Annotated in this window: 43 protein-coding genes and 1 riboswitch; of the genes, 7 read left to right on the top strand and 36 right to left on the bottom strand. The window is 44.4% G+C overall.

Annotated elements, in window-relative coordinates; genetic code table 11:
• Positions 1 to 39 precede the first annotated feature (39 nt).
• Positions 40 to 804: an AzlC family ABC transporter permease gene (locus tag RDW05_RS07590; RefSeq protein WP_307978514.1), complete on the top strand. Its 765-nt coding sequence runs from the start codon at positions 40 to 42 to the stop codon at positions 802 to 804.
• A gap of 3 nt (positions 805 to 807) precedes the next feature.
• Positions 808 to 1,119 (top strand): AzlD domain-containing protein, encoded by a 312-nt coding sequence (locus RDW05_RS07585; protein WP_276765409.1) that lies wholly within the window; start codon positions 808 to 810, stop codon positions 1,117 to 1,119.
• A 65-nt stretch (positions 1,120 to 1,184) separates the two neighbouring features.
• Here the strand turns inward: RDW05_RS07585 and RDW05_RS07580 are convergent, their stop codons facing one another.
• Together RDW05_RS07580 and RDW05_RS07575 are read right to left on the bottom strand one after the other, a co-directional pair.
• The gene (locus RDW05_RS07580) at positions 1,185 to 1,337 is read right to left on the bottom strand and encodes a type II toxin-antitoxin system HicA family toxin (RefSeq protein ID WP_307978513.1); all 153 of its coding nucleotides are present in this window, start codon (positions 1,335 to 1,337) and stop codon (positions 1,185 to 1,187) included.
• A gap of 130 nt (positions 1,338 to 1,467) precedes the next feature.
• Positions 1,468 to 2,715 (bottom strand): SLC13 family permease, encoded by a 1,248-nt coding sequence (locus RDW05_RS07575; RefSeq protein ID WP_293723085.1) that lies wholly within the window; start codon positions 2,713 to 2,715, stop codon positions 1,468 to 1,470.
• Between the two features lie 321 nt (positions 2,716 to 3,036).
• Here RDW05_RS07575 and RDW05_RS07570 point away from each other — a divergent pair, with 321 nt between their 5' ends.
• From RDW05_RS07570 to RDW05_RS07560, 3 genes are read left to right on the top strand one after another with little or no spacing between them, the layout of a single operon-like run.
• On the top strand, positions 3,037 to 3,891 hold the full coding sequence (locus RDW05_RS07570; protein ID WP_307978515.1) for an arylamine N-acetyltransferase: 855 nt from the start codon (positions 3,037 to 3,039) through the stop codon (positions 3,889 to 3,891).
• 21 nt (positions 3,892 to 3,912) lie between these two features.
• Positions 3,913 to 5,433: an HD domain-containing protein gene (locus RDW05_RS07565; protein WP_307978508.1), complete on the top strand. Its 1,521-nt coding sequence runs from the start codon at positions 3,913 to 3,915 to the stop codon at positions 5,431 to 5,433.
• Positions 5,430 to 6,176, top strand: coding sequence for a C39 family peptidase (locus RDW05_RS07560; RefSeq protein ID WP_307978506.1), 747 nt, complete (start codon positions 5,430 to 5,432; stop codon positions 6,174 to 6,176). Before RDW05_RS07565 ends, RDW05_RS07560 begins: the two co-directional genes overlap by 4 nt.
• Positions 6,177 to 6,272: 96 nt before the next feature.
• Here the strand turns inward: RDW05_RS07560 and RDW05_RS07555 are convergent, their stop codons facing one another.
• Positions 6,273 to 7,511, bottom strand: coding sequence for an MFS transporter (locus RDW05_RS07555; protein ID WP_307978504.1), 1,239 nt, complete (start codon positions 7,509 to 7,511; stop codon positions 6,273 to 6,275).
• Positions 7,512 to 7,750: 239 nt separating this feature from the next.
• Between RDW05_RS07555 and RDW05_RS07550 the strand changes: the two genes are divergently transcribed.
• Positions 7,751 to 8,821 carry a hypothetical protein gene (locus RDW05_RS07550; RefSeq protein WP_307978502.1) on the top strand — a complete coding sequence of 357 codons (1,071 nt, stop codon included), beginning with the start codon at positions 7,751 to 7,753 and terminating at the stop codon, positions 8,819 to 8,821.
• A gap of 99 nt (positions 8,822 to 8,920) precedes the next feature.
• Here RDW05_RS07550 and RDW05_RS07545 read toward each other — a convergent pair whose 3' ends face one another.
• The 5 genes from RDW05_RS07545 to RDW05_RS07525 form a co-directional block, all read right to left on the bottom strand.
• On the bottom strand, positions 8,921 to 10,099 hold the full coding sequence (locus tag RDW05_RS07545; protein ID WP_304161104.1) for a PLP-dependent aminotransferase family protein: 1,179 nt from the start codon (positions 10,097 to 10,099) through the stop codon (positions 8,921 to 8,923).
• A gap of 165 nt (positions 10,100 to 10,264) precedes the next feature.
• On the bottom strand, positions 10,265 to 10,720 hold the full coding sequence (locus RDW05_RS07540; protein WP_304107280.1) for a low molecular weight protein-tyrosine-phosphatase: 456 nt from the start codon (positions 10,718 to 10,720) through the stop codon (positions 10,265 to 10,267).
• Positions 10,721 to 10,759: 39 nt separating this feature from the next.
• Complete coding sequence (locus RDW05_RS07535; protein ID WP_307978498.1) at positions 10,760 to 11,758, bottom strand: PDDEXK nuclease domain-containing protein; 999 nt, start codon at positions 11,756 to 11,758, stop codon at positions 10,760 to 10,762.
• A gap of 62 nt (positions 11,759 to 11,820) precedes the next feature.
• Positions 11,821 to 12,711: a Fic family protein gene (locus RDW05_RS07530; RefSeq protein ID WP_307978497.1), complete on the bottom strand. Its 891-nt coding sequence runs from the start codon at positions 12,709 to 12,711 to the stop codon at positions 11,821 to 11,823.
• A 196-nt stretch (positions 12,712 to 12,907) separates the two neighbouring features.
• Positions 12,908 to 13,732 carry an aldo/keto reductase gene (locus tag RDW05_RS07525; protein ID WP_374111022.1) on the bottom strand — a complete coding sequence of 275 codons (825 nt, stop codon included), beginning with the start codon at positions 13,730 to 13,732 and terminating at the stop codon, positions 12,908 to 12,910.
• A 195-nt stretch (positions 13,733 to 13,927) separates the two neighbouring features.
• On the opposite strand from RDW05_RS07525, the gene RDW05_RS07520 reads away from it, so the two are divergent.
• Positions 13,928 to 14,788, top strand: coding sequence for a LysR family transcriptional regulator (locus RDW05_RS07520; protein ID WP_307978493.1), 861 nt, complete (start codon positions 13,928 to 13,930; stop codon positions 14,786 to 14,788).
• Between the two features lie 103 nt (positions 14,789 to 14,891).
• Here the strand turns inward: RDW05_RS07520 and RDW05_RS07515 are convergent, their stop codons facing one another.
• From RDW05_RS07515 to RDW05_RS07380, 28 genes are all read right to left on the bottom strand, one after another.
• Entirely contained in the window at positions 14,892 to 15,332 is a 441-nt protein-coding gene (locus RDW05_RS07515) for a C-GCAxxG-C-C family protein (RefSeq protein ID WP_307978492.1), read from the bottom strand.
• Between the two features lie 35 nt (positions 15,333 to 15,367).
• Positions 15,368 to 17,065, bottom strand: a complete 1,698-nt coding sequence (locus tag RDW05_RS07510; protein WP_307978491.1) for an FAD-dependent oxidoreductase — start codon at positions 17,063 to 17,065, stop codon at positions 15,368 to 15,370.
• A gap of 156 nt (positions 17,066 to 17,221) precedes the next feature.
• The gene (gene aroQ / locus RDW05_RS07505; RefSeq protein WP_009144674.1) at positions 17,222 to 17,659 is read right to left on the bottom strand and encodes a type II 3-dehydroquinate dehydratase; all 438 of its coding nucleotides are present in this window, start codon (positions 17,657 to 17,659) and stop codon (positions 17,222 to 17,224) included.
• Positions 17,660 to 17,661: 2 nt separating this feature from the next.
• On the bottom strand, positions 17,662 to 18,162 hold the full coding sequence (locus RDW05_RS07500; protein ID WP_307978489.1) for a shikimate kinase: 501 nt from the start codon (positions 18,160 to 18,162) through the stop codon (positions 17,662 to 17,664).
• A complete protein-coding gene (aroE, locus tag RDW05_RS07495) occupies positions 18,159 to 18,974 on the bottom strand; it encodes a shikimate dehydrogenase (RefSeq protein ID WP_307978488.1) in 816 nt (271 codons plus the stop codon). Before aroE ends, RDW05_RS07500 begins: the two co-directional genes overlap by 4 nt.
• Positions 18,975 to 18,978: 4 nt before the next feature.
• Positions 18,979 to 20,097 (bottom strand): prephenate dehydratase, encoded by a 1,119-nt coding sequence (gene pheA / locus RDW05_RS07490; RefSeq protein WP_307978486.1) that lies wholly within the window; start codon positions 20,095 to 20,097, stop codon positions 18,979 to 18,981.
• Position 20,098: 1 nt separating this feature from the next.
• A complete protein-coding gene (gene aroC, locus RDW05_RS07485; RefSeq protein ID WP_307978485.1) occupies positions 20,099 to 21,193 on the bottom strand; it encodes a chorismate synthase in 1,095 nt (364 codons plus the stop codon).
• Complete coding sequence (aroA, locus tag RDW05_RS07480; RefSeq protein WP_307978483.1) at positions 21,190 to 22,491, bottom strand: 3-phosphoshikimate 1-carboxyvinyltransferase; 1,302 nt, start codon at positions 22,489 to 22,491, stop codon at positions 21,190 to 21,192. The genes aroC and aroA overlap by 4 nt, the downstream gene beginning before the upstream one ends.
• Positions 22,492 to 22,497: 6 nt before the next feature.
• On the bottom strand, positions 22,498 to 23,562 hold the full coding sequence (aroB, locus tag RDW05_RS07475) for a 3-dehydroquinate synthase (protein WP_307978482.1): 1,065 nt from the start codon (positions 23,560 to 23,562) through the stop codon (positions 22,498 to 22,500).
• On the bottom strand, positions 23,562 to 24,446 hold the full coding sequence (locus RDW05_RS07470) for a prephenate dehydrogenase (RefSeq protein WP_307978481.1): 885 nt from the start codon (positions 24,444 to 24,446) through the stop codon (positions 23,562 to 23,564). Before RDW05_RS07470 ends, aroB begins: the two co-directional genes overlap by 1 nt.
• Before the next feature lie 30 nt (positions 24,447 to 24,476).
• Positions 24,477 to 25,490, bottom strand: a complete 1,014-nt coding sequence (gene aroF / locus RDW05_RS07465; protein WP_009144666.1) for a 3-deoxy-7-phosphoheptulonate synthase — start codon at positions 25,488 to 25,490, stop codon at positions 24,477 to 24,479.
• Between the two features lie 110 nt (positions 25,491 to 25,600).
• Entirely contained in the window at positions 25,601 to 26,614 is a 1,014-nt protein-coding gene (aroF, locus tag RDW05_RS07460) for a 3-deoxy-7-phosphoheptulonate synthase (protein WP_293810850.1), read from the bottom strand.
• A gap of 144 nt (positions 26,615 to 26,758) precedes the next feature.
• A complete protein-coding gene (locus tag RDW05_RS07455) occupies positions 26,759 to 26,905 on the bottom strand; it encodes a hypothetical protein (RefSeq protein WP_307978479.1) in 147 nt (48 codons plus the stop codon).
• 201 nt (positions 26,906 to 27,106) lie between these two features.
• On the bottom strand, positions 27,107 to 27,937 hold the full coding sequence (locus RDW05_RS07450; protein WP_307978478.1) for a radical SAM protein: 831 nt from the start codon (positions 27,935 to 27,937) through the stop codon (positions 27,107 to 27,109).
• Positions 27,930 to 29,147 (bottom strand): nitrogenase component 1, encoded by a 1,218-nt coding sequence (locus RDW05_RS07445; RefSeq protein ID WP_307978477.1) that lies wholly within the window; start codon positions 29,145 to 29,147, stop codon positions 27,930 to 27,932. The genes RDW05_RS07450 and RDW05_RS07445 overlap by 8 nt, the downstream gene beginning before the upstream one ends.
• Positions 29,147 to 30,646, bottom strand: coding sequence for a nitrogenase component 1 (locus RDW05_RS07440; RefSeq protein ID WP_307978476.1), 1,500 nt, complete (start codon positions 30,644 to 30,646; stop codon positions 29,147 to 29,149). Before RDW05_RS07440 ends, RDW05_RS07445 begins: the two co-directional genes overlap by 1 nt.
• A gap of 21 nt (positions 30,647 to 30,667) precedes the next feature.
• Positions 30,668 to 31,432 carry an ABC transporter ATP-binding protein gene (locus tag RDW05_RS07435; RefSeq protein ID WP_307978475.1) on the bottom strand — a complete coding sequence of 255 codons (765 nt, stop codon included), beginning with the start codon at positions 31,430 to 31,432 and terminating at the stop codon, positions 30,668 to 30,670.
• Positions 31,432 to 32,484 carry an iron ABC transporter permease gene (locus RDW05_RS07430; RefSeq protein ID WP_307978473.1) on the bottom strand — a complete coding sequence of 351 codons (1,053 nt, stop codon included), beginning with the start codon at positions 32,482 to 32,484 and terminating at the stop codon, positions 31,432 to 31,434. Before RDW05_RS07430 ends, RDW05_RS07435 begins: the two co-directional genes overlap by 1 nt.
• Positions 32,485 to 32,612: 128 nt before the next feature.
• Positions 32,613 to 33,623: an ABC transporter substrate-binding protein gene (locus RDW05_RS07425; RefSeq protein WP_307978472.1), complete on the bottom strand. Its 1,011-nt coding sequence runs from the start codon at positions 33,621 to 33,623 to the stop codon at positions 32,613 to 32,615.
• A gap of 14 nt (positions 33,624 to 33,637) precedes the next feature.
• Entirely contained in the window at positions 33,638 to 35,611 is a 1,974-nt protein-coding gene (locus RDW05_RS07420; RefSeq protein ID WP_307978471.1) for a TonB-dependent receptor, read from the bottom strand.
• Between the two features lie 148 nt (positions 35,612 to 35,759).
• A riboswitch (cobalamin riboswitch) is annotated at positions 35,760 to 35,931 on the bottom strand.
• Between the two features lie 14 nt (positions 35,932 to 35,945).
• Positions 35,946 to 36,605, bottom strand: coding sequence for a TetR family transcriptional regulator (locus RDW05_RS07415; RefSeq protein ID WP_307978470.1), 660 nt, complete (start codon positions 36,603 to 36,605; stop codon positions 35,946 to 35,948).
• 220 nt (positions 36,606 to 36,825) lie between these two features.
• Complete coding sequence (locus RDW05_RS07410) at positions 36,826 to 37,506, bottom strand: dipeptide/oligopeptide/nickel ABC transporter ATP-binding protein (protein WP_307978468.1); 681 nt, start codon at positions 37,504 to 37,506, stop codon at positions 36,826 to 36,828.
• On the bottom strand, positions 37,493 to 38,401 hold the full coding sequence (locus RDW05_RS07405) for an ABC transporter ATP-binding protein (RefSeq protein ID WP_307978466.1): 909 nt from the start codon (positions 38,399 to 38,401) through the stop codon (positions 37,493 to 37,495). Before RDW05_RS07405 ends, RDW05_RS07410 begins: the two co-directional genes overlap by 14 nt.
• Positions 38,395 to 39,216 (bottom strand): ABC transporter permease, encoded by an 822-nt coding sequence (locus RDW05_RS07400; protein ID WP_307978465.1) that lies wholly within the window; start codon positions 39,214 to 39,216, stop codon positions 38,395 to 38,397. The genes RDW05_RS07405 and RDW05_RS07400 overlap by 7 nt, the downstream gene beginning before the upstream one ends.
• Entirely contained in the window at positions 39,209 to 40,156 is a 948-nt protein-coding gene (locus tag RDW05_RS07395) for an ABC transporter permease (RefSeq protein ID WP_307978463.1), read from the bottom strand. The genes RDW05_RS07400 and RDW05_RS07395 overlap by 8 nt, the downstream gene beginning before the upstream one ends.
• A 169-nt stretch (positions 40,157 to 40,325) precedes the next feature.
• Positions 40,326 to 41,552 (bottom strand): DUF4143 domain-containing protein, encoded by a 1,227-nt coding sequence (locus tag RDW05_RS07390; protein ID WP_307978462.1) that lies wholly within the window; start codon positions 41,550 to 41,552, stop codon positions 40,326 to 40,328.
• Positions 41,553 to 41,702: 150 nt separating this feature from the next.
• On the bottom strand, positions 41,703 to 43,250 hold the full coding sequence (locus tag RDW05_RS07385; protein ID WP_307978460.1) for an ABC transporter substrate-binding protein: 1,548 nt from the start codon (positions 43,248 to 43,250) through the stop codon (positions 41,703 to 41,705).
• Positions 43,251 to 43,318: 68 nt separating this feature from the next.
• Positions 43,319 to 44,358: TonB-dependent receptor domain-containing protein (locus RDW05_RS07380; protein ID WP_307978458.1), on the bottom strand; the 1,040-nt coding region annotated here is incomplete at its 5' end.

Genomic DNA, 44,358 nt, shown 5'->3' with positions numbered 1-44,358 from the left:
TTTGTTTTTTTGATTTTTTTATGATTGTTGTGGTGTATTATGATGCAAATTTCAACCAAGAATATTGATTCCGTGTATACTAATAATACTTCAAGCAATGCTGCGGCCTTCCGCCAAGGCTTGCACGATGGCATCCCCATAGGATTGGGATATTTTGCCGTAGCCTTTTCTCTGGGAATTATTTGCCGTTCATCCGGTCTTTCTGTATTCCAGGGCTTTTTAACAAGCCTGCTCAACAACACTTCAGCCGGTGAATTTGCCGCCATTACTCTCATAGGTCAAAACGCCAGCTATACCGAAATAGCACTGGTCACCCTCATTGCCAATGCACGCTACATGCTGATGAGCTGCGCACTGAGCCAAAGGCTCAGCAGTGCACAAAGCTTTATGCATCGTCTGGTCATCGCCTTCGCTGTAACGGATGAGCTTTTCGGGATTGCTATCTCCCGTCCCGGTGTTTTAAATCCATACTATTACTATGGAGGCATGGCAGTAGCCATTCCAGGCTGGTCGATTGGCACAGCCAGCGGCATTATCGCCGGTGCAGCGCTGCCAGAACGCATTGTCAGCGCACTGAGCGTTGCGCTGTTTGGCATGTTCCTTGCTATTATCATTCCGCCGGCACGCGAAAGCCGCATCATTCTAACTGTTGTAATCACAAGCTTCGTCGCCAGCTTCGCAGCAGCATATCTGCAGCCGTTGGCACAGCTTACCGGCGGTACGCGTACTATTATCCTCACTGTAGTCATCGCAGCGGCTGCAGCCTGGCTTAGGCCGGTACAATCCCAGCAAACGGAGGACTAGCAGATGGAACACAATATTTACATTTATATTGCCGTAATGGCGCTTGTTACCTACGCTATCCGCGTGCTTCCGCTCACACTCATCCGTAAGGAAATCAAAAATCCCTTCATACGTTCGTTTTTATATTATGTCCCCTACACGACTCTCGCAGTAATGACCTTTCCTGCAATCCTGCAGGAAACGCAAACACCTGCTGCAGGTGCACTTGCCCTCGGCGTCGGCGTTGCCACCGCCTGGCGCGGCATGAGCCTTTTTCATGTTGCTTGCTGCTGCTGCGCCGTTGTGTTTATCGTAGAATTTATTATGGTGCCGTAAGACACAAAAATCCGCCGGCTCAGGAGATTTTTCTCCAATCCGGCGGATTTTTTTGCTTCTATAAATTAACGTGCATTTAATCCCAATTCATTAATCAAGGCACGCTGCAAAAGATTAGAAAAATTAAAATATTTTTGATGAGAACCATTATTGCTCTTCACATAAACAAAACCATTTTGTAAAAGCAATCTGATCATTTCTTTATGGGTTAGTGGCATAAACGCAACCTCCTTTAATTTATTATATTACGTAATATTACGTATATAAAGGAATGCACGCTGCAACAAAAAAGTCTTCGCACACATCCGAATATGCACGAAGACCAAAATAATTTATTAAGCTTCTATCTCACAGCAGCCAATGGAACATGCCGAAATAAGAGAAAACACACAACACGGAAACGCCCAGCGCAGAAACGCCGAACATTTTCATAAACAGATTCTGCTGCTGCTTCTGATTAGCATTAGCGGCCGAAGCATATGCTGCCAACGCCAACGCACCGCCTGTAGAAAGCGGACTGATGGCAGCGACATGTGAAATCGTTGTAATCGAGGAAGCCAATTCGAACTCATTCACCCCGCCAAGCTGTTGGGCAACATGCGGCACAGTCGGCAGCAGCGTAGGCATAACAACACCGCTGCTTGAGCTGAACCAGCTCATAATTCCGGAGGTAAGTCCCATAACAGCGGCAGCACTTTTAGCGCTCATCAGCGAAACAAGCACATTGGAAAGCACCTCAATACCGCCGAGATCTATAATCAGCTGCATCAAAACACCGACACCGGTAATCAGCAGCAGCGTATTCCAAGGAATGTGCCTGATAGCTTTGCTCTCATCGGAAACACGTAAAAAGGACAATACCGCAGCAACTGCAAAGCTGACCAGTCCGACATTAATACGCAAAAGCATAACCATAAGCACCATCACTACAATACCGGCAATAGTCGTCAGCTGCCTTTTGTTAAAGCAGGGAACTTCTTTTTTCTGCTCCACAGCAGCAGAACGCAGCTTATAACCACCCAATAAAATGTAGACAATAACAGCATAAATAGTAAATGAAAGAATGCCATTCATAAGAAAATCATTTTCAATACCTGTTAAGCCAAACTCTGCACACAGATTCGCACCGATAATGCCGGTAGCAGCAAGCGGTGATAAACCACCGGCGCAAGAACCCAAAACAGTTAAGGTTGAAAGCAGCACAGGACTGATTTTCATTTCTGCTGCCAAGGACATAGAAAAAACCATCATTATCGCCATAGTAGGCACGGAGCCTGGACCAAGCGCAGCAAGTATAATCGAGAATACATAAATGATGATCGGAATCAGGTAAACACGCTTACCTGCCAAGGAAATAACTTTTTGTGCCAGTAAATCCAGACTGCCGTTAATCTGTGCCAAACTGAACAAATAAGTTACACCCAAAAGCATCAGAAACAAAGAAGCATTGAAGCCTTTAATAATTTCCGCATCACTGATGCCTGCCATACGTCCCAAAAGCAAGGCAAAAGCTATGCACAAAAGACCCGTATTCATTTTACGGATAAAACCAAGCATTATCGCCAGCAGTAAAAAACCCAAGGATAACAGAGCCATCGAAAACCTCCAAAAAATTTATTTGAGAGTGTATTTGAGAGTGTAACAACGGGAATATTAAATATAACAGAATCGCCATTTATATAATAACACTTAGGAATTACTTTGTAAAACAGTAGTTTTGTTTATCTTATTCTTGTTTGGCATTAAAATTATTCCACGCAGGAATAGTCTTTTTATTGTCGCCAGCAGTGCAGATATATGCTATGCTATTCCAACTCTTCAACGTAAAATAGTTTATTTCCTGCAAAATAAATGTTACAATAAATAATTGAGAGAAGATTAGACAGGTTTCATGGCTAAGCTGATGCCGTGAACCTGATGATGGAGATGATTGCTTTGCCAAATTACGCAGATATCAACGGACGGCCGATGAAGAAGCTGCAAATAGAACAATACCTGCGCAAGCTGCAGCTCAACGACTTTGAGCCAACTGTTAATTTAGCAACCCTGACTAAATTGCAGGACGCGCACCTCAAATATATTCCCTATGAAAATTTTGACTGTCTAAACGGCAAAATTACCTCGCTCAAAAGACAGGATATGTTCAATAAGGTTATCATGCACAACCGCGGCGGTATCTGCTTTGAGCTGAACGGACTTTACAACTGGCTTTTGGAATCCCTGGGCTTTGATGTGACCAGCTATTCCGCCCGCTTTATCGATAAAATGGAAACCTACCAGCTGCGCCGCCACCGCGTAATGTGTGTAGCTTTAGGCGATAAGCGTTATCTTACCGATGTCGGTGTGAACAGCGAAAGCCCGCGTGTGCCGCTGGAAATTACTGAAGGCCTGATTCAAAGCGACGGCATCAGCCAATACAAATTTACCCGCAGTGAATTTTGGGGCTGGCTGCTCTGGCAGAAGGAACGCGGCAAAATCTGGAAACGCCTCTTTGGCTTTACCGAAGAGCCGCAGATAGACAAAGACTTTATTACCGCCAGCTTCTGGTGCGACGCACATCCAGACTCACCGTTTATTAAAAGTAAAAAGCTGTCTATTTTCCGCGAGGACTGCAATATTACCGTTCGCGGCAACTATTTGAAATTTTACCTCGGCGGTCGCGTTAAGTACCGCTATAAAATTAACACCGGTGCTGAGCTTAAGGAAATTCTTTGGGAGTATTTCGGTATTAATGTAGAATACCGCCTCAAGGATGATGGTGTAGAATACTAAGCCCGGCAGGAGATTTATAACATGCCTGATTTATTTTTTCCGAGTTATACAAAAAAAATACTGTCTGCCTTGAACGCTGTCGGCTATGAAGCCTATCTTGTCGGCGGTGCCGTGCGTGACCTGCTTTTGGGCAAGTCACCGGACGATTACGATATTACTACCAATGCTCTGCCGGAGCAGGTTTTAACAGTTTGTAAGCAAAATGGTTGGAAAACTGTTGACCAATTAGGTCATAATTTCGGCTGTGTAGTCATCGTTATCAACGGCGTTGCTACCGAAGTAACAACCTTCCGCGGCGAACGCTATAACGATGAAGATATGCATCGCCCTGCCGCAACCTGGTTTTGCAGCAGCCTGCGCGAGGATTTGTGCCGCCGTGATTTTACGGTCAATGCTATGGCCTTGTCTCTTGACGGAACTCTGCATGACTACTTTGGCGGCCGGCAGGATTTGCAACAGAAAATTTTACGCACTGTAGGTGACGCTAAGCAACGCTTTCATGAGGATGCGCTGCGTATGCTGCGTGCCTGCCGCTTTGCGGCACAGCTTGGCTTTACGTACGAGCAGGCAGGTTGCGAAGCACTGCCTGCCTGCGGTGCGCCGAACACACCCTACTACCTGCCGCATGGCTATAGCTTTCCGGTAGAACGCTGCGCCGGTCTTTCGTTGGAGCGTGTACGCAAGGAACTGGAAAAGCTCCTTACATCTGAATATGCAGGCAAGGGCTTAATGCTGATGATGGCAACAGGTCTTTTAGGCGCAAGCTGCCATGCCCGCGAAAACGGCAACGATACTGTCATTCCCATTCTGCCGGAAGCGCTGCACCTTTTAGGACTGCACCAAAATCCGCGCTTTCATTTATACGACACCTGGGAGCACACACTGCTGGCACTCGACAGCAGCCCGCGTGATTTAACCATCCGCTGGGCACTTGTGCTGCACGATCTGGGCAAGGGCTTGCCGAATGTCCGCAAGCTGAACAAGGAAGGACAGCCAAGCGATCCCGGCCACGAAGCAGAAAGCGCCAAAATGTCTAAGGCTATCCTGACACGCCTAGGCTATAACAAAAGCTTCGTACATCTGGTAACCTGGCTGGTAGCGCAGCATATGCGCTTCGCGCCTATGCTGCTCACCGGCGAGCGCACCCTGCTGCGCTGGGTGCGCAGCGAAGCTGCCAACTCCGGCTTCCGCACGCAGGCAGAGCTGACGCAGGCTTACAGCCTGCTGGTCGAGGTTTTTCTTGCGGATATGGGCGCTACCCACGCCCGCGAGAACGAACAGCTGATGGCCGAAGGTCGCCTCTTAGGACGTCAGGTTGTGGAGCTGGTACGCACACGCATGCCAGTATGCACCAAGGATCTTGCCATCGGCGGACGCGAGCTGTTGGAGCTTGTTCACCAGGCCGAAATCAAAAATATTCTTACCTACCTGCTGGAACGCGTACAATCCGGCAATCTTCCCAACGAAAAAGAAGCTTTGCTCACAGCAGTCCATAAGCATCAAAAGCGCAAAGCTACAATCAGTTCAGGAGACAACGTATGAAAACAAAACGCATTTTACTGGCCATTGTTTGCCTGATAGTAATTTTAGGCGGCCTTAATTATCTTTTGCAGCAATCCCCTATGCCCATCGGCACTCCCGGCAGCACACCGGCAGCCGGTGCCGCACAATTCGTTGGCAAGCACGATATCAAGGATTCACCCTATTTTAAACATCCTGATTTTTATAATATGCAATCTGACGAGCATCTTACTATTCTGCCGAAATTTGCAACTACGCAGCAAATCACTCATTATACCTGTGGTCCGGCAGCAGCAAATATGGTAGTAAAATATTACAAGGGCAAAACGCTTGATGAAGAGCTGGACGTTGCCAAAATCATGGGCAGCAGCAAAACAGTCGGCACTAATACCAAAGGCATGGTAAACTACTTTGAAAAAATCGGCTGGGAGGTTCATTCCTCCATTAAAGATAAAACTCCCGACAGTTATAAGGAGTTCCTTAAATTTGTCGATAGTAATCTGAAAAAAAATACCCCTATTATTGTAGAAAACGTCGATTGGGGCGGGCATTGGCGCGTCATCATCGGTTACGACAGCATGGGCACAGCACACCCAAGTGACGATGTGCTTATTATGGCAGATCCCTATGACACCACCGACCATCTGCAGGACGGCTACAGCATTGTGCCTGCAGAACGCTTCTTCTATATGTGGTTTGATCACCAGCTTTTCCCGCAAAGTGAGCAAAAACGCCAATGGCTGACGGCTAAACCGAAGGCTTGATGGTTCCGAAGAAAACATTCTATATTTTTTCCAAAAATAAAACCGTTGCCGCATTTTTCATGCAGCAACGGTCTTTTATTTTATATGTATAAACTTTTAGCTTGCAGCTTCCTGCTCCGCTCCACGCACATGCGTGAAATAAGAGTAAACTGCTACGCTCATAAGCACGCAGCCGGCAAATACAAGCACATAACGCGAGCTCATAAAGCTGCCCAAGGCACCGCCAAGCAGCGGTCCTACAACACCGCCAAACTGCTGCGCGCTCGTAACCAGGCCAAAGGCCTTACCGCGCATATTAGCAGCAGTAACACGCGTCAGGTTAGCATTGATATTAGGCACAGCGCCTGCCAGGAACAGGCCGTAAACAAACTGAATAGCTGCAAACTGCCAAACAGTATTGATGAACACCTGGAAAAGGTTAATAAAACCGGCAATAAAGGTTACAATACAGAAAACGCGCACATAACCGAAGCGTTGGCCGCGTTTTCCCCAAAACGGCGCCGCCAAAATGCCGGTAATGCCGGACAGTGAGAAAACTACACCGGACATCTTGATAGCAGCATCACCCATATCATGCATCAGCTCGCCTACGTACAATGTAATCAGCGGCTGAATCAGCATTACGCAGGTCTGCACCACAAAGAACATAGCCATAATATACAACAGGCCCTTGTTATGCAAAGCATTCTTTAAATCAGCCAGCAGATTACTTGCTTCGCGCGCGCCCTTATTCAGCACGGACATATCCTTAACTATAAACACAACCGCACTTGTAGCAATAAACAAGGCAAAACTGCCTACATAAAACGAAGCACGCATGCCAAACCAGCTGCTCAGATAACCGCCCATCAACGGTCCCATGATAGTGCCGCTGGCTACAGCAGTCTGCATCAGGCCCATGCCCCAGCCCATGCGCTCCTCCGGCAAGGATGAAGACGCCATCGACATACAGGCAGGCACAAAGCCGGCAACAACACCGCACACAATGCGCACCAAAAGAAGCTGATAGACATCCTGACAGACGCCTGTCAGGAAATAGGTCAGCGCTAAGCCATAGCCGGCGCGAATCGCCATCTTTCTCTGCCCGACATGGTCAGCCAAAGCGCCCCAATATGGTGCCATCACAGCCGAACCCATAAAGGTTACGGCAAAGGTAATGCCTGCCCAGAAGTTAACGTCAGGCTGAGCAACATGCAGCTCACGCAAAAGATAAACAGGCAAAAACGGTATGCACATAGTATAGCTGGCACAGCACAAAAATACTCCCAGCCACAATACAGGCAAATTTGCCTTCCAGCTGCTTTTGTTGTCAGAAGTAAAAGCTTGTATTGACATTTTATCTCCCTCTCATCTCTCTAATTGCTATTATAACACAATGCAGGCAGATAGTCACAGCAGATAAATGCCGAAGCTTTTTCTTTCTAGACAATAGATACACTTTTAGCGTATAATATTGTTTAGATTAAATTCGTATTGTTAGCGATAAAGTAAATCGCTGACAACTTTATCAGCGTAAAATAAAAATGCAGACCTTGAGCCTGTAAAGGAGAGTGCAGAATTTGAAACCTTATAGCATGCAAGAATTAGAAGAATGCGGCTTTTTATCAAAAATATTCGGCAGCAAGCCTACCGAAAACGGCTGGAAGGAGCTCAACAATCTGTTGGCTACAGCACCAGACGCTTTAGCTGTCAGTGCCGATGATGTACATCACGCTCTGAAAAAATGGGGCGTAAAATTCAACGATGATAATTTCAACCAACGCAGCGGTATTTACCGCAAGCTGGCAGATGTTATCTTCACTGAAGTACAAAATAAAGAAGACAGCCTTTGGGCGCAGCTTGCACACTTAGCTGAAATTTTGGAGCTGCCGCCGCATCTGGCAAAGCAGGCTGATAAGGCAGCAAAAACAGCTGCTTATTTTGTCCGTTGCCGTGATTTGCTTGCAGGCACCGAAAAGCTGGATATAAAACAATTAAATGACTTATTCGGCTATGACTACGAAGACAGCCTTTCCATGCGTAAGCAGGTTTTCCAAGCACACTTCAACCTGAAGTTTGATGAAATCAGCAACGCACAGCGCTATACTCCGGAAGAAGAAGCTGCCCTGCGTGCCGATTGCGCAACATTGGATATCCCTTACGAATTAAAGAACAATATTGTCAGCGCTCTGGAAAAATACCGCAGCCTGTGGAATGCAGAGCATATGCCTTTAGGCGATATCAAGCAGGATGCTTTCCCGCTCAACCCCGGCGAAATCTGCCACGCCTATACCAACTGCGGTCTCTGCCAAAACAAAATGATAGAACGCGAGGACAATTACTATGAGCTGACACGCAAATTCCGCATTGATGAAACTGTTTCCTTCAAGGGCGAAAAAATCGAGCATCCCAAATTCACCGAAGAAATGACTATTATCGAAGAGCTCGGTATGTTCTTCCTTACCAACCAACGTTTAGTTTACATTGGTAAGAAGAATGCCTTCCATATCCCGCTCAACGTTCTCAGCGGCGCTGATTTTGACGGCATCAATATGGTAACCTTCCATCACACCGATGGTACCGACAGTATCTTTAAATTCAGCGACGAGGCTGCCGGAGTTTTATACATTCTGTTCGAAAGAACCTTAAAGGCTGCTAAAGCTTAAAACCGCATACATAACAAAATACCCCTGCAGAAATTTTTCTGCAGGGGTTAAATTTTTATCAGCTGTAACATTTACAAGACAGCTTAAGCCGTCAAAGAATTACATGCACTCTTTGATTGCTTTAGCCATACGTTGGATACCTTCAACAATGCGGTCATCCGGCATGTTGGAGTAGTTGATACGCATGCTGCGGTCAGTCTTCTGGTTCGGATAGAAAGCATCACCGATAACGCCGGCAACCTTCATCTCGATGCATTTGTTGAATACTTTGCGTGCGCTTACGCCTTCAGGGAAGGTCAGCCACAGGAACAGACCACCTTCCGGATGAGTCCATTCGGTACCAGCCGGGAAGTATTTCTCCATGGATTCAAGAATCAGATCACGACGATGTTTGTACAGAGCAACGATTTCTTTAACATGCTCATCCAGATCGTATTGTTCCATGTAAGCATCTGCAACGCCTTGGTCAAAGTTAGAGGTGTGCAGGTCAGCACTTTGTTTGATTTTAACAAACTCGCTCAGCAGGCTATGCTCTGCAGCGATCCAGCCAAGACGCAGGCCCGGGCAGAAAATTTTGGAGAAGGTGCCCAGGAACATAACCAGGCCTTTGGTATCCATAGATTTCAGGGATGGCAGGATAGTGCCTTCATAGCGCAGTTCGCCGTACGGATTATCTTCGAGTACAGGCAGGTTGTGTTTGTTAACAACTTCCATGAATTTTTGACGGCGTTCCATGGACCAGGTACGACCGGTCGGGTTTTGGAAGTCAGGAATTACATAGATAAATTTGCAGTTCGGAGTGGTGGACAGGATTTTATCCAGCTCTTCCGGAATCAGACCACCGTTATCGGTCGGAACCTCAACAAATTTCGGTTGGTAAGCGTTGAATGCGTTCAGAGCGCCGAGGTAGGACGGGCTTTCGCACAGAACAACGTCACCGGGATCCAGGAACAGCTTGCCTGCGAAGTCCAGGCATTGTTGAGAACCGGTGGTAATCAGAATGTCATCGGGATCAACATTGGTGTGGTATTTATCAGCCATGCGTTTAGCAATTTTTGCACGCAGAGACGGACGGCCTTCGGTGGTTGCATATTGCAGCAGTTGGCGACCTTCCTTCAGTACCAGGTCATGAGAAACCTTGGCAATTTCTTCTACAGGGAACAGTTCCGGTGCAGGCAGACCGCCGGCAAAGGAAATAATATCAGGCTGAGCAGTTAATTTTAACAGCTCGCGGATTTCAGAAGCTTGCATACGCTCCATACGTGTTGCGAATTTCATGATTAAAAACCTCTCTTCATTGGAAACTATATTATTTTACCGTAACACTTATTGTAGCACCACAATCTAAAACAAACAAGCAAAATACCGTTTTCGATTAATTCTATCTATTTTTACGGTAAATTATGTTAACTTGTTAACGGTTTACACGGAAATTTGTTTGTTTTAATATTTCAGATACTTCAGCAAGCCATCCAGGCCTTCCATGATATCATCATAGGTCACTTCAAAGTCACCGGTATACCACGGATCAGCAATGCTTGCGCCCTTACGCTCGGTATAATCCAAAAGCAGGTGTACCTTATCCTGCGTATCTTCACCGATAACTCTGCGTAAATTATGAATATTATTGCTGTCCATCACCAGAAGTAAATCATAATATTCGTAGTCACGCTTTGTTACCTGTACTGCATGCTTGCCTGCGACGCTGATGCCAAGCTGTGCCAGCTTATTGCGCGTGCCGTAATGCACAGGATTACCGATTTCTTCTCTGCTCGTCGCTGCCGAAGCAATTTCAAAATCAGCGGCAATACCGCGCTTTTTTACAATGTCCTTCAATAAAAACTCTGCCATCGGCGAACGACAGATGTTGCCGTGGCAGATAAAGAGAATTTTATGCATTGGTGTATCCTTTCTAAAACTTAAGAATTAATTAGAGCCTTATTTAATCCGTTTCTGAATATCTTCAACAGATGGCAGTTGCTTTTCCAGATCATCAGGCAGGCTACTGGTTATTTTGTATTCGCTTACACCAATCGGCTTTGAAATATCCTTGAGTGAATATTCTGCAACCACATTGTTTTTGCTTTTGCACAGAAGCAAACCAATGGACGGATTATCCTGCTCTTTTTTCAAAATGCCGTCCACGGCTGACAGATAAAAGTTTAGCTGACCAGCATATTCCGGCTTGAAATCACCGGTTTTCAATTCGATAACTACATAACAGCGAAGATTCAGGTTATAGAACAACAAATCAATGTAAAAATCATCGCCGCCTACATTCAGGTGATACTGGTTGCCCAGAAAAGCAAACCCTGTTCCAAGCTCCAGAAGGAGCTTTGTGACATCCCTAACAAGTGCCTGCTCAATATCCCGTTCGAGCATATCCTCCCGGAAAGGAATAAAATCAAATACATATGGGTCTTTCATTGTCTGCACCGCAAGTTCACTTTGCGGAGACGGTAAGCGGTGATCAAAATTTGCAACTTTATCTGCCAGAACCTGCCGCTGATACAAACCGCTTTCGATTTGATGAATCACAACATTGTGAGACCATCCATTCTCAGCCGTTTTTTCAATGTACCATATACGCTGTTGTGGGTCTTTGACTTTTTCCAAAATTGCAATATTATGGGACCACGGAATTTGTGCAGACACCGTCTGCACAAATTCCCGATCTGGATAGATCTCAGCAAATTTTGCCATATATTTTAGATTACGAACAGAATATCCCTTACTTTCTGGAAAAGCAATCCTAATATCAGTGGCAAGATTGTCAATAAACTTGTTGCCCCATGATTTATGTTCATTAATCACACAACCTATATCATGATAAAGGAGCAACATATCTACATTCGCATGAACTGCTGCACGGTACTGTGCAGCCCTGATTTCGCTCTTGATATTTTCGATAATGGAAAGATACTCAGTTGTATTCATTAACACACTCATCGCCTCGCTTTCACATAATTCTTATCATTATTTTCTCTATATAAGATGTTTTAATACTCAATCCTAAAATAATCAAGATATGCCTTATATCTATCCTGCGCAGCAAGGCAGGTATCCATCAGATAACCATTTTCCTTGCCCCACTCTTTTAAGCCACGATAGTAAAACATTTTCAGATTATCCTCTATAATAAACGGAACAATATGATACTTTAGGCACTCTTTAAACATAATCAGCCTGCCAACGCGACCATTACCATCCTGAAACGGATGAATCCTTTCAAAACGCACATGAAAATCCAAAATATCTTTAAACGTCTTACTCTTTTTCGCATTATATTTTGCCAAAAGCGCTCGTATCTGCTCGCTAACCTCTTCCGGTAAAGCGGTATCTCTGCCGCCAACCTCGTTCGGAAGCTTTTTATAATCACCGACAGCAAAACAATCCTTACGCGCATCACTCGTGCCGGTTTTCAAAATAAAGTGCAATTCCTTAATCAGCTTTTCGGATAAAGCAGTCTTTGCCTTATCTATAAGCAAATCAATACAGCGAAAGTGATTAGCAGTTTCAATAACATCATCCACGTTCAAAACTTCATTTTCCACACCAATCGTATTCGTTTCAAAAATATAACGCGTCTGCTCATGTGTCAGTCTGCTGCCCTCCATATGATTAGAGTTATAGGTCAACTCAATTTGCGTTTTATGATAGATGCCGCCTGCATATCTGCTTGCTTTTTCTTCCTGCAGAACCTTTAACAAGCTACGCTCGCTCTGCTTAATCTTATTAACACGCTCCGGTTTTACTGCCGTTTCCGGAATACTCCATACTCTGCCATTCAGTTCTGCTCCCTGCACACGTCCCTGCGCACAATAATTACGCACGCTGCGCTCGGATATCTGCCACTTTTTCGCTGTTTCCGCTACTGAAAGATACTTCATCTGCTCACCTCCGTTACGTTATATCTAAGAATAGTATAGCATGTTGACGGCAAAAACTTCAATTAATTTGTTTTGATAGCCAATTATTTTTGCCGTCAAAACAAGAAACAACCCCCAAAGCCGGACGATAAATCCTGCTTCAAAGGTTGCTTCATTGGAAGGCTATTCACATGTATAAAAGGAAATTTATTATAGCTTACAATTCGTATAGCTTGGCATTTTCCAAAAACTCTTCTACCGCAACGCCCGTCTGACGCGGAGCAAAACAGGTGTGGCCTGTATCTAGCTTGCTAATTTCCTGCATTTCCGCATCCGTCAAGGCAAAGTCAAAAATGTTCAGATTATCTGCCATACGCTGCGCATTAGCAGATTTTACAATCGGCACAACGCCACGCTGCACCTGCCAACGCAAAGCAACCTGCGCGACAGATTTTTCATGCGCCGCAGCAATTGTCTGCAATGTTGCATTAGCCAGAAAATCGGCCTGTCCTGCTGCCAGCGGTGACCATGCCTGCATAACAATATCTTTATTCGCCATATAAGCACGCTCTGCTTCACGCTGATAAAAAGGATTACATTCAACAAAATTTACTGCCGGCTTAACCTTGTTCCAAAAAACAAAATCCGCCAATTTGTCCTGCGTAAAATTATCTACACCTATAGCGCGAACCTTTCCTGCAGCATACAATTCCTCCAAGGCACGCCAAGCACCGTAATAATCATTATACGGCTGATGAATCAAATACAAATCAACATAATCTAATCCCAGCTTTTCCATAGAGCGTGCAAAGCCGCGTTTAGCACCCTCGTAGCTTGTATCTGTAATCCACAGCTTAGTGGTAATGAAAAGCTCTTTTCTGTCCAAGCCGCATTTTTTGACAGCCTGACCGACTGCGACCTCGTTCGCATAAGCAGCAGCCGTATCTATAAGGCGATAGCCTGTTTTGATAGCCTGAATAACTGCCTCTTCACAAGCCTTTAAATCTGTCATACGAAAGACACCATAGCCGATTTTCGGCATTTCTACTCCATTATTCAAAATAAACTTTTCCTGCACATCAATCAACTCCTTGCAATTATTTCTTTATCTGCAAGTAGTATAAAGTCTTTTGCCGTCAATAGCAAATACCTATAAAGAATGATTTATCATAGTTGACACACATAGTTAGTCGGTTTTATAATCATCTTAGCAATAAATTGTCAGTGAGGTGTTTTTATGGATATCCGTGTTTTACGCTACTTTCTTGCCGTGGCACATGAAAAAAATATCACCCGTGCTGCCGAAAGTCTGCATATTGCGCAGCCTTCGCTTTCCAAACAGCTTATGGATTTGGAAAAGGAGCTTGGAAAAACCTTATTGGTGCGCGGCAAGCGCCAGATTACGCTGACGGACGACGGCCTTTTGCTGCGCAAGCGTGCCGAAGAAATCGTTGGATTACTGGAAAAAACACAGTTGGAATTAAGCGCCGACGATTCCCGGCTCAGCGGCAAAATATCCATCGGCGGCAATCCTTCAGACTCTGTTCTGAAAAAGGCCACTGCCTTGCGCTCGCAATACCCTGACATCAGCTTTGACTTTTACAGCAGCGACGCTATCGACGTGCTAGAACGCTTAGACCATGGCACTCTTGATTTTGCTGTTTTTCTTGAACCGATTGATACAATGAAATATGAGTATATCTCCCTACCGGATGCTTCACGCTGGGGAGTACTCTTACCTACAGCACATCCGTCGGCAGCAAAGCCTTATATTGAAAAGCAAGACTTGACAAGATTTCCGCTTATTTTTCACAGACGCGCAGGTCTGCAAAGGCTCATCTCACGCTGGGCAGAAGCAGACATCACTAAGCTGAATATTGCAGCCACCTACAATGTTATCAACGGTTCGCCGGCAAGATTTGTCAAAAGCGGTTTGGGTTATTTTCTTACTACCGAGGATTTACTGTCATCTGCCTTTGACGAAGAATTATGCTTCCGCCCGCTTGAGCCGCCGCTGGAAATTCATTATGCGCTGATTTGGAAGCGCTACGCCTCCTTCAGTAAGGCTGCGGAAAAATTTTTAGAGCAGTTTTACTAAACTCCGTTAAAATTGCATTTGTACAATTTCATATAAAAACAAGAAGGGACTGTCACCGCAAGTAAGCTTTACTTACGCGACAGCCCCTTTTAGCTTATCAATATTACTTAAGCAATTTCTTTTCTTCCAGATACACAGCCAACAGCTGCGCCACCTTATTCACCAGCTTCAGGCAGTTTTTCAAATGCTCACGTGTATTAAACTCGTAAGGCATCAAATCGCCGCAGGCACAGGACCCGAATTCCTTGGCAAAGCGCTCATGAAATTCCAATGTCAGCGGATAAATTTCTGCCAATGGCTTATCGCTAGGCTGATTGCGTCCTGCCAGCGTACTGATGACCATCACACAGCCTGCCATTGCCCCGCACAAATCGCGCGCATGGCCAATGCCGCCGCCAAAACCGGAGCACAGACGGAAAGCGTTATCATCAATATTCACGCCTGCCTCCTTACGGAAGGTTTCCACAATCGCTTCACAGCAGTTATAACCGCTCTTAAAATTGTTGCCTGCTGCCATGCCCATTTTTTCGCTAAATTCACTCATACTTTTCTCCTCCTTGCATAACAATATTAAAATGCTTACTTTTTGTCGTTATCGCTTTCCGTCGCATACGGCCAACCGCTCATGCCTCCCTCCAGGCTGTAAACATCACGGAAGCCGCGGGCGCGCAGGATAACCTCCGCTTCGTAGCCACGCAAATCAATCTGGCAGGCTGTAACTATTTTCTGCTCTTTATCCATCTTGCTGATATCCGCTGTACGCAAGGTATCAAGCGGCAGATTTACTCTCGACGGAATGTCGGCAATACGCTTAGCTGCTACCTCTGCCGGTGTGCGTACATCAACGAATAAATAATCCTCCTGCGTACGGTCCTTTTCAAAGTCTACAGGATTAATGCTGCGCAGCTGACCGTCAATTTTATTTTGCAGGACATTAGCTGCCGTTGCGATATTCTCAATCGGCGTATTAAACGGCGGAGCATAAGCCAGATCAAGTCCGGACAAATCATCCAGCGTTGCACCTAAAGAAATTGCCGCCGCCAATGTATCAATACGCTTCGCTACGCTCGCTCCGACAGCCTGCGCACCTAATACGCGTCCGCTGCTCTTTTCCGCCAACAGCTTCAGCACAATACGTCCTACTCCCGGCATATAACCCAAACGGTCAGAGCCAGGAACAACTACGCTCGCAAAATCAATGCCGGCCTGCTGCGCCGTCCGCTCGTTCAAACCGGTCGCCCCTGCCTCCTGCGCAAAGAAGCGACAAGCAGCAGTTCCCAAAACACCGGGGTATTTCTTCTGCGCTCCGCAGATATTATCCGCAATCACACGCCCATGCTTGTTGGCAGTTGAGCCCATAGGCACAAACACCTTGGCTCCGCTGACACGATGAGTATTTTCCGCACAGTCACCGCCGGCATAAATAGCGCTGTCGCTCGTCTGCAGATATTCGTTGACGGCAATACAGCCGCTGGGACCTATAGCAAGACCAGCTTCACGTGCCAGCTCAACGTTAGGACGCACACCTACGGCAACAATAACCATCTGTGCCGGTATTAAGCGTTTATCTGTCTGCACCCCGCTAACTTTACCGTTTTCCACGGTAAAGCCGCCTGCTTTTTCTTGCAGATAAATATCCAACAGCTGATTTTTCGTATCGCGCAACAGCAATGCCGCCATATCCTCATCTAAAAGCTGCGGCAGCAGTCTGTCCTGCTGTTCCAGAACGCTGGTATGCAAACCGCGACGCACAAAAGCTTCTGCCAGCTCCAAACCGATAAAGCCTGCGCCGATGATAACTACATCCTTAACGCCGCCTTCGGCAATTTCCTTATCTACCGCTTCAACATCCCACGGGAACCAGAAGCTGTGAATACCTGAGGCATCAGCATTAGGCAAGGGAAGCTTCACCGGCGTGCTGCCAGTTGCCAACACCAGCACGTCATACGACAGCTGTTTCAGCTCTTCCTTTTCCAGATAATGCACACACTTCTGCTCTCTGTCTATTTTCTGCACATTGCAGCCGCAACGGGCATCAATGCCCTTCACGGCCGCAAAATAATTACTGTCGCGCAAGGCTCCCTGCGGTGTATGGTCAAAGCTGTCCATGCTCTTGACCTCACCGCTGATAAAATACGGAAAGCCGCAGGCACCGTAGCTCAGCTGCGGTCCGCGTTCCAGCACGATAATCTCTGCTTCGGCATCCAGCCTGCGCAAGCGCGCCGCCGTTTTCATACCGGCGGCCACCCCACCGACGATTACTACACGTTTACTCATAATGTCACCTCCAAGAATGATTTTAACGTTGTCTTACTATTATGAAAATTTAACAGCCCAAACTGCTTCTGTCAGCAAATATTACTCTATAACTATTATAACAAAACAGCCTCCGAAAGCAAAGCTACGAAGACTGTTTACAAAAATTATTATATACTATTTTGCTTCATACACACTCAGCGCTTCCATTGCCAAGGCGTAGCCCGCAAATCCCAGGCCGCAGATTTGGCCGACGCAGCCTGCCACCGTTACAGAATGATGGCGGAACTCCTCACGCTGATGGATGTTGCTGATATGCACCTCAATCGCAGGAATGTTTACTGCCTTCAATGCGTCCAGAATTGCTACGCTGTAATGCGTAAACGCCGCCGGATTGATAACAATGCCGTCAAAATGACCGTAAGCATTCTGAATAGCGGTAACTATATCGCCCTCATAATTGCTCTGCAGCAGCTCCACCTCTACGCCAAGGCGGTCAGCCGCCGAGCGAATGTAAGCACACAGGCTGTCATAATCATCACGGCCATAGATATTTTTTTCACGGATGCCCAGCATATTAATGTTAGGACCATTCAAAACTAAAATTTTACGCATCTTTATCCCTCCAGCTTAGCGGCAATATTCAGCAGCTCATGCAGAACTCTGCCGAAATCACCATTATTGTCTATAGTATAATCCGCATATCGGCGGTACAGCGCAATACGCTCGTTATATAAAGTATAAAGCTTCTGCTTATCGGCAGCAAGCAACGGACGCGCATCACCGGCAATACAGCCGATGATGTTTTCCGGTTTGCGGTCGATAAAAATCACAACACCGCCGCGCTTCAGCAGCTCCATGTTTTCCGCACGCTTTACAGCACCTCCGCCTGTTGCAATAATAGCTCCGTCACATTCCGCCAGATACGCCAACGTACGCGTTTCCGCTGCGCGGAACGCATCCTCGCTTTCCGCAAAGAAAGCCTTTATCGTGCGCTGCTCACGCTCTTCAAGGACGGCGTCGGCATCATAAAACGGCAGCTGCAAACGTTTTGCCATGCGCTTGCCAAAGGTGCTTTTGCCGCAGCCCGGCATACCAATCAGCACGATATTTTTCATATAGTCTGCTCCAAATCCTGCATAATTTTGACGATTAATTCGCTGTCATATTTTTCGCCCTGCCAGATTTCCTGAGCAGCCACAGCCTGCGCCACAAGCATGAACAAACCATTGACAGTCTGCATCTTCGCCTCGGCAGCCTGCTTCAAGAACAATGTCTGCTTAGGATTATAAATCAAATCTACAGCAGCATCAAAATTGCTGATTTCCTCCGGCGTGACCGGTGCAGCGTTAACTTTGGGATACATGCCCACAGGCGTGCAATTGACAATCACATCGCCGGTCAGCGCTGCCAAGCCGTCATAATCAATAAACTTGCACTTAGGCGCAATCTTGAGGAAATCCTTATCAACATGCGCAACATCACGCGTAACAAGATACAGCTTGCCGACACGCTTATCAACCATATATTTGACAACCGCACGTGCAGCGCCGCCGGTGCCCAACACCGCAACACGCTTAGCTCGCACATCAATATTGTTGTATTCCAGCATTCTGCCAAAGCCAAAATAATCTGTATTGTAGCCTTCAGCACCGTTTTCATCAAATTTAATCGTATTTACAGCGCCGATAGCCTTAGCCTCACGCGCAATGCTGTCCAAAAACGGCATTACATGCAACTTATGCGGAATGGTAACATTGCTACCTGCATAGTCGGCACGCAGCTCCTCCATGCGCTTAGGCAAATCCTCCTGCGGAGTTTCCAGCAGCGTATAATCGCCCTCAATGCCTGTATACTTAAAAAATAGTTCGTGAATCTGCGGTGAAAGGCTATGTCCCAGCTTACCACCCAAAAGTCCGTAATGCTTCATCTGTTTATTCCTTTCGCTCGTAAGCACGATAATTGCCAAGAACCTTGCAATAGGTGCTCTTCGATTTTATTTCTTCCATCACATCAATAACCAGCGGGTCTGCCAGATTACCGGTAACATCAATGTAGAAAAAGTATTCCCAAGTTTTGCCGACAATCGGTCGCGATTCCAGATTCAGCATATTCAGGCCCATATGGTAGAAGCTGGCAAGCATTTTATACAGTGAGCCTGTTTCGTGCTTCACGGCAACAATCAAGGTAATCTTATTTGCATTCGCTACGATTTCCGGATTTTTGGCGATAATAACGAAGCGAGTGTAATTATTGCTGTTGCTGTTAATCGCCGGCGCAATAACCTTCAAATTATATAGCTCTGCTGCCTGCTTACCGGCAATAGCACCCAAGCTTACATCCTGCTTTTCGGCAACCTCCTCCGCACTCTTAGATGTACTGAAATAAGGAACCTGCTCTATATCCGGATAGTCACGGAAGAAATCGGCGCATTGCTTTAAGCCCTGCGGATGCGAGTAAACTGTTTTAATCGTACTAAGCGACGCACCCTCGCAGCCTAACAGATTTTGCTCTATCTTTACGCACTGCTCGCCTACGATACTGCAATCATACTGACGCAGTAAATCATATACCTCGGTAATACCGCCGGTCGAAGAATTTTCAATAGGCAGTACTGCATAATCCATTGAACCGTCGCTGATACCGGAAATTACCTCTTCAAAGGTCTGGAAGTGATGACGATTGTAGTGGCGTCCATGAAAATATTCCTCTAACGCCTGATGCGTAAAGGAGCCTGCAGGACCGAAGCAAGCAACCTCATAGGTTTTGTCGTTTGCTTCCGACAGCGCAGTTTCTTCCAACAGACAGGCCTGATCGATAATACCGCGCATAATATTTTTTACAGCCACGGAATATTCCTTGTTCTCCAAAAAGCCTGCAACCTTTTCGATAACCTTAGCTTCACGGTTTTTGTCCTTAACAGGCAGTCCTTTGGATTTTTTATAGGCAGCCACCTGCATTACTAGGTGCAAACGGCTTTCCAATACGTCTGCCAGCTGTTGGTCAACCTTGTCTATTTCTTGGCGGATTTTTTCTAAATCAAGCTCCTGCATCTTATTTCTCCCATTTCTTCGCTTCTAAAAGTAAATCCCACAGCGTCCACGCAACCACTGCTTCGATAACAGGCACAGCACGCTGTACAATACATGGATCATGTCTGCCGACAATTGCCAGCGTTGTATCAGCCTGCTCCTTAAGGCTCACTGTCTGCTGCTCGCGCGCAATCGACGGCGTAGGCTTAATTGCCACGCGCACTACCAAAGGCATACCGTTGGTAATACCGCCGGTAATGCCGCCGTTGTGGTTTGTCAGCGCCTGCACCTTGCCGTCAGCATAATGCAGCGCATCATTTGCTTCGGCACCCGTCAGCCCGGCAAAGCCAAAGCCGTCGCCAAATTCCATCCCTTTAACGGCAGGCACGGAAAACAGCGCATGGCTCAGCATGCTCTCCACGGAATCAAAATACGGCGCGCCGATACCTGCAGGCAAATGCAGTGCAATAGCTTCAATTACACCGCCCACGCTGTTAAGCTCACTCTTAGCCTGCAAAATGCGCTCCTGCATTTTTTCGCCGACAGCATCATCCATAACCGCAAACTTTTTCGCATGCAGCTCTGCCAATTCTGCATCACTTACGCCCATTGGATTGAAGCGCTCTTCTTTGATATCGTTAATCTGCAGAATATGCGAACCGACAACAATGCCGTATTGCGCCAGCGCCTGCTTAGCTACAGCGCCGGCAAAAACGAGAGGTGCCGTCAAGCGACCGGAAAAATGGCCGCCGCCACGATAATCATTAAAGCCCTGATAACGTACATGGCCTGCGTAATCCGCATGACCGGGGCGCATTTTATCGGCGAGAATGCTGTAATCCTTGGAATGCTGGTCGCTGTTGACAATACGCGCGCACAGCGGCGTACCTGTCGTAAAGCCATTGAAAAAGCCGCTTTGGATTTCTACCGTATCGCTTTCCTTGCGTGCTGTGCTCAACGCATTCTGTCCGGGAGCACGACGCGCCATTTCAGCAGCAATCTTTGCTTCATCAAGCGCCAGTCCCGGCGGCAGTCCGTCCAGCACTACGCCGATGGATTTTCCATGAGATTCGCCGTATATCGCCATTTTTATATTCATGCCAAAAACTCCGCTCATGCCAGCACCTCAATTTTTCCGCCTACGCTCTTGTAATCCTGCCAAAAGTCAGGATAGGATTTGCTTACGCTGCCTGCGCCGGTTAACGTAATCGGTTCTGCGCAGCATTGTGCAGCAATTGCCAGGCTCATGGCAATACGATGGTCGTTCCAGGCATCTACATCAACGCCGCCGCGCAAGCCATCAGGCTTGCCGATAATTGTCAGACCTTCGGCCTCTTCCGTAATTGCCGCCCCCATTTTATTTAATTCGCTCGTCATAGCCGCCAATCTGTCGCATTCCTTGATACGCAAGCGTCCTGCGTTGATAATCTTCGTTGTTCCCTCGCTAACTGCCGCCAGCACGGTAAGCACAGGAATAATATCAGGACAGTTCGAGGCATCTATCACCGTTGCCTGCGTTGCACCACTGTTTACGGTTACGCTGTCAGCTTTTTTTGCAATATCAGCACCCATGCGCTGCATAATTTCTACCACAGCCTTATCACCCTGCAGCGAAGCAAAGTCAACACCGCTTGCGGTAATGCCTGCGCCCAAAGCACCGCCGACAGTCCAAAAGGCTGCCTGCGACCAGTCGCCCTCAACCTTGCTGTCCTGCGCTTTAAAACGCTGCTTGCCAGGTACAAGATAATGACGATGTGCGCCATCTACATTTTCTACTTTAATACCGTACTTCGCCAGGCAATTCAGCGTCATATCCACATAAGAAGCGGATTCCAGCGGCGAAGTAATGATAATTTCGGAATCACCCTTTAATAACGGCAATGCAAAAAGCAGACCGCTGACAAACTGACTGCTGACATCGCCCGGCAGCTCAAATTTACCCGGCATCAGGTGACCGTTGACCGTCAAAGGCAGATTGCCGTTATCATTAAAATATTGCACAAACTGCTTATCCAGAATATCGTAATATGCCTGCAAAGGACGCGATACCAGCTTGCCATGACCGATAAAGGTCAGCGGACAGCCAAGATTTGCTCCCAAAGGAATGAAAAAGCGCAAGGTAGAACCGGATTCACCGCAGTCAACATTATCTGCCGCTGCAATCGGATGACCTGTGCCCGTAATCTGCAAAGCCTTACGTCCCTCTATCATGCTGGGAATTTCGTCCACACTCACGTTCATAGCACGCAGAACGCGCATCGTTGCTTCAATGTCCTTGGACATGCTGATATTATCGACAATGCTGGTGCCGCCTGCCAGACCTGCACAAATGATTTCTCTGTGTCCCATACTTTTAGATGACGGAACCTGCACCGTTCCTGCCAATTTTGCAGGATAAATTTTTACCTTTTCCATTTAGCCTCACCCCATATACTTTGGCACTTCCTGCCAATCAACTTTCTGCAGTACGCCCTCGCCTATCTGCTGCAAAATAATGAGGGTAATGCTGTTGCCGTTCTTTTTCTTATCTCTTGCCATTGTATCAAGCAGCTGCGCTTTTTCTACGCCCGCAGTCAACGGCAAATTATACTTTTCAAGTACGCTCTTAATACGCTCGGCGCTGCCTTTGGCTGTCATTCCCAGCTCTTCGGTGCGCTTAGTCAGCTGATACATGCCAATCGCTACGCCCTCGCCATGCGTAAAGCAGCTATAGCCGAAATGCTGCTCCACCGCATGTCCCAAGGTATGACCGAAATTCAGCAGCATGCGCAGGCCTGTATCAAATTCATCCTGCTCTACAATGCGCGCTTTTATTGCACAGCAAGTAGCAACCACGCTGTCAATATCTGCCAACAGCTCCGCATCATCGGCATAGCCGGCAATTTTTTCAAAAAGCGCTGCATCCTTAATGCAGCCGTATTTAATCGCTTCAGCCAAACCATCATGCAAAAAGCGTGTAGAAAGCGTTGCCAGTAAGTCTGTGTCGATAAAGACAGCTTTTGGCTGATAAAAGGCACCGGCAAGGTTTTTGCCAGCCTTCAAATCTACGGCAACCTTACCACCCACGCTGCTGTCAATCTGCGCCAGCAGTGAGGTTGGTATCTGCACAAAGGCAATGCCACGCATAAAGCTGGCAGCGGCAAAGCCGCCCAAATCACCGACAACACCGCCGCCAAGCGTCAGCACAACATCGGTGCGCGTGAGTCCTGCTGCAGCAAGCTGTTCCAATACATCGCTGAGCACCTGCATGTTCTTGCTCTGCTCTCCGGCTTCAATTACCACCTTATGCACAACAAGGCCAGCCTCTTCGAGGCTAGCCTGTAGCTTTTCCGCATATAACGGTGCAACATTTGTATCGCTGATAATTGCAGCCTTGCGTGCCTTCGGCAGCAACGCTGCAACCTTAGAGCCGACCTGCGGCAGCAGGCCGGCGGCTATTTCAATATCATAGGCATGAACGCCTAATGCAACATGAATTTTCTTCATTAAAAAAGCTCCCTTCTCCGTGCTCCCGCCTTGCGCATCAGCTCCTTCAGCTTTTCGCCGTCATCACTGCGCAGAGCGTCGCGCCACAGCGCCAGCTGCTCCATATATCTGTCTATTTCATCCGCAACCTTTTCCCTGTTGGCAAGGAAAAGATTGCACCACAATTCAGGATTGATATCTGCTACACGAGTGCCATCTCGGAAGCTGCCGGCGACGAAGTACTTGGTCTTATCATCAAAGGAAGCGCTGTCCATAAGCGCTACCGCAGTAACATGCGGCAAATTACTAGTATAGGCAATCGTAGCATCATGCTGCGCCGGTGTCACCTGCACCGTATGCTTGCAGCCAAGAGCCAGAGCAAATTGCTCCAGCCAGCTGATAGCAGCCTGCGTATTATGCTTTTCCGGCACGATGATGTAATTTGCATTCTGAAAGATATGCGCATCGCTCATGCCCAAGCCGCTGCCCTGACGTCCTGCCATCGGATGTCCGGAAATAAATTCCATGCCATCCTTTAAAAGTGCCTGCCCTCTGCTGATCATATCGTTTTTGATACCTGCAACATCAGTCAGTAAAACGCTTTCGTTAAAGAAATCAACGTTTGCGGCTATGAAGCCCACGATTGCTTCCGGATAAATAGCACAGATGATTACGTTGGCCTCCTTAAGCCGGTTATCAGGCTCAGTCATGCCAATATCAAGCAAGCCCTGCTGCTTTGCCTCCTGCAATGTTGCTGCATCACGCTCTATACCGATAATCTGCTTAACGCCCAACTTGCGCAGCGCTTTGGCATAAGAGCCGCCAATCAGCCCCAGGCCAACGATAGCAAAGCTGAGCTCCTGCCACTTTGTACTTCTATTCTCGCCACCAAAATCAGCTTCCAAAAAAATCACTCCTAATCTGCCATACTACTATTATAACTCTCTGCCGACAATGTTCGCAATGCCTCTGAGGTCGCCCATCAGCTTAGCAAAGCGGTCAGGCTTCAAGGATTGGGCGCCATCGCACCATGCTGCTTCCGGATCGTTATGTACTTCAATCAACAAACCGTCTGCACCGACTGCAACTGCTGCTTTAGCCAAAGGTTCTACCATCCACCACATGCCTGCTGCATGGCTTGGGTCAACTACTACCGGCAGATGACTGAGTCTTTTTACCGCGGGAATAGCGCTTACATCAAGCGTATTGCGGGTGTAGGTTTCAAAGGTGCGGATACCGCGTTCGCAAAGGATAACGTTTTCGTTGCCCTCGCTCATAATGTATTCTGCTGCCATCAGCCATTCCTCAATCGTTGCTGCCAGACCACGCTTCAACAGAATAGGCTTATTGGTTTTGCCCAATTCCTTCAGCAAATCAAAGTTCTGCATATTGCGGGCACCGACCTGAATCAGATCAACATCTTCAACAAAACGTTCCACCATGTAAGGTGACATGATTTCCGTAACAATCGGCAGACCGGTTGCTGCTCTAGCATTTTTCAGGAAATCCAGACCTTTTTCCTTTAAGCCCTGGAAGGAGTACGGGGAAGTGCGAGGCTTGAAGGCACCGCCACGCATCAGCGTAGCGCCTGCAGCCTTAACATCCTTGGCAATTTCCGTAACCTGCTCCTGAGTTTCTACGGAACAGGGACCTGCGATAACCTGCAGCTTTTTACCACCGAATTTTCTGCCTGCAACATCGATAATGCTGTCCTCGGGATGGAACATGCGGTTGGCACGTTTGAAAGGCTCCTGCACACGCATTACCTTTTCTACACCCTCAACAACACGCAAAAGGTTGATATCCAAAGCGCTGGTATCACCAACAACACCAAACAGTGAAGCATTTACGCCATCACTGGCATGAATCTGAAAGCCCTTGCTTTCTAATTGGTTTTTCAGCTTAGTTTTTTCCTCAACAGTTGCATTTTGTTTGAATACGATAATCATGATAAAATCTCTCCTTTAATCTAATCTGCTATGCTACAATACTACTCCCAGATCAGGAGTTATTAAAAACCCTTACGCTTTTTTATATTGCTAAGGGATAATACCTTGACTTACATATCTCTGCCGACAATTCTGGCAATGCCCTTCAGCTCGCCCATCAGTCTTGCGAAGCGTTCAGGTCTTAAGGACTGGGCGCCGTCACAAAGCGCTGCTTCCGGATTGTTGTGGACTTCAATCAGCAGTCCGTCGGCACCGACTGCAACTGCAGCCTTGGCCAAAGGCTCTACCATCCACCACAGGCCTGCCGCATGGCTCGGGTCAACTACTACCGGCAGATGGCTGAGCTTTTTCACAGCGGGAATTGCGCTTACATCAAGTGTATTGCGCGTATATGTTTCAAAGGTGCGGATACCGCGTTCGCAAAGGATAACGTTTTCGTTGCCCTCGCTCATGATATATTCCGCTGCCATCAGCCATTCCTCAATCGTTGCTGCCAGACCGCGCTTTAACAAAATCGGCTTATTGGTTTTCCCCAGCTCCTTCAGCAGTTCAAAGTTCTGCATATTGCGGGCGCCAACCTGAATCAAATCTACATCCTCTACAAAGCGCTCAATCATATAAGGTGACATGATTTCTGTAACAATCGGCAGTCCTGTTTCCTTTTTGGCACCCTTTAAATATTCCAGGCCAACCTCCTTCAAGCCTTGGAAGGAATAAGGCGAGGTGCGGGGCTTGAAGGCGCCACCGCGAAGCATCGAGGCACCGCCCAGCTTGATAGACTTGGCAATGTCCGTAACCTGCTCCTGCGTTTCTACGGAGCAAGGGCCTGCGATAACCTGAATCTTGCGACCGCCGATTTGCACGCCACCGACATCAATCACGGAATCCTGCGGATGGAACATGCGGTTGGCACGTTTGAACGGCTCCTGCACACGCATTACCTTATCTACCGCATCATCAATGCGCAGCATATTGATATCAAGTGTGCTCGTGTCACCGATGATACCGAAGATGGTCATGTTGACACCATTGATTTCGTTAATTTGGAAGCCCTTGCTTTCCAAATTGCTGCGCATCTTCGCTTTATTTTCCTCCGGCGCTCCCGGCTTGAATACTATTACCATAAACTGTCTCCCCTTCGTTCTGACACCCTTGTCATTTAATTTACCCTATTGCTATAAGCTACCATGCTACAAAAAAAGCAGGCTCCCGTAAAAGAGCCTGCTGTAAAAGCTAAATCTTAATTGCAAGCACTGTGCTCGCAAATACTATTTATAGTCTCCAATACGATGATTACTGCTATATGATTTTTCCCATGCAAAATAACCGGTGCTAAAATAATAGTTAAATACCGGTGCGTAATAAAAACCATATTCAATTGCAGTGTTCATCATTTTAGATTCCATCATTTTCACCTGCAACAACTTCAGCATTTCCTTATGCTTCAAAATTTATCGCCGTAATTTGCGATTGAGGTTATTTTACTCCTACTGCTCCGCAAACGTCAAGGAAAAAGGTTAATTTTATTTATTTTTTATCTGACGGCGCTTTTATTGTAACGTAGGTTACAGTAATAACGCTAATTGCAAAGCTTACATAGATTTTTTGTCGTTGACTTATAAGCTCGCTTCCAAAGCACAGGTTCTTCCCAACGCGCCCACAGCATCCGCCCGACAGCGGTTGCAATGCTGCATCTGCGGCATCCACTGCTTGCAAACATTACGTAGCTGCATAATTTCTTCGGCCGCAGGCTCCGCAAGATGCGCAAAGCCGGTTCCCTCCACCGGCAGCATCGGTAAAATATTCTGCAGCTTCGCTCCCAGCAAAGCCATACGTCTGGCAATCGCCGGAATTTCCTGTATGTTCACGCCGGGTATCGCCACCGTATTAATCTTCACCTTCACGCCGTATTCGCCAAGCAGCTGCAATCCTTCTATCTGTCTTTCTAGCAGCAGCGCCGCGGCCTCTTCACCGACATATTTTTTGCCGTTATCATTAATAAAGCTGTAAATATGCGCTCCGGTGTTGCTGGTAATCGCATTCACCGTCACCGTAACATAATCAACACCTAAGGCTGCTATCTCCTTGGCATACTTCGGCAAACACAGACCGTTAGTCGAAAGGCAGAAGAAAACATCCTTATCAACCTCACGAATCTTGCTCAGCGTTCTGCTGACCGCCGGCCAGTTGGCCAGTGCATCGCCTGGGCCGGCAATGCCTGCTACCGTCAGCTTAGGCACCTTAGCCTTCATCTGCAAATACCAATCGACTGCATCCTCCGGCACCATAACCCTTGCCACGACGCCGGGACGGCTTTCATTTACACAGCTGTATTTGCGCAGGCAATAGTTGCACTGCATATTGCATTTAGGTGCCACAGGCAGATGAATACGGGCGTAATCGCTACATTTAGCTGTAAAACAGGGATGTGTTTCAAGCTCACTCATGATTTACCTCACAAATACTTTCACGCAAGCCGGCATATCGGCCATCGGATTTATACTGCTGCTGCAAGGCACCGTTAACAATCTGCTCAATGAGCAAGGCAGCACCACGCGCTCCAATCAGCGTATTATCTGTAAAGCACAGCCGGTCAAAGGCAGGATAAGCACAGCGCACTAACGGCACCTGATATTTATCTGCCAAATTCTTTAAGAACGAAGAACCGCAAAACAATACAGGCTTATGCTTTGCTGCAGCCTCTGCCATTTTATCCAAGCTAAATTCCGCAGTGTCCTCTGCTATAACAACGCGCATGCCCAGTTCTTCGGCAAAAAAGCTCTGTAAGCCCGCTAAATGTGCCTTATCCGTAGCCAAAGCCACAGGCAGTTGATACAAATTCACCAGATAATCGGCACAGCGATAAACGAGCTTTTCAGCCGCTGCCTCCAGCTCAGCAAGCTCATCGGAAAAATCAATTTCCAAAGCTTCGCCTAATTGACGCAAAAACTTCTGCATGCCTGCCACACCATAAGGATATACGCATTTGATATACGGCACGCCAAATTTTTCCTGCATTTTCTTCGCCAACGGCTCGCCATAGCCGAAGCAGATATTCAGCTCTGCCTGCGGCATTGCTGCAATATTGCGCAAGCTGCAATCCTGCAGTGCGCAGTTAATTTTAACCTTGGAACCTAAAAATTTTTTCAGCTCTTCCAAATCATTATCAGCATAAGGATCATCGTTCATTATGCCAAGAATATTTATCGTGGCAGCTTGTTTTTTCTCCGCAGTCTGCAACAAAGGTAACAACGCCAGATAAACTGCTTCTGCACCGCTGTCGATATTACCTGCGTATCCCGGCGCTTTTACATGCAATAATTTTTGCGAACCTTCGGTAGTAGCCAAAATACCGTCTACATCATCGCCGATCATATTCGGCACACAGCCGCTGACTACAAAAACAGCACCGCAATGCGCAAAAATACGCTCTGTCTCCTGCAAGGCTTTACGCAAAACCTTCTCGCCGCCATTAACAACATCTTCATCATAGATAACATCAGAGGCCTGACGTACATCATAAGGCTTGCCTGCATATCTGAATGCCAGGCTGCCCCACTGACAGCCGACAACAGAATGCTGCAGGATTAAGGCATCCTTAATACCGCCAAGAGCACGCACAGCACCAAACAACGCACAGCTACTTAATGGTTTCATTATTTTCTCTGCCTCCATACTCTGCTATACAGCTCGCGTGATGCTTTACTATCTTTATCAGCCTCGCGCATCGGATAAAATACCGGGTCATAGGCCAGTTTGCTCAGCAAAAGACTGCTGCCTGTTCGCTGCGGTTGCTGCAGCATCTGCCAAACTTCTTCCATAATATCCACAAAGCCCTGATAATTCCACACCGAGCGGTCAAACAAATTATAGAGCACGGGAACATCCAAAGCAGCATAGCGCGGATGACCGTTACAGATAACAAAATCACAGCTCTGTGCAGCTTCACGCAAAGCATCCTCCGAAGGCTCCAATAAAACTTGTGCCTCACAGCCATACTCAGCCTTAGCAAGCTCTATCCTGTCCTTAAATCTCTGCATCATTGCATCATCCAAACCGGTTTCCGCCTGGTAGGAAGGATTCATGATAATACATATCTTCTCAATCGGCAGACCATAATCCTGCTGATAAACGCGCAGAGCATCCGGCAAATATGCAATACCATGCGCAATTAAGCAAAACTTATACTTGGCAAATTCCGCACGCAGCTCCTGATACCGGGCGGCAACCCGTTCGTATTCTTCCTGCAAAACGTGTTCGACAGCTTCTTCGCAGCCAAGCATTTTTCCTATTTGCCTGTACAAATCACTGATTCCTTCAATGCCATGCCACTCCTGCATATCGGCAACATGCAGAAACGGCGTGCCAAAGCGTTGCTCCATCGCCAATGCCCACTTCTTGCGACGTACTATATTCAGCGCTGCTTGCGGAGCCTTTTTGATTGTCTGCAAATCTGCGGCAGGCAGATAGGCGTTAACCGTAACACCCATTTTCTGCAGCATATCACGCATACCATGCAGCTTCCCCTCGCCGTTATAGCCCCAGACAAAGGCTTCGATATTTACGCTCCGCGGCTGTACGCTTTGAGGCTCCATGACCTGCTCAACTAAAGCGTCCATCACCTCTACATAACCGCAGCCCGGATAGACAGCACTGGAAGAAAACTTTTGCTTCTGCTTTTGGCAAGCCTTTTCACGCAAAACCTTGCGGCCGTTACTCTTATCCATATGCGAAAAAACCTGTGACGTAATCGGCACAAGCTTTGCTTTAAACTGCGGCTGCAGGCTGCAGGCCAAGCCAGACAAATCATCATTAATAATATCCGACACCACGGAAGGCAGCAGAAAAATAATCTCTGGCTGCTGCTCACGTTCCACCTTTTGCAGTAAAGCCGTCAGCTTTTTTTCACCGCCGAAAATTACATCATTGTTGCGCAAATCCGCACATTCCAGCTCATAAACCGGGCTTTGGCCGCTGCGCACATGACAACGATAATGAAAGCCGCAGCCGCGCGGACTGTATAAGACAACGGCGGCATTTTTGATTTCGCTGATGCAGGCAAGATTCCCCGACACCTTGCCGTTAACGGCGTAGCGATGCAGATAACTTGAAGGGTTCATGCCCAAAAGCATGTTATCCTGATAATATTGGTTCAATGGTGTTCAGCTCCTTTTGTACTATTTTGCATCCTTATATAGCAAATGCAACTGACCATCTTCATCATTATAAGGTTTTATTTTAATTTTAAAGGTTTCTTCTATAATGGGAGAACAAAGTACATCTTTTGTATTACCAAAAGCAATAATCTTACCATCTTTTAACAAATAAAGCTTTTGGCAAAATTTAGCGGCAAGATTCAAGTCGTGCATCACTGCTAAAACCTCAACCTGCATATTTTTAATCAATTCTAATAAATGGAATTGATAATACAAATCCAGATGATTGGTCATTTCATCTAAAAGCAAAGTTTGTGGCTGACCAGTAAGGACTCTTGCAATCATAACTCTTTGCTGTTCACCACCGGAAAGCTGGTTATAAAGGCGTTCTTCATAGCCATTCAAGCCTACAGCAGCAAGTGCAACCTTTGCCAGCTCATAATCAGCCTGCGAATCAAGTTCAAAAGGCTTTTTATAAGGAGTGCGTCCCATAAGAACTAAATCAAGCACCTTAAAATCAAAGTTCATAGTACTATTCTGCTTCATTACTCCCAGCCTTTGAGCTGTTTGCTGTAAAGATAGCGTCTCCAAATTCACCCCATCGAAAAAAATCCTACCACTTTGAGGCTTTAGAGAACGATATAGCGCGCGTAAAATAGTCGATTTTCCACTACCATTAGGACCTATAAGACCAACGAACTCTTTATTCTTTACTTCTAAGGTTATTTTTTCTACTATTGTTTCATTATCAATAGCAAGATCCAGAGATTCTGTCTGTATTTCCATTACTTATCACCAAATCCATATTTTTTACTGCACATTAAATATAAGAAAAACGGCCCGCCAATGAAAGCTGTCAATATACCTATCGGTAATTCTGTTTTTATCAACAGACTACGTGCTAATACATCACACCACAGCATATAAATTGCTCCACCAAGTATAGAATATGGTAATAATTTCAAATGATTATTTCCACAGATCATACGCACTATATGCGGTATAACAAGACCAACAAAACCAATTATTCCCGTTGCAGCTACTACCATGCTAACTAATATAGCAACGGCTGTCAAAAAAAACATTCTGCTTTTTTCTAAAGATACACCTAGTATCAATGCCATATCTTCACCTAAAAGAGAAGCATTGAGAATACGGAAATTATATATAAAGAAAAATGCTAAACCACTAAAGGCTACAGTCACAAACGGTAAATAGTCCCAGGTAACCTTCCCCATACTACCCATAATCCAAAATGTCGCATCACGAATACCATCAACATCCTTGGCCAGGTAAACCAAAAGGCTTGTACTTGCACTGCAAATAGCATTTAATGCGGTACCAGCCAAAATAAGCTTGGTGTTATTTTGCACTCCACCTGTTGTATAAGTAATAGCAAAAACGGTAAAGGTAACTAAAAGAGCGCCACCAAAAGCACCTATCGACACACCATAGAGACCGAAGCTGCTGAACATGCCTAAAATTATACTTGCCGTTGCTCCCATTGCTGCGCCAGACGATACTCCAAGAATATAAGGATCTGCTAAAGGATTGCGGATTAAGGCCTGCATAACTACGCCGCCAAGCGCCAAAGCACCACCAGATAAAACTGCCATTATTATTCTTGGCAAACGTAAATCAAAAATAACGGAAGCATTTACAGACTGCAAAAGATTTTGTCCAGCCTGTGATTGTATATCAATCATATTATAATAAAGTATATTGATAATATCAATATAACTAATATTCACTACACCAATACTCAAAGAGTAGATAAACGAACAACACAATACTAGTGTTAAAACAAATAATGTTAGAAAAAATTGCATTTTTTTCATAAAAGTTCCCTTTAATTAGTACGTTAATATGATAGTTTTAATTATGGAGATAGCTGCCGCACAGAATGTGCGACAGCTAAAAAGATATATATGAGAAATGTTGAGAGAAATTAGATAAAGTCACCCATTTACAGTTTAAAATTATCTTCAATATATTTATGCATATTTTCTACAGCCTCTACAGTACGCTCGCTGCCACAATAAAAAGCCCTATGCGGCACAACAAATATTTTATTATTACGTACTGCTTTAATTTTCTTTAAAACCTTATGCTCACGCAAAGCCTTGATTTTACCTGCAACAGGTGTTGTCGCCGTATCTATGACGATAATCATATCAGGATCAAGCTCTACAAGATATTCTACGCTTTTACGCCCGCCTAAATTATCATCAAGTGAAATACCACCCGCAAGCTCTATCATGTCAGCTGTAAGATCGTTAGCCGTCCTGCCAAAATATTCATTGCCATAAAGATATTGCAAGGTAATTACTTTCGGTTTTTTAGCTTCAGCTATACTTTTACTATGCATCCGTAGCTTTGCTATTCTACTCTGTAGATCAGCAATCTTTTTCTGAGCTTTCTCCTCTACTCGGAAGATTTTCGCAAGCTGCTGCAAATCACTCACAATATATTCAACCTTGCGTCTGCCTGTTGCACGAGTAGGTACAGTATTTGTCATAACGTAAGTGTGAATACCTTTATTATGCCAATATTCGACGCTGCCTAAGGCACTATCACCAAAAAGCGACCCCCAACTGACGATTAAATCCGGATGCAAATCAAGTACTGCTTCCTTTGATGGATAACCTGCGCCCTGCGTCAGGCGTCTTAGTTTGGCGTACTCCACATCATAAGGCGCAAAGCTCTTGCTATAGCACTCGCTGACTGCGCAAATTTTGTCCTGTACCCCCAGGAAAATCAAGTCATCGACCACAGCTTCAGAAGTTGCAAACACTCTTTGCGGAACTGCGTAAAAAACCTGCGCAATTTTTCTGCCACCACCAGCATAACCATCAAAATTTTCTATGACTATTGGAGCGGCATTTCCTGCTTTGGTTCTCTGCTGTTCTTGGTAAGCACAACCTACACTTAACATACTTAATATAAAAATGAAGATAACTAAAAACTGCTTAATCATTATTCAATAATTATTTAGAAAGAGTATTCAACGCCAACCATAAAGTTGCGACCCATTTTGCTGTAATAACGCACTTCACCATTAGCCTTATCCCATTCAGGAGTATACATATAAAGCTTATCAAAGACGTTATTCACTTTAGCCCAAACCTTAGTTGTTTTATTTACCTGATAATTGCCGTAAATATTCCATACCCAGAATTGCGGACAAGGCAGTTTGTAATCATTAGTGATAAAAGCACTTGCACGTTGAATATCATATCTGCCAATACCAGAAATGCCCACATTGTAATCTTTTTGTTTATACTTCAAATCAATGCTGATCGTGTCTTTAGCCATATTAGAAATAAGTGTTTCTTTATCAGCAGACAAATGGTTGTATCCTAAGGTTGCCGTAATCCTATCACCTAATTGCTGTACCAGATTTGCTTCTACACCTTTTATATGCAGAGAATCATTAATGTTTTGATACATATAGACATCATTAGCGCCATCTTTACCAATTTTTACAGCACTAATAGAATCTTTTTGGCGACGATCATAATAAGCTAAATCAAAATATGTCTTATCACTTAATTTAAATTTTGCACCAATTTCATTAGTCGTACCAGTCTGAGGCTTTAAATCAGGAGATGCTTTATAAATCCTTGTACCTGTGCGATAACCATGCATCCAGCTAAATGTAGGATAATTCATATAATCTTTGGAAGAAACATAAACCATAGCATTATCATTGAAACTATATCCCAAATCAAAGCTCGGTAGCACACGACTCTTAGCAATATTCGGATCAGCATAGCGAACTCCGGCAGTAAACTTCAGCTTAGGTAAGATATTCCATTCATTCTGTACATATACTGATTTTTCCTTCAGTGAATATTCACCTTGTAAATTACTTCCTTTAGGCGAAGGCAAGCCTTCAAATGACTCATCGAAATAACTAAAGCCCATAGACAAACGATTGTTATCCGTTAACTGATTATAATATCTGTCTTCAACAGACCAAGTTTTAGAACGGGATTTTTCTGACCAGTACATCACACCAGTGGTATAGTTATCTAATGACCTATCGTTAAGCATTGAGCCTCTATAGAAAGACAGGCTGTTTGCCCATTTGTCCGTATCACCTTTGGTATCCCATATAGCAGTAAACGTATTATATCTGAAAGTACCTACGCCAGGACAATCGTTGCCTTTGCCTCGACCTTCAACATAAGTCTGATCTTGATCATGATTTACATATTTAAAAGTCAAATCATTCTTATCATCAATATGAAAACCATATTTTAAGTCTAATTCAGTCACATCTGCATCCTGCGGTCTAAGACGGCCACTGCCATCTTTGTAGTTTCCCTGATGTCTTTGCATAACGGATAACGCATAATATGTTTTATCATTTTCACCAACATAATCTAACTGTCCGCTAGCAGTATGGAAATTACCTACCGAAGCAGATATAGTGCCTTGGTTTTTATCATAATGTTTACGAGTAATGATATTGATAACACCACCAACAGCCTCAGCACCGTAAAGTGTAGAAGCTGTTCCTTTTAATACCTCAATACGCTCAATATCATTAACATTTCTAATAGCGTTAGCAGAATAAAACCTACCGCCAAAATTTTGCTTTACACCATCGATCAAAACAACAGATTTATCGCTGCCACGCATATAGGGACGTGTATAATTGGAAACTTCAAAACCAACACCATTAGCAGCCATAAAGCCACCATAACCAGGAATACTTTCTAACACTTCCTGCAAGTTTGCATAATGCTTATCTTGGATTTCCTCACGCGTAATTACATTAACCGCAGCATTGGTTTTCATAACCGATTCTACCGGCGTGGCTGTCGCCGTAACAATCATCTCATCAAGGTTAAAAGTTTTCATCTCTTCGGCAAAAGCAGTCGTGCCACCGGAAATTACATAAGAGCCAACCAAGACAGACATCAGTACTGCATTACGCAGTTCAAACAATTTTTTCAATTTTAAACACCTCATCATACTTTTACTCATGAATGCAGGAAATTTTACCTCTGGCCAGAAAAATAAAACAGCCTGCTTGTTATCTGAATACAAACAGGCTGCACTACTAGCAACGCTAATAATCACATTACCTATCTGTCTATCGCAGATAACGGTAATATGCCTAGGAAGCTCTCTGGCTTAACTACGCTGACATACCAGCCTGAAAAATCAGTGGTTACAAAGTCTGCATCGTTTTACAGTGGCGGGACCGCATCGGATTTTCACCGAATCGCTTATCTAAGCATAACGATATTTTGACCTCAGGTCTAAAATTATAATAATCTACATAGCATCATTTGTCAAGAGTATTTTTATTTTTTTCGTATATCATCCCATCTAAAAAGAATCTTAGCATTCTCGTTACCCTAAACTCATAAAGACTCAGTCTTTCCCAAGCTATATCGCCATCATCGGCTATTGCATACTCGGCATTCTGAATCATATCCTGATAATACCCACGTAAAAAATGTTCCTGTACTTCAAAAATATAAAAAACCTCATTACGTGTAAAGCCGTTAAATTTATCTAAAATAATAGATTGTAACCTGTCATCTAGACTATTTACTGCTTTATTATATTGCAAAATATGCTCTCGTTTGCATTCACTAAAAATCCGCGTACTTTCGATAGAAAGCTTAATCAAAGTAATATAGTCTCTGATGTATATATCAGTCAATTTCATAATAATTTTTTTGAAGTCAACAATATTTTTTATAGAAGTTTGGTTAACCTCTAAAATAAAGCGTTCTATAATATCACTATGCAATTTTTCCAATACATTTAAATACAGAATTCCTTTTGATGGAAAATAATAGAAAATATTTGATTTTACTACTTCAAGTTTCTGTGCAATATCCTCTATACGTACATCGTTATATGAGCTTTGCTCCAGCATTTGAATTGCCGTATAGATAATCTGCTCTTTTTTTTGTGCTCGTTTTTCGCTTGCCATTTTTACTTCTCCAATTTTTTCTAGTGACATATTTCCTTAAATAGTATTATAGAAGTTTGTAATAAAAAAAGCAAGTATTTTGACCTCTGGTCAGATTTATATACATTGCAACTAATTATACAAAATCAAAGCACCGGAAAATTCAAAGTAAAACCTTGAAGCCTCCGATGTTATATGTTTCAATAACACATTTATCTAATCGTGATTTGTATAATCTGGATTAGATAAATGATATCAGTTGCCCCTGCTCTATATGCAAAACTCTGTCGCAAAGCCATTCCGCAAGCTGTTTATCATGCGTAATAAACAAATAAGCCAGCTGCTTTTCCTCACGAATATCTCGCAGCAAATGTAAAATCTGCGCCTGTACGGAAATATCCAGCATAGATGTCGGTTCATCTAAAATGAGCAGCTTGGGCTCTAACAGCAATGCTCTTACCAGGCAGATACGCTGAATTTCGCCGCCGCTCACCTGATACGGATAGCGTTGCAGAAGCTCTGCATTGAGCTTTACCAAATCAAGCATCGCCTTGATTTTATCTTCATCATAAGACAGATTAAAAACCGTAAATGCTTCCTTCAGGCTACAGCCCAATGTTTGACGCGGATCAAGAAAGCTTTCGGGACGCTGTGAAATAAATTGTACATTGCGCCTGAAAACGCTTAAATCTTTACCTGTCACCTTAGTAATATCCTGCCCCTGAAAATATATTTTACCGGAATCACAAGAAAGCAGGCGCAGTAAAATACGCGCCAGCGTGCTTTTGCCGCTGCCACTGCCACCCATCAGCGCCACTGCTTCACCAGGCTTAATCTCTAGTGAAACATTATGCAGAAGCTCAAATTTTTTTCCGTTGCTGCGGTCAACAAAGCTTTTAGAAATATTTTCAGCCTTCAGCATACAAAAAGCACCTCACTTCCGCATCACCAACCTGCTGCATAGCAGGCTTTTCTTCCTTGCAGCGCGTTGTGCAATAAGGGCAGCGTGTAGCAAACTTACAGCCGGTAAAGCTTTCTCCCGGCACAGGTGCCTTTCCCGGAATAACCTGCAGACCATTCTTTGGCAAAGCCTGCAAAAATCCTTTGGTATACGGATGCAGCGGTTTATGCCAAATATCCGCATTATGCTCCAAAACCTGTCCTGCATACATCACCAGCACATCATCACACACCTCTTGTGCCAAAGCAATATCATGCGTAATAATCAGCATGCTTAAATGCAAATCCTGCTTGATTGTCAGCAAATTTTTGCGTACAACGGCGCCAACCTGTTCATCAAGGCCTTTGGTAGGTTCATCCGCCAAAATCCATTCAGGCTTACTGCTGACAGCCATAGCACACAATACACGTTGCAGCATGCCACCGGAAAGCTCATGCGGATATGCAGCCAAAACACGGTCAGCCTCCTGTAAGCCAAATAAACGCAGGCACTGCTTTTTATAGCTGTTATCACTGTCTGCTATTTTATGAACATCTAAAATATCCTGCATCTGTTTGCCTATTTTGCGTACAGGATTTAATGACTCGCTAGGGTTTTGCGGAATAATGCCGAAAGCAGATAATATTTTCTCTACCTGCTTGCCATTGTAAAGCACGCTGCCCTTTTTGACGACTCCCGACGGCAAAATATTTAAAATTGCCTGCCCCAGTACAGATTTACCGCAACCGCTTTCACCGATAATCGCAGTAAAATTACCTCTGGGCAAGTTCAGGCTTACATCGTCTACAGCATAGAATACGCCTTGCGGCAGCTTAAAGCCTACAGATATATTTTCTAACACAAGATTTTTTACCATTTGCGTACCTCATCAAGCTGTGTATCTAAGCTGTCACGCAGATGCTCTCCGATGATATTCAGAGAATAAATCAGCAAAAATACAAATAGACCGGGAATTATAATCAAATGCGGTGAGCTGCGATAATACATAATAGCATCGTTAATCATTACACTCCAGTCAGGAGTCGGCGGCTGTACACCTAAGCCCAAAAAACTCAGGCCGGCAATCGCCAATATGCCTCGGCCAAGGCGAATGGTTACCAGCACAAGCAGCTTGTTCGCAATGTTGGGCAGTAAATGACGGACAATAATTCGCCAATCACTGCAGCCAAGACAACGCAGCCCTTCAATGAAAGGCTCTCCCATCAGCTGCAGCACCTCCGCACGCACAATACGCGAAAAGCCGGCCCAGGATGTCACAACCAACGCCAAAACCAGACTATAAATGCTGGGACCGAGAATACCGGCCAAGGCTATCATAAAACAGCTTCCCGGTATACCCTGGAAAATATTGCTCAGCACAGTAAAAAACATATCCAGCTTACCGCCATAAAAGCCACACAAAAGGCCTACTCCAACACCTAAAATAAGCGCTAAAACAGAAGAAATCAGGGTAAGCAGCATTGATGCCCTGCCACCGTAAAGAATACGGCTGAACATGTCGCGCCCCAAAGCATCCGTGCCGAAGAAATGCTGCCAGCAAGGACTCTGCAGACGGTTAGCCATATCCGGTTCAAAGGGATTATGCGTTGCCAGAAGCGGAGCCAAAATACTGCCGAGAATGATAAACGCAAGTACAAATATCGCAAAATTAAGCTGTATTTTTTTAGTCATGTACTTCAGCGCCTCCTCTCAGCTTCGGATTCAGATAAAACATCAGCAAATCAACCGCTAAGGTTATCAATACCAAAAGCCAGCCGGTAAAAAGCACATAGGCCTGCAATACTGGATAGTCACGGAAGCGTATTGCTTCCAGTGCCATGCTGCTGATGCCGGGCAGAGCAAAAATGCTTTCCGCAATAACCGAACCACCCAAAATTCCTGCCAGATAATTGCCCAGCAAAGCAATTACCGGCAGCATAGCATTAGGAAACGCATAGCAAAAAAGCAATTTTATTTTGCTGATTCCCCGCACACGCGCTACAAGAAAATATTGGGAAGCAAATTCCGTCAGCAGCGAGCTGCGCATATAGCGGCACACTGTTGCCGAGGTAGAAAACGAAACCGCCAGCGCAGGCATAATAAAATAGCGTAAGCTCTCACTGCCGCTTGTCGGCAGCAGACGCAGCGTTTCGCTGAACAATAAAATCATCAGCAAAGCCAGCCAAAAGCCGGGCACAGCTAAAAGTATATTAGTCAAAAACTGTACCGCGTCATCCAGCCAACTGTTTTTGTAAACAGCGCATAAGGTGCCCAATGCAATGCCAATAACCGCAGCAATGGCCAATGCCAGCAGCGCCAGCTCCACCGTCACCGGCAGGCGCAGCAAAAGCTCATGCAAGATATCCTTGCCGCTAATGTAGCTGCTGCCGAAATTACCATGCAGCACCTGCACAAACCAGCTGAAATACTGCACATATATAGGTCTGTTCAAGCCAAGCTCTTCACGCATCGTTGCTATCTGCGCATCCGTAGGTGCATCCAGACCATCCTGATTCAAGGCAAACTCCGCCGGGTCACCTGGTGATAACAGCCCCAGAATGAACGCCAGCAAGCTGATGCCAATCATTACCGGCACAGCCAATAAAATTCTTTTATAGCAGTATCTAATCATTTTCTTCCGCCAATTCCACCTTACTCAAATCTACACCGTAGATTAAAGGTTTATAATTTTTTAAACGCTTATTGTAGGCAACGATGTTCATATCGTTGAAAAGAGGGATTACAGTATAGAATCCGAGAAATCTAAAGCCTGACTTTAGTTTACTCGGATTCTGTTTCTTTTACAATAAACTAACTGGACAATACCAGCTCGTCCTGCTATAAGGCAGCAACTCATCATTCATGCATATTATCAGCCCAGTCTGTACATCCATGTCCAGCTTATCTAAAACCTTAAAATTTTTATCTGCATGATTAGGTAATTTCGCTTTTTTTATTTCTATCGGATAAACCTTTTTCCCATCTATAATAAGCAGGTCTATCTCCTTTTTATCTACATCCCGATAATAATAAAGATTAGGCTGTTTACCTGCGTTATAATAGCTTTTTATAATTTCCGTAATAACATAGGTTTCGAAAAACGCCCCATCCATTGCACCATTTTCAATAGTAGCTGCACTTGGCCACCTGCATAAATATGCTGCTAAACCGGTATCCATGAAATATACCTTCGGCGTTTTTACCAAACGATTACTTATATTTGAATAATACGGCCTAAGAATAAAGATAATTCCTGAACGCTCTAAAATAGACACCCATTCCTTAGCTGTCGGTGAGGAGACTCCAACCGCGCGGGCAATTTCCTCATATTTCAGTTCTTGCGCCGTTCTTGCAGCCATAAAGATTAAAAAGTCATAAAAAGCACTTAATTTGCCAACCTGAGCTAATTCTTTAATATCTCGCTCAAGATAAGTGTTAACATAATCCATATAGAATCTGTCTCTGTCTATATTGCTCAAAACAAGCTTCGGCATACCACCTTCAAAAATTCTTTGATATATTTGGTGGATATTCTTATTTGCTACCTGTGAAAAGCGCTTTTTTAATACCTCTATATCAGGGGAAAATAGTGAGGCTTCACGCTTTTCTATTTCCGCCATTGTTAAAGTAGACATATCAAAAACAGAAATTCTTCCAGCTAAAGAATCTGCCACGCCTTGCATCATTTTAAACTTTTGTGAACCAGTCAGCCAATACATCCCTGCGTTATCTTCACCTTGTAAGGCTTTAGCATCAACTATTCTTTTCATTTCCAGCAGTAGCGACGGCACACGCTGAAACTCGTCTATTAATAGTGGAACGCCATATGTTTCAAAAAACAACGCAGGATCATTCTCTGCCAGCCTGCGCGCATTAGCATCATCTAATGTTACATATTTTCTTTTGTCTTCTTTAATATGGTAAAGCATGGTAGATTTACCAACCTGCCGCTGACCACATACCATTACTACAGGATAATATTTTGACGCTTCAATAATTTGCTTTTCCAGATGTCTTGTAAGATACATACGCTTCACCGCCTTAAAAAAACTCGAGTAATCTAAAGTCTGACTTTATTTTACTCGAGTTTTTTGTGTATGTCAAACGATAGCCAGAGATAGTAAAGAAGAACTGAAGAAATTTAATTGCTTCTTGACTTCATCACTTCTTTGCTGCAATTATTCCTCCGCCAGTTCTACCTTACTCAAATCTACACCGTAGATTAAAGGTTTATAATTTTTTAAACGCTTGTTATAGGCAACGATATTCATGTCGTTGAAAAGAGGGATGACAGGCTGTTCATATACCACTATTTCTTGAACTCTGTCAAAAACATGTTGCCTTTCAGCCTCATCAGTTATATGCTTAACCTTATTCATTAATTCCGTTACTTCTGGATTATTATACCCAGAACTGTTGCTAACATTTAAAGCACCATCAGGCATGATAAAAGTATATAATGCACTAAATGGATCACCATTAGCTAACCCCTTTTGAATGCGAACAATATTAAAGTCTCCTTTACGCATCATTTTTGATAACGTGGCATACTCTATTGCTTGAATTTTTACATCTAAGCCAATATCTTGTAACCAATAAGCGATTAACTCAGCTTCTCCTTTTTGCAATGGTTCATTACCATTGATACAGTATGTAATTTCACAGCGCTTATTTCCTAATACTTCATGTGCCAAGCGTTTCGCTTCCTGTAAATCATATTCTACAGGAAAAGCTTTATAGCCAGGACTAGTATAATTTAAGATATTAGCTGTCGGTTCAGCATAGTCCAGATACATATTATGTACTAAATTTTTCCTGTCAATTGCTAAGCTTACAGCCCTACGCATCCTTACATCATTAAAAGGAAATTTATTACCGTTTACACATAAATAACGAATCATCGTTGATTTATTTTTATCTACAGCAAAACGAGGATCTTTTTTTATCTCATCAGCAAGAAACGGAGGTATGGCATTAATATCGACAACTCCGTCAATTTCTCCAGATTTTAATGCCGCATAGCGTGTATCTGTATTAGGAATATTACGCACAATAAATTTTTTAATTTTACCTTTAGTGCCCCAATAATTATCATTACGTTCCAACACTACGTACTTATTTAATACATTTTCAGTAATCTTATATGGTCCAGTACCAATAGCAACACTCTTAAAATTACCATCATCAGCAAAACACTCAGGAGCATACATAGGACTACCAAAATCAGTCATCTTATATAATTCATTAATATTCGCTTCTTTAAAAAGCAGACGAATAGTATATTCATCTAATTTTTCATATTTCCATAAAGTAGGATAATACATTTCCATATTCAGGCCATAAAAAGAAGACCGTTTATAACCTTTCTTCATCCGGTCAAAATTAGCAATCACAGAATCCGCATTAAATTTTGTGCCGTTGTGAAAACAGACATCTTGTCGTAGATGAAAAATCCACTCCTTACCATCATCACGCATCTCCCAACTTGTTGCTAAACATGGTGCCGGTTTATTATCATCATCTTTAGTAATCAAAGGCTCCCAAACATCTAAAATACGACTGCAGTAAAGTCCATCTTTATTACCAGGTGCAAGATGACGATAGGCAGCTAAAACTACTGTGTTCTTATCATGTTTTTCTATATTATTTTTTTGCTCTTCCTGCCTTCCGCAACCGATTATAAAAATCGTTACCAATAGAAGAATAAGGCTTAAAAATTTTTTCATTATTACTTACCGCTTATAAATAGAATAAAAGAGGGCAGTATAAAACCACCCTCTTAAGTTAACAAATTTTAGATATCAAACTGTGCAGACAGCATAAAGGTTCTCGGCATAGACAAACCAAAAGTTGTAGAACTGCCTCTGCCCATCCAATAATCCTTATCTGCAACATTATAGCACATTGCGCTCAGTTTTACAGGAACAGTATTAATTTTAGTTTTATAATTGACACCTAAATCAAAGGTTACATAAGATGGAATTTCAGTTTTTCCACCGACAGCTTTAGAATCAATGTAAGCCTTAGCAACCCAATTTACACGACCTGTAATACCCCAATCTTCGTCAGGTTTATATTCCAGACCTAATACGCCACTCCATTTAGCAACACCATTAACAAACCAGCCGTCTTTAGAACCATTATTGGTTTGTTCACGCTGTGCATCAAGATACATAAAACCACCAGTAGCAGTCCATTTATCAGCAAGTTTACCATTAACAGTCAATTCAACGCCTTTATAGCGGTTTTTACCATCATCAACTTTAGTATAAGATTTTCCGCCATTGAAAATATCATATCTGTTAGCTTCGTCAATATCAAAATAGCTTAAAGTAGTCATTATGCCAGCATTTTGGTATTTAACACCAATTTCATTTTGCTTGCTCTTTACAGGTTCCATAATTTGATTTTCATTTGTATAATATACATCTTTTGTATTAAGAACCTTAAGTCCACGAGAAAAGCTTTCAGTATGACCAACATACATAGCCAAATTTTCTACAGGTTTATAGGTAAAGCCATATGTCGGTAAAATATTATCATTTGTATAAGTATAATTTGGCGCACCATTCTTATACATTTCCATGTGTTCATGTTTTTTAGAAGCTGCTAAAAGCAAAGAAGCTTTACCATATTCTAAAGTGTCAGCAACAGTAATACCTACATTTGTCTCTTCCCAAGACGGTTTTGCTGCTCCAGAATTCTTCTTAATAGAATTCCAGTCATTAGCAAACCACCAGTTATTCAAGTTACCGCTAAGTCCGGTACCTGCATCAGTACTAGCAGTAGCAGACCAATATTTAGCCCAAGAGCGGTCAACCGCAAAAGAAACAT

Source organism: uncultured Phascolarctobacterium sp. (assembly GCF_902463975.1).
Taxonomy (GTDB): Bacteria; Bacillota; Negativicutes; order Acidaminococcales; family Acidaminococcaceae; genus Phascolarctobacterium_A.
The sequence above is the reverse complement of the archived record's forward strand: the minus strand, read 5'-3'. Positions and strand labels throughout refer to the sequence as shown.

Coding starts and splice junctions, on each gene's coding strand:
- RDW05_RS07520 (WP_307978493.1), top strand. CDS start 13,928: ATGGATATCCGTGTTTTACGCTACTTTCTTGCCGTGGCACATGAAAAA.
- RDW05_RS07575 (WP_293723085.1), bottom strand. CDS start 2,715: ATGGCTCTGTTATCCTTGGGTTTTTTACTGCTGGCGATAATGCTTGGT.
- RDW05_RS07510 (WP_307978491.1), bottom strand. CDS start 17,065: ATGAGTAAACGTGTAGTAATCGTCGGTGGGGTGGCCGCCGGTATGAAA.
- RDW05_RS07545 (WP_304161104.1), bottom strand. CDS start 10,099: ATGAAATTCGCAACACGTATGGAGCGTATGCAAGCTTCTGAAATCCGC.
- RDW05_RS07500 (WP_307978489.1), bottom strand. CDS start 18,162: ATGAAAAATATCGTGCTGATTGGTATGCCGGGCTGCGGCAAAAGCACC.
- RDW05_RS07430 (WP_307978473.1), bottom strand. CDS start 32,484: ATGAAAAAAATGCAATTTTTTCTAACATTATTTGTTTTAACACTAGTA.
- RDW05_RS07425 (WP_307978472.1), bottom strand. CDS start 33,623: ATGATTAAGCAGTTTTTAGTTATCTTCATTTTTATATTAAGTATGTTA.
- RDW05_RS07580 (WP_307978513.1), bottom strand. CDS start 1,337: ATGCCACTAACCCATAAAGAAATGATCAGATTGCTTTTACAAAATGGT.
- RDW05_RS07435 (WP_307978475.1), bottom strand. CDS start 31,432: ATGGAAATACAGACAGAATCTCTGGATCTTGCTATTGATAATGAAACA.
- RDW05_RS07570 (WP_307978515.1), top strand. CDS start 3,037: ATGATGGAGATGATTGCTTTGCCAAATTACGCAGATATCAACGGACGG.
- RDW05_RS07530 (WP_307978497.1), bottom strand. CDS start 12,711: ATGAAGTATCTTTCAGTAGCGGAAACAGCGAAAAAGTGGCAGATATCC.
- RDW05_RS07560 (WP_307978506.1), top strand. CDS start 5,430: ATGAAAACAAAACGCATTTTACTGGCCATTGTTTGCCTGATAGTAATT.
- RDW05_RS07540 (WP_304107280.1), bottom strand. CDS start 10,720: ATGCATAAAATTCTCTTTATCTGCCACGGCAACATCTGTCGTTCGCCG.
- aroF (WP_009144666.1), bottom strand. CDS start 25,490: ATGATTATCGTATTCAAACAAAATGCAACTGTTGAGGAAAAAACTAAG.
- RDW05_RS07590 (WP_307978514.1), top strand. CDS start 40: ATGATGCAAATTTCAACCAAGAATATTGATTCCGTGTATACTAATAAT.
- RDW05_RS07525 (WP_374111022.1), bottom strand. CDS start 13,732: ATGCCGAAAATCGGCTATGGTGTCTTTCGTATGACAGATTTAAAGGCT.
- aroA (WP_307978483.1), bottom strand. CDS start 22,491: ATGGAAAAGGTAAAAATTTATCCTGCAAAATTGGCAGGAACGGTGCAG.
- RDW05_RS07415 (WP_307978470.1), bottom strand. CDS start 36,605: ATGGCAAGCGAAAAACGAGCACAAAAAAAAGAGCAGATTATCTATACG.
- RDW05_RS07395 (WP_307978463.1), bottom strand. CDS start 40,156: ATGATTAGATACTGCTATAAAAGAATTTTATTGGCTGTGCCGGTAATG.
- aroE (WP_307978488.1), bottom strand. CDS start 18,974: ATGAAGCATTACGGACTTTTGGGTGGTAAGCTGGGACATAGCCTTTCA.
- pheA (WP_307978486.1), bottom strand. CDS start 20,097: ATGCAGGAGCTTGATTTAGAAAAAATCCGCCAAGAAATAGACAAGGTT.
- aroF (WP_293810850.1), bottom strand. CDS start 26,614: ATGGTAATAGTATTCAAGCCGGGAGCGCCGGAGGAAAATAAAGCGAAG.
- RDW05_RS07515 (WP_307978492.1), bottom strand. CDS start 15,332: ATGAGTGAATTTAGCGAAAAAATGGGCATGGCAGCAGGCAACAATTTT.
- RDW05_RS07535 (WP_307978498.1), bottom strand. CDS start 11,758: ATGAATACAACTGAGTATCTTTCCATTATCGAAAATATCAAGAGCGAA.
- RDW05_RS07405 (WP_307978466.1), bottom strand. CDS start 38,401: ATGGTAAAAAATCTTGTGTTAGAAAATATATCTGTAGGCTTTAAGCTG.
- RDW05_RS07410 (WP_307978468.1), bottom strand. CDS start 37,506: ATGCTGAAGGCTGAAAATATTTCTAAAAGCTTTGTTGACCGCAGCAAC.
- aroB (WP_307978482.1), bottom strand. CDS start 23,562: ATGAAGAAAATTCATGTTGCATTAGGCGTTCATGCCTATGATATTGAA.
- RDW05_RS07445 (WP_307978477.1), bottom strand. CDS start 29,147: ATGAAACCATTAAGTAGCTGTGCGTTGTTTGGTGCTGTGCGTGCTCTT.
- RDW05_RS07565 (WP_307978508.1), top strand. CDS start 3,913: ATGCCTGATTTATTTTTTCCGAGTTATACAAAAAAAATACTGTCTGCC.
- aroC (WP_307978485.1), bottom strand. CDS start 21,193: ATGAGCGGAGTTTTTGGCATGAATATAAAAATGGCGATATACGGCGAA.
- aroQ (WP_009144674.1), bottom strand. CDS start 17,659: ATGCGTAAAATTTTAGTTTTGAATGGTCCTAACATTAATATGCTGGGC.
- RDW05_RS07550 (WP_307978502.1), top strand. CDS start 7,751: ATGCAAGAATTAGAAGAATGCGGCTTTTTATCAAAAATATTCGGCAGC.
- RDW05_RS07385 (WP_307978460.1), bottom strand. CDS start 43,250: ATGAAAAAATTTTTAAGCCTTATTCTTCTATTGGTAACGATTTTTATA.
- RDW05_RS07450 (WP_307978478.1), bottom strand. CDS start 27,937: ATGAGTGAGCTTGAAACACATCCCTGTTTTACAGCTAAATGTAGCGAT.
- RDW05_RS07585 (WP_276765409.1), top strand. CDS start 808: ATGGAACACAATATTTACATTTATATTGCCGTAATGGCGCTTGTTACC.
- RDW05_RS07400 (WP_307978465.1), bottom strand. CDS start 39,216: ATGACTAAAAAAATACAGCTTAATTTTGCGATATTTGTACTTGCGTTT.
- RDW05_RS07555 (WP_307978504.1), bottom strand. CDS start 7,511: ATGTCAATACAAGCTTTTACTTCTGACAACAAAAGCAGCTGGAAGGCA.
- RDW05_RS07390 (WP_307978462.1), bottom strand. CDS start 41,552: ATGTATCTTACAAGACATCTGGAAAAGCAAATTATTGAAGCGTCAAAA.